General features: G+C 56.3%; 58 protein-coding genes and 1 tRNA gene (1 of these 59 running past the window's edge). 36 read left to right on the top strand and 23 right to left on the bottom strand.

Annotated features, from left to right (window positions below):
- The 3 genes from leuS to ACN0TS_RS16745 form a co-directional block, all read right to left on the bottom strand.
- On the bottom strand, window positions 1–402 hold part of the coding region annotated (gene leuS, locus ACN0TS_RS16755) for a leucine--tRNA ligase (RefSeq protein ID WP_417260511.1) (this coding region is incomplete at its 3' end). 1,147 nt of the annotated region lie to the left of the window's left edge; 402 of 1,549 annotated nt are visible.
- A 101-nt stretch (window positions 403–503) separates the two neighbouring features.
- A complete protein-coding gene (locus ACN0TS_RS16750) occupies window positions 504–1,067 on the bottom strand; it encodes a DUF3576 domain-containing protein (protein WP_417260510.1) in 564 nt (187 codons plus the stop codon).
- Window positions 1,068–1,231: 164 nt separating this feature from the next.
- A complete protein-coding gene (locus ACN0TS_RS16745) occupies window positions 1,232–2,272 on the bottom strand; it encodes a porin (protein WP_417260509.1) in 1,041 nt (346 codons plus the stop codon).
- Between the two features lie 213 nt (window positions 2,273–2,485).
- Between ACN0TS_RS16745 and ACN0TS_RS16740 the strand changes: the two genes are divergently transcribed.
- Entirely contained in the window at window positions 2,486–3,139 is a 654-nt protein-coding gene (locus ACN0TS_RS16740) for a YggS family pyridoxal phosphate-dependent enzyme (RefSeq protein ID WP_417260508.1), read from the top strand.
- 6 nt (window positions 3,140–3,145) lie between these two features.
- Here the strand turns inward: ACN0TS_RS16740 and ACN0TS_RS16735 are convergent, their stop codons facing one another.
- Window positions 3,146–3,646, bottom strand: a complete 501-nt coding sequence (locus tag ACN0TS_RS16735) for a L,D-transpeptidase family protein (protein ID WP_417260507.1) — start codon at window positions 3,644–3,646, stop codon at window positions 3,146–3,148.
- Entirely contained in the window at window positions 3,643–4,731 is a 1,089-nt protein-coding gene (ribA, locus tag ACN0TS_RS16730; RefSeq protein WP_417260506.1) for a GTP cyclohydrolase II, read from the bottom strand. Before ribA ends, ACN0TS_RS16735 begins: the two co-directional genes overlap by 4 nt.
- A gap of 173 nt (window positions 4,732–4,904) precedes the next feature.
- Between ribA and ACN0TS_RS16725 the strand changes: the two genes are divergently transcribed.
- The 5 genes from ACN0TS_RS16725 (at window position 4,905) to ACN0TS_RS16705 (ending at window position 8,434) form a co-directional block, all read left to right on the top strand.
- A complete protein-coding gene (locus ACN0TS_RS16725; protein ID WP_417260505.1) occupies window positions 4,905–5,591 on the top strand; it encodes a response regulator transcription factor in 687 nt (228 codons plus the stop codon).
- A gap of 230 nt (window positions 5,592–5,821) precedes the next feature.
- Entirely contained in the window at window positions 5,822–6,610 is a 789-nt protein-coding gene (locus ACN0TS_RS16720) for an exodeoxyribonuclease III (protein ID WP_417260504.1), read from the top strand.
- A gap of 70 nt (window positions 6,611–6,680) precedes the next feature.
- On the top strand, window positions 6,681–7,586 hold the full coding sequence (trxA, locus tag ACN0TS_RS16715; protein ID WP_417260503.1) for a thioredoxin: 906 nt from the start codon (window positions 6,681–6,683) through the stop codon (window positions 7,584–7,586).
- Window positions 7,587–7,613: 27 nt separating this feature from the next.
- Entirely contained in the window at window positions 7,614–8,240 is a 627-nt protein-coding gene (locus ACN0TS_RS16710; RefSeq protein WP_417260502.1) for an LON peptidase substrate-binding domain-containing protein, read from the top strand.
- On the top strand, window positions 8,240–8,434 hold the full coding sequence (locus ACN0TS_RS16705) for a Trm112 family protein (RefSeq protein ID WP_417260501.1): 195 nt from the start codon (window positions 8,240–8,242) through the stop codon (window positions 8,432–8,434). Before ACN0TS_RS16710 ends, ACN0TS_RS16705 begins: the two co-directional genes overlap by 1 nt.
- 7 nt (window positions 8,435–8,441) lie before the next feature.
- Here ACN0TS_RS16705 and ACN0TS_RS16700 read toward each other — a convergent pair whose 3' ends face one another.
- Window positions 8,442–9,665, bottom strand: coding sequence for an FAD-dependent monooxygenase (locus ACN0TS_RS16700; protein ID WP_417260500.1), 1,224 nt, complete (start codon window positions 9,663–9,665; stop codon window positions 8,442–8,444).
- A 92-nt stretch (window positions 9,666–9,757) separates the two neighbouring features.
- On the opposite strand from ACN0TS_RS16700, the gene ACN0TS_RS16695 reads away from it, so the two are divergent.
- The 4 genes from ACN0TS_RS16695 to ACN0TS_RS16680 all read left to right on the top strand — a co-directional run bounded on the left by ACN0TS_RS16695 (window position 9,758) and on the right by ACN0TS_RS16680 (window position 16,052).
- Complete coding sequence (locus ACN0TS_RS16695) at window positions 9,758–11,086, top strand: amidase (RefSeq protein WP_417260499.1); 1,329 nt, start codon at window positions 9,758–9,760, stop codon at window positions 11,084–11,086.
- Between the two features lie 129 nt (window positions 11,087–11,215).
- Complete coding sequence (locus ACN0TS_RS16690; protein WP_417260498.1) at window positions 11,216–12,397, top strand: aminotransferase class I/II-fold pyridoxal phosphate-dependent enzyme; 1,182 nt, start codon at window positions 11,216–11,218, stop codon at window positions 12,395–12,397.
- Between the two features lie 13 nt (window positions 12,398–12,410).
- Complete coding sequence (locus tag ACN0TS_RS16685) at window positions 12,411–15,344, top strand: DNA translocase FtsK 4TM domain-containing protein (protein WP_417260497.1); 2,934 nt, start codon at window positions 12,411–12,413, stop codon at window positions 15,342–15,344.
- 99 nt (window positions 15,345–15,443) lie between these two features.
- A complete protein-coding gene (locus ACN0TS_RS16680; RefSeq protein WP_417260496.1) occupies window positions 15,444–16,052 on the top strand; it encodes a LolA family protein in 609 nt (202 codons plus the stop codon).
- Between the two features lie 89 nt (window positions 16,053–16,141).
- On the opposite strand, the gene ACN0TS_RS16675 is transcribed toward ACN0TS_RS16680, so the two are convergent.
- Window positions 16,142–16,726: a lytic transglycosylase gene (locus ACN0TS_RS16675; RefSeq protein ID WP_417260495.1), complete on the bottom strand. Its 585-nt coding sequence runs from the start codon at window positions 16,724–16,726 to the stop codon at window positions 16,142–16,144.
- A 102-nt stretch (window positions 16,727–16,828) separates the two neighbouring features.
- Window positions 16,829–17,710, bottom strand: coding sequence for an AEC family transporter (locus tag ACN0TS_RS16670; protein ID WP_417260494.1), 882 nt, complete (start codon window positions 17,708–17,710; stop codon window positions 16,829–16,831).
- Between the two features lie 85 nt (window positions 17,711–17,795).
- Here ACN0TS_RS16670 and hspQ point away from each other — a divergent pair, with 85 nt between their 5' ends.
- Window positions 17,796–18,122, top strand: coding sequence for a heat shock protein HspQ (gene hspQ, locus ACN0TS_RS16665; protein ID WP_417260493.1), 327 nt, complete (start codon window positions 17,796–17,798; stop codon window positions 18,120–18,122).
- Between the two features lie 41 nt (window positions 18,123–18,163).
- On the opposite strand, the gene ACN0TS_RS16660 is transcribed toward hspQ, so the two are convergent.
- Together ACN0TS_RS16660 and ACN0TS_RS16655 are read right to left on the bottom strand one after the other, a co-directional pair.
- Entirely contained in the window at window positions 18,164–18,649 is a 486-nt protein-coding gene (locus ACN0TS_RS16660) for an ATP-binding protein (RefSeq protein ID WP_417260492.1), read from the bottom strand.
- Window positions 18,639–18,983 carry an STAS domain-containing protein gene (locus ACN0TS_RS16655; RefSeq protein WP_417260491.1) on the bottom strand — a complete coding sequence of 115 codons (345 nt, stop codon included), beginning with the start codon at window positions 18,981–18,983 and terminating at the stop codon, window positions 18,639–18,641. The genes ACN0TS_RS16660 and ACN0TS_RS16655 overlap by 11 nt, the downstream gene beginning before the upstream one ends.
- Before the next feature lie 92 nt (window positions 18,984–19,075).
- On the opposite strand from ACN0TS_RS16655, the gene ACN0TS_RS16650 reads away from it, so the two are divergent.
- From ACN0TS_RS16650 to ACN0TS_RS16635, 4 genes are all read left to right on the top strand, one after another.
- Complete coding sequence (locus ACN0TS_RS16650) at window positions 19,076–19,534, top strand: GAF domain-containing protein (RefSeq protein ID WP_417260490.1); 459 nt, start codon at window positions 19,076–19,078, stop codon at window positions 19,532–19,534.
- A gap of 9 nt (window positions 19,535–19,543) precedes the next feature.
- Window positions 19,544–20,209 (top strand): pseudouridine synthase, encoded by a 666-nt coding sequence (locus ACN0TS_RS16645; RefSeq protein WP_417260489.1) that lies wholly within the window; start codon window positions 19,544–19,546, stop codon window positions 20,207–20,209.
- A 130-nt stretch (window positions 20,210–20,339) separates the two neighbouring features.
- On the top strand, window positions 20,340–20,993 hold the full coding sequence (locus ACN0TS_RS16640; RefSeq protein ID WP_417260488.1) for a peroxiredoxin: 654 nt from the start codon (window positions 20,340–20,342) through the stop codon (window positions 20,991–20,993).
- A 108-nt stretch (window positions 20,994–21,101) separates the two neighbouring features.
- On the top strand, window positions 21,102–21,791 hold the full coding sequence (locus ACN0TS_RS16635; RefSeq protein WP_417260487.1) for a glycosyltransferase family 8 protein: 690 nt from the start codon (window positions 21,102–21,104) through the stop codon (window positions 21,789–21,791).
- Between the two features lie 204 nt (window positions 21,792–21,995).
- On the opposite strand, the gene ACN0TS_RS16630 is transcribed toward ACN0TS_RS16635, so the two are convergent.
- Window positions 21,996–22,751, bottom strand: a complete 756-nt coding sequence (locus ACN0TS_RS16630) for a glycosyltransferase family 25 protein (protein WP_417260486.1) — start codon at window positions 22,749–22,751, stop codon at window positions 21,996–21,998.
- An 87-nt stretch (window positions 22,752–22,838) separates the two neighbouring features.
- Window positions 22,839–24,971 carry a polyribonucleotide nucleotidyltransferase gene (gene pnp, locus ACN0TS_RS16625; protein WP_417260485.1) on the bottom strand — a complete coding sequence of 711 codons (2,133 nt, stop codon included), beginning with the start codon at window positions 24,969–24,971 and terminating at the stop codon, window positions 22,839–22,841.
- Window positions 24,972–25,312: 341 nt separating this feature from the next.
- Here pnp and ACN0TS_RS16620 point away from each other — a divergent pair, with 341 nt between their 5' ends.
- Window positions 25,313–26,026: an SGNH/GDSL hydrolase family protein gene (locus ACN0TS_RS16620; RefSeq protein WP_417260484.1), complete on the top strand. Its 714-nt coding sequence runs from the start codon at window positions 25,313–25,315 to the stop codon at window positions 26,024–26,026.
- Between the two features lie 257 nt (window positions 26,027–26,283).
- Here ACN0TS_RS16620 and rpsO read toward each other — a convergent pair whose 3' ends face one another.
- Both rpsO and ACN0TS_RS16610 read right to left on the bottom strand, forming a co-directional pair.
- Window positions 26,284–26,553: a 30S ribosomal protein S15 gene (gene rpsO / locus ACN0TS_RS16615; RefSeq protein ID WP_417260483.1), complete on the bottom strand. Its 270-nt coding sequence runs from the start codon at window positions 26,551–26,553 to the stop codon at window positions 26,284–26,286.
- A 149-nt stretch (window positions 26,554–26,702) separates the two neighbouring features.
- Window positions 26,703–26,996: a DUF5665 domain-containing protein gene (locus ACN0TS_RS16610; protein WP_417260482.1), complete on the bottom strand. Its 294-nt coding sequence runs from the start codon at window positions 26,994–26,996 to the stop codon at window positions 26,703–26,705.
- 163 nt (window positions 26,997–27,159) lie between these two features.
- Between ACN0TS_RS16610 and ACN0TS_RS16605 the strand changes: the two genes are divergently transcribed.
- Entirely contained in the window at window positions 27,160–28,155 is a 996-nt protein-coding gene (locus ACN0TS_RS16605) for a calcium-binding protein (protein WP_417260481.1), read from the top strand.
- Here ACN0TS_RS16605 and ACN0TS_RS16600 read toward each other — a convergent pair.
- The 3 genes from ACN0TS_RS16600 to rbfA are packed head-to-tail and all read right to left on the bottom strand — an operon-like array spanning window position 28,152 to window position 30,051.
- Window positions 28,152–28,673 (bottom strand): DUF1643 domain-containing protein, encoded by a 522-nt coding sequence (locus ACN0TS_RS16600; RefSeq protein ID WP_417260480.1) that lies wholly within the window; start codon window positions 28,671–28,673, stop codon window positions 28,152–28,154. The two genes, ACN0TS_RS16605 and ACN0TS_RS16600, sit on opposite strands and share 4 nt — an antisense overlap.
- A gap of 44 nt (window positions 28,674–28,717) precedes the next feature.
- Complete coding sequence (truB, locus tag ACN0TS_RS16595; RefSeq protein WP_417260479.1) at window positions 28,718–29,626, bottom strand: tRNA pseudouridine(55) synthase TruB; 909 nt, start codon at window positions 29,624–29,626, stop codon at window positions 28,718–28,720.
- Window positions 29,626–30,051, bottom strand: coding sequence for a 30S ribosome-binding factor RbfA (gene rbfA, locus ACN0TS_RS16590; RefSeq protein ID WP_417260478.1), 426 nt, complete (start codon window positions 30,049–30,051; stop codon window positions 29,626–29,628). The genes truB and rbfA overlap by 1 nt, the downstream gene beginning before the upstream one ends.
- Before the next feature lie 112 nt (window positions 30,052–30,163).
- Between rbfA and dapB the strand changes: the two genes are divergently transcribed.
- A complete protein-coding gene (dapB, locus tag ACN0TS_RS16585; protein WP_417260477.1) occupies window positions 30,164–30,973 on the top strand; it encodes a 4-hydroxy-tetrahydrodipicolinate reductase in 810 nt (269 codons plus the stop codon).
- A gap of 25 nt (window positions 30,974–30,998) precedes the next feature.
- Here the strand turns inward: dapB and ACN0TS_RS16580 are convergent, their stop codons facing one another.
- Window positions 30,999–31,214, bottom strand: coding sequence for a DUF1674 domain-containing protein (locus tag ACN0TS_RS16580; protein ID WP_417260476.1), 216 nt, complete (start codon window positions 31,212–31,214; stop codon window positions 30,999–31,001).
- Window positions 31,215–31,261: 47 nt separating this feature from the next.
- Here ACN0TS_RS16580 and ACN0TS_RS16575 point away from each other — a divergent pair, with 47 nt between their 5' ends.
- From ACN0TS_RS16575 to ACN0TS_RS16525, 11 genes are all read left to right on the top strand, one after another.
- Entirely contained in the window at window positions 31,262–32,542 is a 1,281-nt protein-coding gene (locus ACN0TS_RS16575) for an RsmB/NOP family class I SAM-dependent RNA methyltransferase (protein ID WP_417260512.1), read from the top strand.
- Between the two features lie 109 nt (window positions 32,543–32,651).
- On the top strand, window positions 32,652–34,397 hold the full coding sequence (locus ACN0TS_RS16570) for a heparinase II/III family protein (RefSeq protein WP_417260475.1): 1,746 nt from the start codon (window positions 32,652–32,654) through the stop codon (window positions 34,395–34,397).
- A 28-nt stretch (window positions 34,398–34,425) separates the two neighbouring features.
- Complete coding sequence (purH, locus tag ACN0TS_RS16565; protein WP_417260474.1) at window positions 34,426–36,015, top strand: bifunctional phosphoribosylaminoimidazolecarboxamide formyltransferase/IMP cyclohydrolase; 1,590 nt, start codon at window positions 34,426–34,428, stop codon at window positions 36,013–36,015.
- A gap of 19 nt (window positions 36,016–36,034) precedes the next feature.
- Entirely contained in the window at window positions 36,035–36,508 is a 474-nt protein-coding gene (gene lspA / locus ACN0TS_RS16560) for a signal peptidase II (protein ID WP_417260473.1), read from the top strand.
- Window positions 36,509–36,565: 57 nt separating this feature from the next.
- Window positions 36,566–37,063, top strand: a complete 498-nt coding sequence (locus tag ACN0TS_RS16555; protein WP_417260472.1) for a DUF3035 domain-containing protein — start codon at window positions 36,566–36,568, stop codon at window positions 37,061–37,063.
- 96 nt (window positions 37,064–37,159) lie between these two features.
- Entirely contained in the window at window positions 37,160–38,503 is a 1,344-nt protein-coding gene (locus ACN0TS_RS16550; protein ID WP_417260471.1) for a M16 family metallopeptidase, read from the top strand.
- On the top strand, window positions 38,500–39,804 hold the full coding sequence (locus ACN0TS_RS16545) for a M16 family metallopeptidase (protein WP_417260470.1): 1,305 nt from the start codon (window positions 38,500–38,502) through the stop codon (window positions 39,802–39,804). Before ACN0TS_RS16550 ends, ACN0TS_RS16545 begins: the two co-directional genes overlap by 4 nt.
- 67 nt (window positions 39,805–39,871) lie before the next feature.
- Complete coding sequence (mutL, locus tag ACN0TS_RS16540; protein ID WP_417260469.1) at window positions 39,872–41,770, top strand: DNA mismatch repair endonuclease MutL; 1,899 nt, start codon at window positions 39,872–39,874, stop codon at window positions 41,768–41,770.
- Complete coding sequence (locus tag ACN0TS_RS16535) at window positions 41,767–42,939, top strand: DNA recombination protein RmuC (RefSeq protein ID WP_417260468.1); 1,173 nt, start codon at window positions 41,767–41,769, stop codon at window positions 42,937–42,939. Before mutL ends, ACN0TS_RS16535 begins: the two co-directional genes overlap by 4 nt.
- A gap of 87 nt (window positions 42,940–43,026) precedes the next feature.
- Window positions 43,027–43,428: a DUF3775 domain-containing protein gene (locus tag ACN0TS_RS16530; protein WP_417260467.1), complete on the top strand. Its 402-nt coding sequence runs from the start codon at window positions 43,027–43,029 to the stop codon at window positions 43,426–43,428.
- Between the two features lie 79 nt (window positions 43,429–43,507).
- Entirely contained in the window at window positions 43,508–44,017 is a 510-nt protein-coding gene (locus tag ACN0TS_RS16525; protein WP_417260466.1) for a hypothetical protein, read from the top strand.
- Between the two features lie 86 nt (window positions 44,018–44,103).
- On the opposite strand, the gene ykgO is transcribed toward ACN0TS_RS16525, so the two are convergent.
- Both ykgO and ACN0TS_RS16515 read right to left on the bottom strand, forming a co-directional pair.
- On the bottom strand, window positions 44,104–44,229 hold the full coding sequence (ykgO, locus tag ACN0TS_RS16520; RefSeq protein ID WP_005850168.1) for a type B 50S ribosomal protein L36: 126 nt from the start codon (window positions 44,227–44,229) through the stop codon (window positions 44,104–44,106).
- Between the two features lie 61 nt (window positions 44,230–44,290).
- Window positions 44,291–44,365, bottom strand: a tRNA-Val gene (locus tag ACN0TS_RS16515).
- 174 nt (window positions 44,366–44,539) lie between these two features.
- On the opposite strand from ACN0TS_RS16515, the gene ACN0TS_RS16510 reads away from it, so the two are divergent.
- Complete coding sequence (locus tag ACN0TS_RS16510; RefSeq protein WP_417260465.1) at window positions 44,540–45,400, top strand: N-formylglutamate amidohydrolase; 861 nt, start codon at window positions 44,540–44,542, stop codon at window positions 45,398–45,400.
- 3 nt (window positions 45,401–45,403) lie between these two features.
- On the opposite strand, the gene ACN0TS_RS16505 is transcribed toward ACN0TS_RS16510, so the two are convergent.
- A complete protein-coding gene (locus ACN0TS_RS16505) occupies window positions 45,404–46,657 on the bottom strand; it encodes a DNA polymerase IV (protein ID WP_417260464.1) in 1,254 nt (417 codons plus the stop codon).
- 90 nt (window positions 46,658–46,747) lie between these two features.
- On the opposite strand from ACN0TS_RS16505, the gene ACN0TS_RS16500 reads away from it, so the two are divergent.
- Together ACN0TS_RS16500 and ACN0TS_RS16495 are read left to right on the top strand one after the other, a co-directional pair.
- A complete protein-coding gene (locus ACN0TS_RS16500) occupies window positions 46,748–47,641 on the top strand; it encodes an SPFH domain-containing protein (protein WP_417260463.1) in 894 nt (297 codons plus the stop codon).
- Window positions 47,641–47,925: an NfeD family protein gene (locus ACN0TS_RS16495; RefSeq protein WP_417260462.1), complete on the top strand. Its 285-nt coding sequence runs from the start codon at window positions 47,641–47,643 to the stop codon at window positions 47,923–47,925. Before ACN0TS_RS16500 ends, ACN0TS_RS16495 begins: the two co-directional genes overlap by 1 nt.
- A 131-nt stretch (window positions 47,926–48,056) precedes the next feature.
- Here ACN0TS_RS16495 and pyrF read toward each other — a convergent pair whose 3' ends face one another.
- Together pyrF and ACN0TS_RS16485 are read right to left on the bottom strand one after the other, a co-directional pair.
- Entirely contained in the window at window positions 48,057–48,767 is a 711-nt protein-coding gene (pyrF, locus tag ACN0TS_RS16490; protein ID WP_417260461.1) for an orotidine-5'-phosphate decarboxylase, read from the bottom strand.
- Window positions 48,768–48,837: 70 nt separating this feature from the next.
- Window positions 48,838–49,113: a hypothetical protein gene (locus ACN0TS_RS16485; RefSeq protein ID WP_417260460.1), complete on the bottom strand. Its 276-nt coding sequence runs from the start codon at window positions 49,111–49,113 to the stop codon at window positions 48,838–48,840.
- 172 nt (window positions 49,114–49,285) lie between these two features.
- On the opposite strand from ACN0TS_RS16485, the gene clpB reads away from it, so the two are divergent.
- The 4 genes from clpB to msrQ all read left to right on the top strand — a co-directional run bounded on the left by clpB (window position 49,286) and on the right by msrQ (window position 55,200).
- Entirely contained in the window at window positions 49,286–51,913 is a 2,628-nt protein-coding gene (clpB, locus tag ACN0TS_RS16480; protein ID WP_417260459.1) for an ATP-dependent chaperone ClpB, read from the top strand.
- A gap of 136 nt (window positions 51,914–52,049) precedes the next feature.
- Window positions 52,050–53,546, top strand: coding sequence for an FMN-binding glutamate synthase family protein (locus ACN0TS_RS16475; protein ID WP_417260458.1), 1,497 nt, complete (start codon window positions 52,050–52,052; stop codon window positions 53,544–53,546).
- A 116-nt stretch (window positions 53,547–53,662) separates the two neighbouring features.
- Entirely contained in the window at window positions 53,663–54,589 is a 927-nt protein-coding gene (gene msrP / locus ACN0TS_RS16470; RefSeq protein WP_417260457.1) for a protein-methionine-sulfoxide reductase catalytic subunit MsrP, read from the top strand.
- Complete coding sequence (gene msrQ, locus ACN0TS_RS16465; protein ID WP_417260456.1) at window positions 54,589–55,200, top strand: protein-methionine-sulfoxide reductase heme-binding subunit MsrQ; 612 nt, start codon at window positions 54,589–54,591, stop codon at window positions 55,198–55,200. Before msrP ends, msrQ begins: the two co-directional genes overlap by 1 nt.
- Window positions 55,201–55,379: the final 179 nt, after the last annotated feature.

Below are 55,379 nucleotides of genomic sequence, written 5' to 3'. Positions count from 1 at the left end.
CTGGCCGTAGTACTCAGGATCACAGGTCGCAAACATACGCGTCCAGTCGATCGACAAGCCGAGCGGCTTCATCTGGTCAACCATTGTGTCAATATTGGCGTAGGTCCATGTCTTCGGGTGTCCGCCAGAGGCCATCGCCGCATTTTCGGCGGGCATCCCGAAGGCGTCGAAACCCATTGGGTGCAACACCGAGAAACCGCAGGACGATTTATACCGCGCGACGACGTCGCCCATCGTGTAGTTGCGCACGTGACCGATGTGGATGCGGCCCGACGGATAGGGGAACATCTCAAGGACGTAGTATTTCTCTTTGTCGGGGTCACGTTTGGCGAGAAAGACCTCAGCCTCGTTCCAGGCAGTTTGCCATTTCGGTTCCAGATCAGCGGGCGCGTAGCGGCTCATATCGGTTTCCTTCGTCTCTCACGTAAAACGCCGGGCATCAGCGGCCCGGCGTGGTGATAATCCTTTGGCCCTCTTGGGTCTAGAGGCCAATGTGGTGTCTGTTACTTTCCCGAGCGCAATTGGCGGGCGCGGGTCAGGATGGCGTCCTCGACGGCACGCACGGTTGCGGCGCTGACTGCACCGCCACGGGTGTAGAGCGAGATGTTGAGCGTCCTCGCGTCCAGTGCAGGGTCAGTGACGTGGATCGTTGCGCGGTAGGCGCGGCCACCACCGGGTGGTGTGCCATAGCCTGTGGTGATCACGCCGGTAAACGGATCGGCGGATTGCACGGGCAGGAAGGACAACACTTCGAGCGCGGCATTCCAGATGTATTTGTTGACCTGAACATCACTCGACGCGCCATTGCGTCCGCCGCCAAAGATCGTGCGGGCTTTGCGCTGTTCGATGATGATGGTTTCGCCATTGGGGATTTCGACCGCTTGGCCTGTTGAGCGTGTGTCAACGACTTGGCCGCCATCGGTGACGACCGTCTTGCCTCCCCCCGAGAACGGGCCAGAGCCAATCGAGCCAAATCCGAGGCTGTCACTCAGTGAGCCGAGGCTTCCGCCGCCACTACAGGCGGTCAGGGCCAGTGTTGCAAATAGAGCAAGGCTTGGACGGTACATGCTTGATCCCCTCAATATCAATCGACGCAACCGTATAGGCCAATGTGAGAGGGAACAAGTGGTTAGACGCAGGCTTGGGGCGGAATGGTGGGCAAATCGGGCCCGACAAACGGAAAGGGCCACCCCGAAGGGTGGCCCAAACGTATTCTAAATCTCAGGAGAGATTAGAAGGACAGGGACACTTCAAGTGTCAGACCGTCCATGAGTTCGAAATCGGAGTCGTATGCGTCACCGATGTCTGTAGTTGCGCCGTCAACATCGCCGTTAGCGTAGGACGCGAGGAAGGTTGCGCCGCCGCCGAGGTCGTATTTCGCAGCGATGTATTCGCCTTCGCCGTCAACCGTACCAGCACCGAGCAGGAGGCCATTGCCCATGTCGTATGTGCCTTCGAGGTTGTAGGTTGTTGTGCCAGCGTCTTCGATTTTGGCAGTGACGGAGACTGGGCCATCTTCGTAGACAGCTTTCAGACCGTATACGTCACCAGCTGAATCGTTGTTTGCGTACCAAACGGAGAGAGCAACTGGACCCATTGGGTAACCAACTTCGATACCGTAGTTGGTGTCGGCGCCGACTTTAGCAACACCAACGTTAACCGATGCGCCACCGAAGGTGGTGCCAACGTTCAGGTTGGTTGCGTCGGAAGCTGCGAAAGCGGGGACAATAGCTGATGTGAAGCCGTTGTTGTAACCGAAGGAGAAGTTCACGGAACCAAAGGAACCAGCGATTGCTGCGGTTGTACCGTCAGTTGTGCCGTTGTCGAGGACAACAGTCGAAATTGCGGCCTGAACGGAACCGAAGGAACCTTTGAGGACGAGGTTCTCGCCGGCGTCGCCGATGTCGTCGTCGTCGTAGTCGGTCATGCCGTCTGCGAGACCTTCAGGAGAAGCAACGAGTTGGTCAACAGCGGAAGTGTACTCACCGAAGTAGAGGCCGCCCATGTCGGATTCAACGTAGACGGTGAAGTCGCTGTCGTAGGCAACTGTGCCGTTAATCAGGTTGCTTGCGTCAATGGCGAAAGTCGCGCCAGCAGTCCAACCGTTGTTCAGCTCTTGGGAAAGAGCGGCGTTGATACCTGCATCGCCGTATACGGCGTTTTTGATGTCGTCGTTGTAACCCAAAGTTACGTCGCCGGAGAAGGTAACTTCAGCAGCAGCTGCGCCGGCAAAGCCGAGTACTGCTACGGAGGAGAGAAGGATGTTTTTCATAGTGCCCTCGTGGAGTTTAAAAATTCAGGATGCCGGGTTGCCCGACACATGCCGAATGAAATGCGCTGAATGAGTGTTTTGGTCAAGCGACAGGCGGGGCGTTTGGGCAGGATAGGTAAAAATGATGCAACGAGGACACACACCTGTTGCACGCCCCACATCACAGGCAATACAAGGAAAACAGGCAGGAAATGCGACACAAGAGGGGAAAATATGGGGTTTGAAGAGGTTAACGCGCGTGTTTTGGCAGCCACTGAGGCTGCGGGGCGCAAAAAGGGCGCGGTTCAGTTGATCGCCGTGTCCAAAGTGCAGCCAAACGAACGAGTCGCCGCTGTTTTGGAGAAAGGCCACCGTGTTTTCGGGGAAAATCGGGTGCAGGAGGCTTCCGAGAAGTGGCCAGACTTCAAATCCCGCTTCTCAGGTGTCGAATTGCACCTCATCGGTCCGCTCCAAAGTAACAAGGTGCGTCAGGCAATGGAGCTGTTCGACGTGATCCAAACGGTGGACCGTCCGAAACTGGCCAAGGCGATTGCGCGTCTGGCGGGCGAGTTGGACCATTGTCCGCGGTTGTTCGTGCAGGTGAACACGGGCGAGGAACCGCAAAAGGCAGGTATCCTGCCGCCTGATGCGGACGCCTTTATTGCGCAATGCCGCGATATGGGGCTCACGATCGAGGGATTGATGTGCATTCCCCCCGCAGGAACCGACCCCAAACCACACTTTGCCATGCTTGCCGAGATTGCCAAACGTAACGGGATCGCGGGTTTGTCGATGGGCATGTCGGGGGATTTCGAGGTGGCGATTGCAAGTGGTGCAACCCATGTCCGTGTCGGCTCTGCCATCTTCGGGGATCGCGACTACGGATGATCGGTCCTAGCGTATGACCAAGCGGCTGCGCGGTGTGAGACGGGCCACGATCCATGCAAGGTGATCGGCACGAAAGGCCACGCAGCCCTCTGTCGGGTGGCGCGGTTTGCGCCATCTGTGGATGAAAATAGCCGAGCCTTTGTGCGCTGTCGCCTCGGGCCAGTTCCAATCTGTGACCACAAACAGGTCGTAAAGACGGTCTGCGCGGCGCAGTTTTTCATGGCTCTCGGAGAAGGGTGATTTTACGGCGCTATTATAGAGTGCGTGTTTTGGGGCATCGCACCACAGATCGCGGGGGGTAATTTGGTGTGCACCGTGGACCTGCACGCGGTCGGGGCGTGCCCAGATCTGCGGTAGGGCGTGAATGCCACGCGGTGTCGCTCCGTCGCCTTCGCGTTTGGCATTTGTGATTCCGCCCTTGCCAATGGCGCAGGGAAAGCGGCGTCCGCGAAACCGTGCGCCCCATTTGGTCACCACAATATCCTCGGGACCAACTGCGCGGGTCACAGCAGGTGCCCCGACTTTTTGGCTTTGGTGGCCAGATAGGCGGTGTTGTGGGCGTTTTCACCGACTTTGAGCGCAACGCGTTCGGTGACGGTGATTCCTTGGTCCTGCATCTTTGCGATCTTTGCGGGATTGTTGGTCATCAGGCGCACGGCGCCAAAGCCCATTTCTTTGAGGATCGCCGCACCGATTCTGAAATCGCGTTCATCGTCTTCAAATCCGAGGCGGTGATTGGCCTCGACGGTATCAAAGCCCTGATCCTGTAGCGAGTAGGCGCGCATCTTGTTGGCGTGACCGATGCCGCGCCCCTCTTGGTTGAGGTAGAGCAGCACGCCTTCGCCCTCCGTTCCCATCTGTGCGAGAGCGCTGCGCAGTTGCGGGCCGCAGTCGCATTTGAGCGATCCGAGCAGATCGCCCGTGAAGCACGCCGAATGCAGGCGGGCCAGAACGGGTTTGCTGCGATCAGGTTTTCCAATCTCGACCGCAAAGTGTTCCTCGCCGCCATCATCGGGACGAAACACATGCACGCGCCCCGCCTCGGACGCGATGAGCGGCACGCGGGCGTGGATCACATCGGTGAGCGGCGCGAGGTCGGCCATATGCGGCAGGGCCAACTCGACGGGTAAAACGGTCAGCCCGTTGTCGCTCGCGATCTGGGTCGCATTGTCCACCGAAACCACAAGGGCGGCGGGCAACAGGCGAGCGGATTTGGCCAGCGTGATGGCGGCGCGATGCACAGAGGCGTCACCGTCACGGATAGAGGTGAATGGCCCCTTCATCGGGTGGGTCAGGTCGTCGGCGGGGTCTGCGACCGATCCGACCCAAAGCGTTGTTGCATCTTTCGGCAGCGTCAATCGCGCTACATCCCCGTCATAGGCCCGCGCGTTTAGCGTCGTGGCACGCCGTGCGGTGATGGTCAAAACCGGCGTGCCCAATGCCGTCATGTCGGCGAGGCGCTCGGGGGAGAGCCCTTCGGCGGCTATTGCAATGGCGTCGCCTTGGCTGCTGCGCAAGGCCACAGGCACCCCCATGCGCAGGTCGGCGCGGGCGCGGGCGATTAACTCTGGCAGGCTGGGCGCGAGGCTCATTGAGGGGCTTTCCGTTACAATCGTGGCCACTGATGTAGCGATTATTGACGCAATGTGAAACATTTAGCATTCATTGCACACGCTTGCGTGAGCAAACTGTCGCAAATCTTGTCGAACGCGTGATCGCACATCACATCTATCCCAGACAGAGATAAATGCAGGAGGTCTGAACAATGGCCACTCTCAAACGAATTCTCCTTGTGGATGATGATGACGATCTGCGCGAGGCATTGAGCGAACAGCTCGTTATGACCGAAGACTTCGATGTTTTCGAAGCGGGCGATGGTGCCAGCGGCATGGAACGGGTGAAGGAAGGTCACTATGACCTTATCATTCTCGACGTAGGCTTGCCCGACACCGACGGCCGCGAGCTGTGCAAACGGATGCGCAAATCTGGTGTGAAATCCCCGATCCTGATGCTTACAGGCCAAGATAGCGATGCTGACACGATCCTTGGCCTCGATGCTGGCGCGAATGATTACGTCTCCAAGCCGTTCAAATTCCCTGTGCTTTTGGCGCGTATCCGTGCGCAGTTGCGCACCCACGAGCAATCAGAAGCCGCTGTGTTCCAGCTTGGGCCGTATACGTTCCAACCTGCGCAAAAGATGTTGATCACGGAGGATGACAAGAAAATCCGCCTGACCGAGAAAGAAACCAACATCCTGAAATTCCTCTACCGCGCGACCGAAGGTATCGTGGCGCGTGACACTTTGTTGCACGAGGTCTGGGGCTACAATGCGGGCGTGACTACGCACACGCTTGAGACCCACATCTACCGCCTGCGTCAGAAAATCGAGCCTGATCCCTCGAATGCGCGTCTCTTGGTGACGGAATCGGGTGGATATCGCCTCGTGGCCTAACGTCCCAAAAAACTTTTGAAAAAATGCAGACACGCGGGAACCTTTTGATGGTCTCGCGTGTTGTCTTTTCGAAGCCGCAGCGTATCGCGGGTAAGATACGCAGTCCCTAGTTCCCTCCTCCCTATATAGCCCGGCTCTCGTAGCCGGGCTTATTTTTTTGCGCGGCTTTCGGGTGGTCTTGGCGGCGGCGCGGCGCTAGTGTTTGCCTCGATCCAAAGGAGACGAGCCTCATGTCCTTCACTCTTGCTACGTGGAATATTAACTCCGTGCGTTTGCGCGAACCGATTGTGTGCAAACTGCTCGAAGAGGAAGCCCCTGATGTGCTGTGTCTTCAGGAGTGTAAATCCCCCGTCGATAAAATCCCGATGGAGCGGTTCCACGCGTTGGGCTACACGCACATGGTTGCCCGTGGCCAGAAGGGCTACAACGGCGTGGCGATCTTGTCCAAAATCCCAATGGTGGAAGCAGGGGCGGAGGATTACGCTTCCCTCGGTCATGCGCGTCATATCGCGGGAAAGTTGGAGAATGGCGTGACCATCCACAACTTCTATGTGCCCGCAGGTGGCGACAAACCCGACCGTGAGGTCAACGAGAAATTCGGGCAAAAGCTCGACTACCTCACCGAAATGCGCGATGCGTTTTTTGCTGACGCGCCTGAGAAGGCGATCCTCGTGGGCGATCTTAATATCGCACCGCGCGAGGATGATGTCTGGGATCACAAGAAACTTCTCAAAATCGTCTCGCATACGCCCGTTGAGGTTGACCATCTTGCCCAAGTCCAAGACGCAGGAAAATGGGTCGACATCACCCGTCAGGATATCCCCGACGGATTGCTCTATTCGTGGTGGTCGTACCGCGCCAAGGATTGGGACGGGGCGGATAAGGGCCGTCGTCTTGACCACGTCTGGTCGACGCCTGACATTTCGAATGCCGCTCATTCAAGCCGTGTGTTGCGCGCTGCTCGCGGGTGGGAAAAACCCTCAGATCACGCGCCGGTGTTTGCGACATTTGACCTCTAGCGAGCCCCTTTAAATCACGCCCTAAACAGCGCATATAACAGCCAACAGACTTTTTAGCGGAGATGACACTATGGATTTAGGGCAAACAACGACAGCCGCAGCTGGCGCAAACATATTTGATGTCAGCGAAGCCGAATTCATGGCGAAGGTCATTGATGCCTCCCATGAGACCCCGGTCATTCTGGATTTCTGGGCACCGTGGTGTGGACCGTGCAAAACGCTTGGCCCCGCTTTGGAGGCGGCTGTGAACGCAGCGGGTGGCAAAGTCAAACTGGCCAAGATCAACGTGGACGAGAACCAAGGGATTGCAGGCCAGATGCGCGTGCAATCTATCCCAACCGTTTTTGCCTTTCATAAGGGCCAACCTGTCGACGGATTCCAAGGCGCATTGCCACAGTCCGAGGTCGATGCCTTTGTGACCAAAATCGCCGCCATGCACGAAGAGGACGGCGGGCTTTCCGATGCGATCGAAGCTGCGGAGACAATGTTGGAAGAGGGCGCTGTGGACGACGCGCTTGAGACTTTTGCCGCTATTCTCGAAGAGGACCCCAATGCCGCAGCCGCTTTTGCGGGTCTGGCGAAATGCCATGTGGCCAAGGGCGATCTCGATGCTGCTGAAGCAGTGCTGAACGGCGCACCCGCCGAAGTGGCGACCAAAGCCGCGATTGAGGCGGTTCAGGCGCAGATCGCGCTCGCACGGGAGGCCGAGTCGGCTGGCCCCGTTGACGAACTGCGCGCCAAAGTTGCCGCTGAGCCTGCCAATATGGAGGTCAAACTCGAACTGGCCACCGCGCTGCATGGCACGGGCGATGTTGCGGGTGCTGTTGATGTCTTGTTGGAGGCCGTTCGGACGGATCGCGACTGGAATGACGCCGCGGCCAAAACGCAGCTGTTCAAGATTTTTGACGCACTTGCGCCCAATGACAAGATCGCGCTCGATGGGCGCCGTAAATTGTCGTCGATCCTGTTTGCCTGACGGCTTTGCCGCGCTAGATAGGCTCACATGATGAAAGCGGCCAAACTTCCAAGGGTGATCCCTGTCTTTCCGTTGCCCGGGGCGCTTTTGTTCCCTCGGGCGCGGCTTCCGTTGCATATCTTTGAACCGCGCTATTTGCAGATGGTCGAAGACTGCATGGCAACGCCAGAGCGTTTAATCGGGATGGTTCAACCCATTACCGAGAGCCGTTTGAGCGCGATTGGTTGTGCGGGGCGTCTGACGGCGTTTTCCGAGATGGAAGATGGCCGCTACATGATCACCCTGACGGGTATCTCGCGTTTCCGGATTGGTGCTGAGGTCAATGGTTTTGCGCCCTATCGTTCATTCGAGGTGAGTTGGGATAGCTTTGCCGCCGATTTGGGACGCGCAGAGCATGATCCTGCTTTGGATCGTGCGGCGTTCATGGCCCTATTGCGCCGCTATTTCGATAACGTCGGATTTGAAACCGATTGGGACAGCCTGCATGGGGCGGATGACGAGTTGCTGATCAATTCTCTATCAATGCTCGCGCCGTTTGATCCTGAGGACAAACAGGCGCTTTTAGAAGCACCGTCCCTTTCCACTCGCCGCGAAACTCTGGTAACGCTAATGGAGTTCGCCCTGCATGGCGGCACCAATGAGGAGATGATGTGATGGACGACGCGCAAACCCAAATCCAATTCGACCGCCGCATGTTGGAGTCGCTTGTGTGTCCCGAGACGCATACGGTGCTAAGCTATGATGCCGAGCATCAGGAATTGATTTCCAAAGCCGCAGGACTGGCTTTCCCGATCCGCAACGGTATTCCGATCATGTTGATCTCCGAGGCGCGCAAACTCGACGACTAAGTGCCTGCTAAAGCGCAATTCCACGCATCAGCTTGGGCAGATCGCCATTCACGCCAGCGGCCTCACGGATCGCCTCGCGCCGCACGCTTGGCAGTGAATTCACAACGCCCATTCCGAGATCGCGCATGAGGCGTAGCATTGGATTGTCGTTTGAAAACAACTTGTTGAACGTATCAGTCATCAGCGCCATGGTTGCGATGTCGAACCTGCGCCACTGGCTGTAGCGGGCCAAAACATCCTCGCGTCCGATGTCTTCGCCACGGCGATGGGCCTCGACAAGGACTTCCGTCAACGCCCCCACATCTTTTAGCCCTGCGTTCAATCCTTGCCCCGCGATGGGGTGCATCCCGTGGGCGGCATCCCCGACCAAGGCCACGCGCGGTGCATAGAACGCATTGGCGAGGGTGATGTTGAGAGGGTAGGTGAACCGTCCCCCCGCGAGCGAAATCTCCCCGAGAAAATCCCCGAAACGTGGCTTGAGCACTTCGAGGTAGTCCGCGTCAGACAACGCTTGGATTTGCTGTGCAACCTTGTCGCTCTCGGTCCAGACAATCGAGCTTTGATTGTTGGGCAGAGGCAAAATAGCAAGCGGGCCAGGGGGCAGGAAATACTGATGGGCGCAACCCCCGTGAGGTTTTTCGTGCTGAATGGCACAGACAAGCGCGGTTTGTTTGTAGCTCCATCCTGTGCGTTTGATCCCTGTACGAATGGCCGTGCCAGATCCACGTCCATCGCAGCCGACAATCAGCTTGCCTTCGAGGTTTGTGCCATCGGCAAGGGTCAGCGTCGCGCCATGCGCCGTGACCTCTTGCGCCGCGACCATGCCCTCGATCTGGGTGATATTGTCGTGGTTGTCCAAGGCGTCGAGAAAGGCGCGGCGCAAAAAGCGGTCTTCGACCATAAAACCCACAGGGCCGTCGTCGATTTCGGCGTGATCGAACTCAAGCATAAACGGGGCAGGGGCCTCACCGGGTTTGCCGTCCGTTACCTTGACGTCGAGGATCGGTTGGGCATTGGGCGCGACCGTGGGCCAGACGCCGATGGCTTTGAGTAGGTGCTGAGACCCAAGGGACAGCGCATAGCCGCGCCCGTCGAAATCCTCAGACATGCGTGCATGTGCAGGCAGCGCGTCAATGATAGTCACGCTGAGGCCCGCATTTGCTGCGGCCAAGGCCAAGGCGGGTCCATTAAGGCCGCCACCTACGATGAGCAGATCGCTTGTATGTGTCATGACCGTCAATATGACGTGCCGAACGGGATTGTCCATGCGCCTTTGCGTCGCTAGCCTAGGGAAACCGACGTGACAGTTTTCAGGGATAGATTATGGCCGACTACCACGAAATGAGCATGTGCGATCTGGGTCGTGCGATTGGGGCGGGTCAGATTGATCCCGTTGATTTAACCGCGCATTTTCTTGATCGGGCAAAGGCGCACCGCCTGTCGGATCGCATCTATGCACGCTTCATGGAGGACCGCGCGATGGCGGAGGCTACGGCTGCTTCTGAGCGTGCAAAAGCGGGCGTGCGGCGTGGGCTACTTGATGGGGTGCCCGTGTCGTGGAAAGACCTGTTTGATACGGCGGGGGTCGCGACCGAAGCGGGGTCCGCCCTGCTCAAAGACCGCGTTCCTTCGGTGGATGCCGAAGCGCTCCAACGTGCCACCGCTAACGGTCTGGTGGCTTTGGGCAAAACCCATATGAGTGAATTGGCGTTTTCAGGGCTGGGCCTCAACCCCATCACCGCGACCCCGCCCTGTGTGAACAATGAAGCGGCTGTCTCGGGCGGATCGTCCTCGGGGGCTGCGACCTCGGTGGCTTACGGTTTGGCGGCGGGCGCAATCGGGTCCGACACGGGCGGGTCCGTGCGCATTCCCTCGGCATGGAACGATCTTGTTGGTCTGAAAACCACCTCAGGGCGGCTGTCGCTCGACGGTATTGTCCCGCTTGTGGCGTCTTTTGATACCGTTGGGCCGCTGTGCAAAACGGTCGAGGATGCGGCGGCGACCTTTGCCGTTCTCGACGGGACACCTGCGCCCGATCTGCGCGGTGCATCTCTTGCGGGAACGCGTTTGTTGATTCTCGATAATGTGGTGTTTGATGATATTCGCGCTGAACCGCTCCAAGGGTTTGAAGCAGCGGTTGAAAAACTCAAATCCGCAGGAGCCAAAATCGACCGCGCCGCTGTGCCCGTTGTCGATGAGGCGATGGAGCTGTCTGCAGTTTTGTTCAATACCGAAGCCTACGCCGAGTGGCGCGATGTGATCGAAGCCGCGCCTGATCTAATGTATCCGCGCATTCTTGACCGTTTTAGGGCGGGGGAGGCCTTTGGCGGCTGTGACTATGTGGCAGCATGGAAAATGTTGCACCGTTTGCGCGCCCAATACCTCGCGCAGACAGCGGGCTATGATGCGGTGATTTTGCCCACCGCGCCGATCATGCCGCCGGACATTGAGCGCCTTATGACCGATGCCGATTATTATGTGACCGAAAACTTGCTCGCGCTGCGCAATACGCGGGTCGGAAACCTGCTTGGCTTGGCCGCATTGACCCTGCCCACAGGCGTTGCGTCTACGGGAATTTCGCTGCAAACCCCACCAAATTCCGAAGCGAGATTGCTCCGGCTTGGGGCGGCTGTTGAGGCGGCCTTGGCCTAAAAGCCACATATTGTGTCCAAGGGGGGTAAGAAACCGCCTCTTTTTGTGGACCGAGGCGGCGCGTCCCGCTATCCTAGTGGCAATGAACCGGGCGAAAATGATCCGGAAAATGAGGCAGTAGCAGTAATCATGACGTTCCCTGAGCGGTTTTCAAACCTGCCAGAATATGCGTTTCCGCGTTTGCGGAGCCTTCTCGACGCGCATGCCGCGGGCGGAGATGTGACGCATATGACCATTGGCGAACCCCGCCACGCCATGCCCGATTTCGTGGCTGACGTGTTGGCTCAGAACGTGTCTCTTTTTGCCAAATACCCTCCTAACGATGGCTCCGACGGCCTGCGTGCTGCGATTGCCGCGTGGATTGCCCGTCGTTTTGGCGTGACTGTCGATCCCGCCACCGATGTGATGGCGCTCAATGGCACACGTGAGGGATTGATGAACGCCTGTATCGCGCTGTGCCCCGAGACCAAACACGGCAAACAGCCCGTGGTTTTGACGCCCAACCCGTTTTATCAGGTCTACGCCGTGGCCGCTGTGACCGTGGGCGCCGAGCCCGTGTTCGTGCCTGCAACGCGCGAGACAGGGTTCCTGCCCGATTACGCGAGCCTGCCTGCCGAGGTGCTTGACCGCACGGCGATTGCCTACATTTGTAGCCCGTCCAATCCGCAAGGAGCCGTGGCGTCCTATGACTACCTGCGCGACCTGATCGCACTGGCCGAAAAGCACGATTTCAAAGTGTTTGCGGATGAATGCTATTCCGAGATTTATCGCGGTGAAAAGCCCGTGGGTGCCTTGCAAGTGGCACGTGACATGGGCGCGGACCCTGAACGGGTGGTGATTTTCCACTCGCTGTCCAAGCGCTCGAACCTGCCCGGTTTGCGCTCTGGCTTTGTGGCTTCTGGTCCCCAAAACATCCACCACATCAAACGACTTCGCGCCTACGCAGGTGCGCCGCTCCCGCTGCCAATCCAAGCGGTGTCCGAGCGGGTTTGGGCGGACGAGGCCCACGTTGAGGCCTCGCGTGCGCTCTACGTTGAGAAATTCAATATCGCTGACGAGGTGTTTGACGGCATCGACGGATGCGGGGCACCTCAAGCGGGATTTTTCCTTTGGCTTCCTGTCGCTGATGGCGAAGAGGCGGCTATGAAACTATGGACGCAAACAGGCATTCGCGTCCTTCCTGGCGCGTATCTGTCGCGTGACGCGGATGGGGGAAACCCCGGCGCGGGCTATATTCGGGTCGCTCTGGTGGCCCCAAAAGAAGAAACACAGCGCGGGCTGATCACGCTTCGCGACTGTTTGTACGGGTAAGAAAGAGGCAAAGATGGCATCATATCAAGCACGTGGGAGAGACCCTCTTTTCGATCGCAACACGCAAGCCGTTCTGGAGCGGCGTGGCAAGGAGCTTATCGGCATTGGCCTTCTGGCTGTGGCGCTCCTGTTTGCCTTGATGCTTGGCTCCTATGTGCCTGAAGATCCCTCGTGGATTTCGGTGACCGAAGCGCCTGTTCAAAACATTCTTGGCCGCCCCGGTGCGACGATTGCCTCGCCGCTGATGATAGTGGTCGGCTACGCCTCTTGGGGTATTCCCTTGGCGTTCGCGGCTTGGGGTCTGCGGTTTGTGCTTCACCGTGGTGCCGAACGTGGCCTGTCGCGTTCCGTCTTCGCCCCGATAGCCATCGCCATCGCCGCCGTTTTCGCCTCTTCTTATGGCACTTCGACACAGGGTTTTGGTGGCTTGTTCGGGGACACCGCTCTTGGGGCGCTTGTTCAGCTATTGCCATTGGGGGCCGCTCTGTCCTTGAAGGTGATGACCTTTGTCAGCCTCGTCGCAACCATTGCGGTGACGTTGTTCGTGCTTGGCTTTACCCGCCTTGAATTGAACGCCGTTCTGCGGTTCCTCATCATTGGTGTTGTCTCGGCCTATGCCGTTCTCTTGCACATCATGGGTCGGACAGCGAAAGGGTCGGTTTCCGTAACGCAACAGATGGCGACCCGCGCGGCCGAGCGTCGTGAGGCCCGTCGTCTTGCTGCAGTGGAAGCCGCTGAATTGCAGGCCGCTACCGAGGCGCAATATGCTCAGGCGGCCCCCGCCGCCGCGCCGCGTGTGGTGCGTGCCGATGCGCATGTTGTCGCTCCCGCGCCTGCGCCCTCTGCCGCCTATCCTGCCGAACCTGCAGTGACAAAGCCGTCGCTGTTTGGCACGTTGCTCAAGCGCACTCCGGAGCTGCAATATGATCTCGAACCTGAATTGATCGAGCCTGAGCTTGCCCCCGAGCCTCCTGTGACACAGGGAACCAATCAACGGATCTCCGCGAAAATTTCGAACATCATCAGCTCGCGTGCGCGTGCAGGGTCCACGCCTGCGGTGGAGACGTCTGAACGTGTCGAGCCACCCTTGACGGCTGCGCAAAAGGCCGCTGCCCGTTACAAGAAAGGCCCCGCACCAATGATCCTTGCGGAGCCTTCCCAAGCCGCGGCCTCCTCGGCTTTTGCCGAACAACAACAGGCCGATACTCCGATGGAGTATGCCGACCCATATGCAGGTGCGGACGATGAGCCTGTTGTCGTGCCGCTTGATGTGCCCGAATATATCGCTCCGCAAACACCACGTGCCGCATCCGCCCCCGCTATTCCAGAGGCGAAAAAGGTTGTGCAGCACCCTGTGCGCAAGCCTGTGACCCCGTCGAAACGGGCGCAAGCCGAGGCGCAACCCGCGCTGAAATTCGATCCTAAAGAGGCCGAATACGAGATTCCGCCTCTGTCGCTGTTGGACAATCCGATTAATATCGAACGTCACACGCTGTCGGATGAGGCGCTCGAAGAGAATGCGCGGATGCTCGAAAGCGTGCTCGATGATTACGGCGTCAAAGGCGAGATCGTCTCGGTCCGTCCTGGCCCTGTTGTGACGATGTATGAGCTTGAACCTGCACCAGGTCTTAAGGCCTCACGCGTTATCGGTCTGGCCGATGACATTGCGCGGTCGATGTCGGCGCTCTCCGCGCGTGTGTCCACCGTTCCGGGCCGTTCGGTTATCGGGATAGAGCTGCCGAACGAACATCGCGAAACCGTGTCGTTCCGTGAAATCCTGTCGACCCGTGACTTTGGAGACGGTAACCAGAAATTGCCACTCGCCTTGGGTAAGGACATTGGTGGCGACCCCGTTGTGACCAACCTCGCCAAGATGCCCCACCTGCTGATCGCAGGGACAACGGGCTCGGGTAAATCCGTTGCGATCAACACCATGATCCTGTCGTTGCTTTATAAGCTGACGCCAGAGGAATGCCGCCTGATTATGATCGACCCGAAAATGTTGGAGCTGTCGGTTTATGACGGCATCCCGCATTTGTTGTCGCCGGTTGTGACCGACCCGAAAAAGGCGGTTGTGGCGCTCAAATGGGCGGTTGCCGAAATGGAAGACCGCTACCGCAAAATGTCCAAAATGGGCGTGCGCAATATCGACGGTTACAATGGCCGCGTGAAAGACGCGCTTGAGAAAGGCGAATTGTTCTCGCGCACCGTGCAGACGGGTTTTGACGACGAGACGGGTGATCCGATCTTCGAGACCGAGGAATTCCAACCTGAAACGCTTCCATACATCGTCGTTATCGTCGACGAGATGGCCGACCTGATGATGGTCGCGGGCAAGGAGATCGAAGCCTGTATCCAACGTCTTGCGCAGATGGCGCGGGCCTCGGGTATTCACTTGATCATGGCAACACAACGCCCGTCGGTGGATGTTATCACCGGTACGATCAAGGCCAACTTCCCAACTCGTATCTCCTTCCAAGTGACCTCGAAAATCGACAGCCGCACCATCTTGGGTGAGCAGGGCGCCGAGCAGCTTTTGGGCATGGGCGATATGCTCTTCATGGGTGGTGGCGGTCGGATCACACGATGCCACGCGCCGTTTGTTTCGGACGAAGAGGTGGAAAAGGTCGTTTCCTATCTCAAAGCCTACGGCCCACCTGACTATGTCGGTGGTGTGGTCGAGGGCCCTCCCGGCGATAAGGAAAGCGATATCGACGCCGTGCTTGGCCTATCCACAGGTGGCAATACTGACGGTGAGGATGCGCTCTACGATACGGCTGTGGCCATCGTGGTCAAAGACCGCAAGTGTTCGACCTCCTACATCCAGCGCAAGCTGTCGATCGGCTATAACAAGGCCGCGCGCCTTGTGGAGCAGATGGAGGACGAGGGCGTCGTTTCCTCGGCCAACCACGTCGGGAAACGCGAAATTCTCGTGCCCGAAAACTAGGGGCCACTCCGACAGTCTGAAACATGAAATCACGCGGAATTATGTCCGCGTGATTTCTTTTTAGGTGAAAGCCTTTCGTGGCGTGCCTATATCTATTTCATGACTTTATTTCGTATCGCTTTGGCGCCCGCCCTTTTTGTGTTGTCTCTCGCCGTCCCTGCTGCGGCCGAGAAACTTTCGCTCGACCAGTTGTCCAACTATCTCAACACACTCGGTACGGTGACGGCCGATTTTGTGCAGACCAATGATGACGGCTCGCGCTCTAAAGGTGTGCTGACGATCAAACGGCCTGGTCGGATGCGTCTGGAATATGCGGGGTCAAAGGATTTGGTTCTGACTTCGGGCGGTCAGGTCGGTGTGTTTGATGCAGGCTCCAATGAGCCGCCGCAGCGCTTCCCATTGTCGAAAACGCCACTCAACCTCATTCTCAAGAACAACGTCAACCTGTCACAGGCCCGTATGGTGGTCTCGCATACAGAGCAAAATGGCGACACGATTGTCCGCGCACAAGATCCCGCGCACCCCGAATATGGCTCGATTGATCTCATATTTAGCGACACGCCCGTTCTCAAGGCATGGGTTGTGCATGACGACACGGGCGGATCGACCACGGTGCAGCTGACCAAAATGCGCCTTGGCGGCAAGGTCTCGGATGGCCAGTTTAACATCCACGCCGAAGCCAACAGACGTGGCACGCCGCTCGACTAACTCCTAAATTCACGATGTTCCGATATGCAAAAGGGCGCCCTATGAGGGACGCCCTTTTGTCGTTTGAAAACTGTGTGCTCTGCGCAATGTCAGGCTTTGCCGCAGGCTCTCAGCTGTGAGGCGTAGGTGGTCGAGCGTGATCCGACTTCCGATGCGACGCGCATCAACCACGACTTCGCACGGTAGCTGCCACGTTTATAGCCTGTGCGACCCTCGTGATAGGCGAGGTATTGGGCGCGGGCGTCGGATTTGGAAATGCCCAGCTGCTCCGTTGATTGATCCATGTACCACCCCATAAAATCGGTCGCGTCGGTAATGCGGTCGCGGCGGGCGCCAAGCCCACCTTCGGATTTGCGGTACTCGTCCCATGTGGCGTCAAGCGCCTGTGCATAGCCATAGGCGGAGCTTTGACGGCCCATCGGGATCACGCCAAGCACAAAGCGGAAGGGCGTGCGAGCATTGCCGATGAATTTACTTTCTTGATAGATTGTTGCCATCTGAACGTGAACGGGGATGCCCCATTTGCGCTCGGTACGCTTCATCGCACGCAGATAGGAGGGGTGTTGGCTCACAATGGAGCACGCATTGTCTAGGTTTCGCGGCGCGGAATGATTGCCGCTTCCGCAAGCCGACACCAATACCAACAGTGCGACTGTTTGGAGTGCTTTACGCATGACTGCCTCTCGAGTGTTTTTTATTGTCTTTTTTTCAACACTACCTGATTTCACGCGTTGGTAAAATGTCTTTCCCGTGATCGTGAGGTCTGTCGGCGGAAATTAGAGAAGCAAACCGAGCAAAATGGGTAGGTAAACCACCGATAACAGCGTTGAGGCCACGACGAGGCCTGCGACCTCTTGGGATTTAGCGCCGTATTTTTCCGCCAACATGTAAGATGTCACGGCAACGGGCGTTGCGATCTGGACCACCAAAACCGCAAAGGGAACGGCGGCGAGATCGAACCACGACCCGATGATGGCGGCGATACCTGCACATAAAATGACCTTGCCGATGGACAGGGCCACCGCACGTCCCATGCTTTTGACTTGGAGACGGGCGACCGCGACGCCCAGCGTGATCAGCATCACGGGGATGGCGATCTGGCCCAACATGTCGAGTGTATTCATCGCAAAGGTGGGTAGCGTCCACCCCTGCCACAAGAACAATCCGCCCAGAACGGTAGCACCGACAAGCGGTTCTTTGATCACCTTGCCCGGATGTCCGCCGCCGGCGGTCACGTAAACACCAAAGGTGAAGGACCAAAGCGCCATCACGGCAAAGACGATCACGGCGTAGCTGAGACCCTCGTCACCGAAGGCGAAGTAGGCCAAGGGCAGGCCTAGGTTGCCCGTGTTGCCGAAAATAAGCGGCGCGAGATAGGTGCGAACGTCCATTTTGAGCACTTTGACGACGACAAAGGCAACAATGGTGACGGCGGCAAAGGCAACCACGGCGGCGAGGAAAAGCGAGGTCAAAGCCGCTGGATCAATCTTGGCATTCACCAATGCGACAAAGATCAGAGCGGGGATCGAAAGGGTCATTGTCAGTCGTGTGACGAACTCAATCCGGTACTCGTGGCCCGCTTTTACCCATGTGAATCCGATGAGGGCGAGGATGAAGACAGGGGCGACAATTTCAAGGACTGTTAAAACAAGCTGCACAGACTGTTTCCTAGATTTTTGGCCCCCCACCGTGGACAGCCGCAGGGTTAAAGGTCTACTAACCAGAAACGGGGGTTGCAATGTCATGCTAAAGACGCGCGCCAAATATCATCTGGGACAAGTCGTTAAACACCGAAAGCACAGCTTTCGCGGTGTGGTTTTTGATGTGGATGCTATCTATTCGAAAACAGAAGAGTGGTATGACAATATTCCGGAGGCGAGCCGTCCCGAGAAAGATCAGCCGTTCTATCATTTGCTCGCAGAAAACGAGGAAAGCTACTACCTCGCCTATGTGTCAGAACAAAACCTGATTGCGGATTATTCGGGGGTTCCTGTGGAACATCCCGATCTGCCCGATTTGTTCGGACCGTTCGAGGACGGGACCTATCCGCTGCATTTTCATCTGAACTAATGTCGCGGGAATGTCTGTGCGTGCTGGGCTAGAGGGCTCGGCTAAAGGTGTGCGCCGTTTTCTGTGGCGATATTCATGCGGAAGCTGAAGACGTTTGACGTCCCGTCGTGTTCGTAAACGAGATCATGGGCCAATTCGCGGATGAGGAACCATCCAAACCCGCCTTCAGGCAGTTCGGCAATGTTATCGTCGATGGCCGCAAGGATGCCCAAGGGTGGTTGACCGTTCGGCATCGGTCGGCCCCGATCCATCACTTGGAAGATCAAACCATTCGGCTCTTCACTAATTTTGACGTTGATTGGGCCTTCGCCCAAATCACAATAGGCGTGTTCAACGATGTTGTTGAGCGTCTCCGCCAGAACAAGTTCGATAGATGTGATTTCCTCGGGCAGGAAACCGCGCTCGGAAAGCGCTGTTTTCAACGATTGCAACGCTTTGCGAACGGACGTGTTCGAGGCATTCATTGCAACGCACAGCATCGCGTGTTCCGCAGGCTTAGCGTGAATGTCGTCGATCTCAAGACGCATGCGCTAACCCCGTGGTGGCATCGGAAACGGAGGGGTGGATTTTAAAGACTGTGTCCATGCGTGTCAGATGAAAGACCCGCTCAACAGGCGGTTGCAGGGCTGCGAGTTCGAGGGTCATGCCATTGTCGAGTGCTTTCAAACAGGCGACCACCGCCCCAAGGCCCGAGCTATCGAGAAAGCCGACCTGTGCGAGATCAAGCAACACGCGATCAGGCGCGCCTTGCGTCAGATTTCGAATCCCATCTTTGAATTTAATGGCACTCGCCGCATCAATACGGTCCTCTTCGACAGTAATCAGGCGAAGATCGTCAAAATCTTTGTGGGTTAGTTTCATCGCTCTACCTATTATTCAAAGTCTTTGTGAGGTTAGGTGCAAAACGTTAAGAGCGGGTATGCGCGCCTCAAGATAGGAAGGATTTTAAGCATATGGATGACGGATTGGAGCAACGGGTTACCGCGCTCACGCAGGGCGAAACGGATGCGGTCGCGCTCATGGCCACATTGGCTTGCGAAGTGCATCATAGTGATGAGCGCTTTCATTGGACGGGCTTTTACCGCGTTGTTGCGCCTGAGTTGATGAAAATCGGCCCCTATCAGGGTGGCCACGGTTGTCTTGTCATTCCATTCTCGCGCGGCGTTTGCGGGGCCTGTGCACGCACGGGTGAGGCGCAACTGGTCGATGATGTCGAGGCCTTCGCGGGGCACATCGCCTGTGCGTCCTCTACGCGCTCCGAATTGGTCCTGCCCGTGCGCAATGCGTCGGGTGACCTCATTGCCGTGTTCGATATAGATAGCGATCTTCCCGCTGCTTTTACGCAGGCGGACGCCACGCGGTTGCAAGCCCTCCTCGATCAGGTCTTTGCGGATGTCGCTCCCGCGTGTTAGGCGCAGCACATGACCCCGATGACCTTCTCCGACTACACCCCGCCCGATGTGCCTCTCGACGTGATCCACGCCGACCATGAGGTGTTGATCGTTGGAAAGCCAGCGGGCCTCTTGTCCGTTCCTGGCAAAGGCGAACACCTGTCCGATTGCCTGATCGCGCGGGTGCAGGCTGCCTTTCCTGAGGCGCTTTTGGTCCATCGGCTTGACCGCGATACAAGCGGCGTCATGGTCTTTGCCCTGACGCGCCATGCCCAACGTCACCTCGGTTTGCAGTTTGAAAAACGGCAGACGAAAAAGACCTATCTGGCGCGGGTCTACGGCAAGATCGCGGAACGCACGGGGACGGTGGACCTGCCGCTCATCGTGGATTGGCCCAACCGCCCGCGCCAAATGGTCTGCCACGAGACGGGAAAGCAAGCGATCACCGATTGGCGCGTGCAGCGCTATGAGGATGACGTCCCTGCCACCCGTGTGCGCCTATTCCCCAAGACAGGCCGCTCGCACCAGTTGCGCGTCCATATGCTTGCCATTGGCCATCCGATTTTGGGCGATCCGTTCTATGCGACGGGCGAGGCGCTTGATGCGCCGCGACTCATGCTACATGCGGAAAACCTGAAATTTCGTCATCCCGATGGGGGCAAGGGCATGTCGTTTACGTCCAAATGCCCCTTCTAATTGAGGCGTCCCGTTCCAAGCGAGACAGATTGTCGCGAACGCTGGTCTTTCCTGTTCTCCCCCTCTTTCAAAGTGGGGTGAGACCCTTATGTTGTGGGGTAAGACCTTCATAATGACAGAGGAGACGACCATGGGCCTTCGTATCAACGACATCATCCCGAACCTCACCGTTCAAACCGATCTCGGCGAGCTGAAACTGCACGACTATGTTGGTGACAGCTGGATGGTGATTTTCTCGCACCCCAAAGATTACACGCCTGTCTGCACCACGGAATTTGGTGCGGTTGCACAGCTTGCCGACGAATGGGCGGCCCGCAACACCAAGGTGCTCGGCGTCTCCGTTGATAGCGCCGAAGAGCATAAAGGCTGGAAAGGCGACATCGAAAGCTTTGCAGGCACCAAGGCGGGTTTCCCGATTGTGGCTGATACTGACCTCGCCGTCGCCAAAGCCTTTGACATGCTGCCCGCCGAGGCTTTCCTCCCCGATGGCCGCACCCCCGCAGACACTGCCACCGTGCGTTCGGTCTTCATCGTTTCACCTGACAAAAAAGTGCAGCTGATCATGACATACCCGATGTCGGTTGGCCGCAATTTCGCCGAAGTCCTGCGCGCCCTCGACGGTCTGCAACGCACCTACGGTCAGCCTCTGGCGACACCTGCCAACTGGGAAACAGGCCAAGACGTCATCGTCGCCCTCTCCCTTGACGATGCTGCCGCGACCGAGAAATACGGCGACCTCGACAAGAAACTGCCCTACCTGCGGTTTGCAAAAGATCCGAAGTAAGCGGTTTTCGCTCTAGATGAGCACCTATCGACTAAACACCTTGTGGTTATGACTTTTCTAAACCACAAGGTGTTTTAGTTTTTCCAATGAGTTGTTGAACACTCAGCCATGTCTATTAACGTTGCCTTTGTCACTGATATGGGTTTCTTGACACCGACCTTGACGGCTGTGGATTCGCCATTGAGACACACGAACTCACATGTCGTTGTGCATTTCGTGGACCATGAATTGACGAAAGAAGGGCTGCGAGATCTAGAACTTGTTATCGCACATCATAGCAACGCGAATCTATGTATGCATGTTTTAACCTCTGATCTGTTTGCTGGAATGGAGAGAAAAGACCCTCGTATTGCGCTCGTGACGTTGGGCCGTATGTTTTTGCCGACTTGGGTAGAAGGACGAGTGTTGTATTTGGATGGCGACATATTGGTTGAGGGAGATGTTGCCCCACTTTTTGATTTGGATATGCAAGGAAAACCGATTGGTGTCGTGCGGGATTTTATGGTGCTATATTATTTGTGCGGTAAAAATAAGCCTTACGAGTATTTTTCTGGTATCATGTCTCCGCGACCTGCATCGGATTATTTTAAGGCGGGGGTATTGCTTATTGATTGCAATGCGATACGAGCGGATAAGGAATTAAATTTTTCGATGACCGATATGCGAGCTGCCGGAGCTTACGACTATTTGGATCAAGATCATCTGAACGTATTGTTTAAAGGCCGTACATTGATTTTAGATGGCTGTTGGAACGCTGCATGGGGTAAGGTCAAGCCGCATCATCGTTTCGAAAACTAGCTTGGTTTGGATGTGGGCATGGTGGCAAATGACGCGGGGATCATTCAGCATTTTCCCGGTTGGTATAAGCCGTGGCATAGATTTAGAGTTTCCGTTATTCATCGTGGCCTAGGTGTTTATCTGCGTTACCAAAAAGCACGATCCCGCCTTAAGGTATTATTGGGACAAGATCTTTTTTAAGGGAATGCCGGTTATGGAACGAATTCAGCGCGATTTCCGGAGGTTTCGGAATGCATAAAAATAATTTTTTGATTGACGTTTGAACTCTGCCCAAAAATAAGCTGGTGTGTGTTGTGGACGTTGGCGCGCACCAGAATCGACATTGTCGATTTCACTCGGTGCGCCTGAGGTTAAGACGCAAGGGGGATTGAGGCACAGCCCGAGACCGCGTTTGGTCATAAACTGTTTGAAGAATTCATCTACGGGTGCGTAGATAGTCCTCCGTGTCGCATAGAAGGCTTCTGCCCCACTTCTCGACCACAAGAGGGCCGTAGCCAATGTGGGGAAGTAGAACGCGTGTTCAAGGGAATGACCGTTGACGTCGGAGATCGGTCTGTTGAACTTGCGAGAGGTATTCCCGAGATTGACCAACTCCCAATCTGGAACCAACCCTGCATCCAGTTTTGCGATGAGGTCCTGAATGGTTTGTTGTGCGTTATCGGTAAACGCCAAGTCGTCTTCTAAGACCAGTGCGTAGTCGCAATCGCTGTTGAGGAATCGTTCGACACATTGAAGGTGGCTTTTGTAGCAGCCTATTTCGCCACCCGTCATAGGGCGTGAAAAATTCCGAATGGCCCGCGCGGGATCATACTCTTCAAAGCTGGCGGGCGATTTGCCTCGTGCATCACAGGCGGGCACACGTTCTGCTTCTATTCCAACTTGGCTAAGTTGGGCTTTGGCATGCGATAGGCGGTCATCTGATCCGTCAAGGTTGATCAAAAGCGTAAGAAGTTTCGGCATCGGCGTCCCCAATTTTGGGCATTTATATGCAAAAATCCCCGCTGTTGCCAGCGGGGATTCCTAATGGTGTTCGAAGGGTAGGGAGGATTAGTCCTCTTTCTTCTCTTCGGTGATTTCCGCGCCAGTTTCCTGATCGACCATTTTCATGGCCAGACGCACCTTGCCGCGGTCATCAAAGCCGAGAAGTTTGACGTAAACTTCCTGACCTTCTTTGAGCACGTCGGATGGGTGGTTCAGGCGACGGTTTTCGATCTGGGAGACGTGCACGAGGCCGTCACGCTTGCCAAAGAAGTTCACGAATGCGCCGAAATCGACGACCTTCACGACTTTACCTTTGTAGATCTTGTTAACCTCAGGCTCTGCGACGATCGAGTGGATCATGTCGTAGGCTTTCTGGATCGCGTCACCGTTTGGCGATGCAATCTTGATGATGCCTTCGTCGTTGATGTCGACTTTCGCGCCGGACACTTCGACGATCTCGCGGATGACTTTACCGCCAGAGCCGATCACTTCGCGGATTTTATCCGTTGGGATCTGCATGGTCTCGATGCGTGGAGCGTGAACAGAGAAGTCACCTGCGCCGGACAGCGCTTTGTTCATCTCACCGAGGATGTGCAAACGGCCCGCTTTTGCTTGAGCGAGGGCTTTGCCCATGATCTCTGGCGTGATGCCTGCGACTTTGATGTCCATTTGCAGCGAGGTGATACCGGATTCGGTCCCTGCCACTTTAAAGTCCATGTCGCCCAAGTGATCTTCGTCACCCAAGATGTCGGAGAGGATCGCGTATTCGCCATCGTCCTCCAAGATCAGACCCATAGCCACACCAGCCACAGCGGATTTGAGCGGAACGCCCGCATCCATCATGGACAAGGAACCACCACAAACGGACGCCATCGAAGACGAACCGTTGGATTCGGTGATCTCGGACACAACGCGGATGGTGTAAGGGAAGTCGGTTGGCGCAGGCAGAACAGCCTGAAGCGCACGCCATGCCAGTTTCCCGTGACCGATTTCACGACGGCCTGGGCCGGATACACGACCAACTTCACCGACCGAGTAGGGTGGGAAGTTATAGTGCAGCATGAAGTTCGATTTGTAGGTGCCGGTGAGCGCGTCGATCATTTGCTCGTCGTCGCCCGTGCCGAGTGTTGTGACCACGAGGCCCTGTGTTTCACCGCGGGTGAACAGAGCGGAACCGTGGGTACGGGGCAGGATACCTGTCTCGGACACGATCGGACGAATTTCGTCCAATGCACGACCGTCGATACGCTTGCCTTCTTTGACAACCACACCGCGCAGGATCGAGCTTTCTAGTTTCTTGAGGGCGGCGGAGAGGTTGCCGTCTTCGAGTTGATCTTCGGTCAGCGTCGCTTTGATTGCTTCTTTCGCGGCGGCAACAGCGGCGGTGCGCTCTTGCTTGTCCGTGATCGCATAGGCCGCTTTCATCTGCGCTTCGCCTGCTTTTTTCACGACCTCAAAGAGTTCGGAATAATCAGGAGCAGCAAATTCAAATGGCTCTTTGGCGGCGTCTTCGGCCAGATCAATGATCAGGTCGATAACAGGCTGGATTTGCTCGTGAGCAAAGTTCACAGCGCCGAGCATTTCGTCTTCGGACAGCTCATAGGCTTCCGATTCCACCATCATCACGGCTTCTTTGGTGCCTGCGACAACCAGATCGAGACGTTGCTCGGGGTTGCTGCGCAGCATGTGCATATCATCAACGGTTGGGTTGAGGATGTATTCGCCATCTTCATAGCCAACACGCGCACAGGCGATTGGGCCCATAAACGGTGCGCCAGAGAGTGTCAGCGCTGCGGATGCTGCAATCATCGCCACAACGTCAGGATCGTTGACGAGGTCGTGGGACAGAACGGTACACATCACGAGAACTTCGTTTTTGAAGCCCGGTGCGAAAAGTGGACGGATCGGACGGTCGATCAGGCGTGCAGTCAGGGTTTCTTTTTCCGTTGGGCGGGCTTCACGTTTGAAGAAGCCACCTGGAACTTTACCAGCTGCGTAATATTTCTCTTGGTAGTGGACCGTGAGCGGGAAGAAGTCCTGCCCCGGTTTTTGCTCGCGGGCGAACGTTACGTTTGCCATCACGGAGGTCTCGCCCAGAGTGGCGATGACGGTTCCGTCAGCTTGACGGGCCACTTTGCCCGTTTCCAGTGTCAGCGTTTCTTCGCCCCACTGGATGGATTTTTTCACTTCGTTGAACATCTAGCTATCCTAATTGGGAGCACTCCCGACCCCTGTCGGGTCTCCCGTTATATATGGCGGCCGAATTGCCGCCGACCCCTCGTATCTATCATTCGTTGCGCGGGGGTCGTCACACACACGTCTCAGATATACCGCGCACATATAGCAAAATGGCGCTTTTGGGAAGAGGCTGCATGAAGGGGCATAATTGCGTCCATTGTGTCGCTCAGGCCGCGCAGATTGCCATGCGGGTGCGAGAGATATGCACTTTTTGTTTAGATGTGCGCGTCAGCTTGTTAGACATTTCTCGCATGCCTCTTCTTGGCGATGGCGGTTTTGGTTTTGAGGAAAGGGTCACTCCCATGCGTTCGATCATTTTGACTTTGGCTCTCGTTGTCGCCACCTGTTTGGCGTCGGAGGGTTATGCCGAGGAGACAGCCCGCGAGACCACGGCGGGCCCTGCGAAAATCCTCGCCATCGGTGACTCCCTCATGGCGTGGCATGGGGCGACGGGGCAATCCATTGCGGATGTGGTGGCCGAGCAACTTGGCGAACCCGTCGTTAACCACTCTGTGGTCGGGGCCAAGATTGTTTATGCGCTCCCCATTACGGGCGCCTTGGGGATGCGTATCGAGAGCCAGTTCAAGCCAAAAGGTTGGGACTGGGTGATTATGACGGGCGGGGGGAACGATTTGTTCCTCGGATGCGGATGCCACGCCTGTGATCGCCGTATTGAACGTATGATTGGTCCCGAAGGACAACAGGGTGATATCCCCAAACTCATCTCGCGCATTCGCGCCACTGGGGCGCGCGTGGTCTACATCGGCTATCTGCGCAGTCCAGGGGTGGATTCTGTGATCGATGCCTGTTTGCCAATGGGCAACACGCTTGAGGCCCGTATTGCCAAGATCGCGCAGCGGGATGCGGGCGTGACGTTCCTATCACTGGCCAAGCTCACCCCGCATGGTGATCGCTCCATGCACGGGATCGACATGATCCACCCGTCCGTCAAAGCCTCGCGGATTATTGGAACGCATGTGGCCGAGATCATCCGAAAGGCCGACAAGACGCGCTGACATTTCAGGCTGAAAAGGACGGTGTCGCGCGGTCTGTCGTGGGTGCGATGGGGCCTTGTGGTGGCGATTTGCGGCGGGAAATTGTTTAAACCCCGCGCCTTAAAGATATGAATCTCTATGAATAGCCTGCCCCAAAGATATGAAACTTAGCAAAGATCGAGCCTGAAAGTTGGTAAAAAACGAATCCGAAGAGATGGGGAATACGCATGAAAAAAGCGCGCCCCAAGGGACGCGCTTTTCGCAAAATATCTGTCAGCTTAGCGACGGATGCCGAGACGCTTGATAAGGTCTTGGTAACGTGCTTCGTCTTTGGATTTCGTGTAGTCGAGAAGCTTACGGCGCTTTGCAACCATCATGAGAAGGCCACGGCGACCGTGGTTGTCTTTCTTATGGGTTTTAAAGTGCTCGGTGAGCGTCGCGATACGCGAAGAGAGAATGGCGATCTGAACTTCGGGCGAACCAGTGTCGCCTTCTTTAGTGCCGAACTCTTTGATAAGGCGTGCTTTTTCTTCTGCAGTAATCGACATCGGGGTCTCCTTTAAAGGTTAGGGTACGAAGACGGCGCAGGCCGGGATGTCGTCCAGCAAGGCCCATGAAACACCGCATGTTTCCATACGGATGGGGGCGTATAGGCGGATTCTTTGCAAAAAGGAAGAGGTTTGTGAGCCTTGTGGCGTTACTGGCCCGTTTCTATCCGCTGTGTTTCGCTCATGATCTCGGTTGCCAGTTGTTTGGCCCATTCGCCGACAATGGGAACCACCTCCATCTGGTTGAGAATAAACCCGAAAATGGAGACAAGGATCGTCGCGCCTGCCACCGATCCAAATCCGAAAGCAAGTCCTCTAAGTAATTGAAACCACATAAGTTTCCATGTGGAGTTATGGATTTTAACGAAGCGATGTTCATTAAGGCGGCGAACTTCGGCTGTGAGGGCTTCAAGCTCGTCAGGTTGCAATTTTGTATCTGTCATTGGCGGGAGGATAGGTGAATTTGCAGAGAAAACAATGGCCTAGAGTGTTGTTTGAAAATAATTAGTGAAGATTAACAGTGGTTTAGTTAACATTTTCGGCATCTTTCACTTAGCGAAAAGACAAACATACGGTAAAAGGCGCCCATATTTAGTGGGGTTTGACATGTTGTGGGCTTTGGCGATTCTGGGGGTTCTTCCAGCAGCGTTCCTGTTTGGAGACGAAAACGATGCACCTGATGAGGGTGCTGTGTCTGATGATGCGCAACCCTCTCCCGCCAAGGAGACGGATGCCGATAACTCTTCGGAAAGCATAGATTTTTTCCTAAATTCCCCAACAGCCGCTTTGCGCGGAATGCCCTTTGACGTGTCAGAGGATGACACTTCCGAAGAGGAAGTGATCGAGCCCAATGATCCCGATGTGGCCGCAACCCCTGGACCAACGGGGTCCGAAGATGATTCCCCCACGACATCCACCGATCCCGAGACCGAGGCCTTCGCCGGACCTGCCGGCTCCGACGAGGATGATGTCCTGCTGCCCAATGCCGAAGACGATAACGTCACAGGCGATTTGAGCGGCGAGACGGTCAATTATATTCTTGATGATGACGGAGACGAGCTTGTTCTCCCCGATGACCGTCAACAAGGTGGCACAGATGCAACTTTCGCCGTTGACGAGGGAGGCGCCACGCTGACCACGGAAGGCACGCTCAATATTGTCGAGGGCGGCGCTGGAGACGACACCGTTGGCCTTGGTGATGATGCTGCGATTGCGTTCGGGAACGCGGGCAATGACGCGCTCTATGCGGGGGATGGATCTGCAATTCTGAACGGTGGCGAAGGCGATGATACCTTGGTCGCGGGACAGGATGCGCAGGCGAGTTATTACCTTGAAGGCGGCGAAGGCACCGATACTTTCGTCATGGAATTCGATTCTGCGGTGGGTCAGCCGACGATTGAAATCGCCGAATTTGATCCTTTGGTTGACGTCATTACAATCGAGGTGGATGCAGTTACCGCCGCAAGTGGTCCTGTCGACTTGTCCGTGGCGCAGACTGATGATGGTCTTTCAAGTGAAATCGTGATCAACGAGGTTGTTGTTGCCACCGTGACGGGCATCGCAAACTTAGACCCAAATATTATTGTATTGTCAGGCGTTTAAATGCTCTCTTTGGGTAGCCAGATCTCGGGCTGTTTTTCATAGGCGATGTACAGCGGGTGTTTGGGATGCCCTGCTTTTGACAGGCCGAGATGATTTAACTCCCGCCCCGTTTTTCGCAGCAATTCTTCGACTTGTGCGCCGCGCGCGAGATGAGCGCCATGCGTCCCCCACGCGCAAATGATGCTATCAGCCCAGTGGCTCCATTCCAAAATAGTTGCATCGTTTTCGGGGCCAATGGGGTCTTTTGCGGCGCGCATTTTTTTGGGGTCCGTATCGCGCCACGCAAAAATATTGGTGACACAAAACGCCCCGAACCCAAGCGCGCGGGCGCGGCGTTCACAGCGTTCAACGGTCGGATCGTTTTGCACTTCGGTTGCCGTTGACGGATTCAACATAACGAACAGCACCTTTCGCCCCTGTTCATCCCATGTGCGGGTCAGGGCATAGCGGTACTTTTCACAGTCGGAATAGACCGCGACCGAGGGCGCGTCGCCTTTGATATGCGTGCGTGTGATCATGGGGTATGAATGACCGTTTGCGGTGCGTGGTGCAAGTGGGGTGCTTAGAGGTTGAACACGCGGCTAGGGTGCAATTCACCGGACTTGTAGACGCCCACGGCAACGGGCTGCCCCTCGAACGAGGCCCACACTTCGTCGCCGTATTCGACGCCATCCGCAGGGTAAACCATGCCCGGATTGCCGTTGCCCAGACGGATCACGCCGTCGGGGGTGCAGCGCACTTCGTCCAGATCGGAAAGCCCTTCCTGGACGGGACGGATATAGGCGTCGAGGGCTTCTGTCTTGGCGTGCTCGTCGATGGTGGCAATAGAAATCCCGTCAGAGGCCTCCCACGGCCCCGACCATTCACGCCGTAGCCATTCAACGTGGCCAAAACAGCCCAAAGCCTCGCCGAGATCACGGGCAATAGAGCGGACATAGCCGCCTTTGCCGCAGACCATTTCAAGCACAACGTGGTCGGCATCTACGCGCTCGATAAAGCTTAATTCATCCACGTATAGCGGGCGGGCCGCGATCTCGAAGTCTGTCTCGTCGCGGGCCAGTTTGTAGGCGCGTTCGCCGTCAATTTTGACAGCGGAAAATTTTGGTGGCACCTGCATGATGTCGCCGCGAAACGGCTTAAGCGCAGATTTGATTTCATCATCCGTGGGGCGCATATCGCTTTCGGACAGGACTTCGCCTTCGGCATCATCGGTGTTGGTGGCTTGGCCGAGACGCACGGAAAAGCGGTAGCATTTCAACGCATCGGTGATGAAGGGAACGGTCTTTGTCGCCTCGCCAAGGGCCACAGCCAAAACACCCGTCGCATCGGGATCAAGCGTGCCGGCGTGGCCCGCTTTTTGCGCGTTCAGCGCCCAGCGAACTTTGTTCACAACGGAGGTCGAGGTCATGCCTGCGGGTTTGTCCACGATTAACCAACCGTGGAGCGCGCGGCCCTTTTTGCGTCGGGCCATTATTCGTCCTCGTCGGTCTCTGGGGTGTCGGTCTTGTTGATGTCGCGTTGCACGCGCTCATCGGCAAACATACGACGGGTCGCGTCCATGCGATCGAAGGTGTCGTCGAGCGCAAAGCGTAGTTCGGGCGTATGCTTGATGCCCAAGGCCTTACCGATGTGGTGGCGGATTTCGCCACGGTTGCGGCGCAGCGCCAAAAGCGCGGTTTCCGCATCCTTACCGCCCAAGGGCAGCACAAAGGCCGTGGCCACACGCAAGTCGGGTGACACGCGCACCTCGCCCACAGTGATGGACATCATCGTGAGGTCAGGGTCATGGATTTCGCCACGCGACAAAAGCTCCGACAGACGCCTGCGGATGGCTTCGCCAATGCGAAGAGTGCGGTGCGAGCCACTTGGCCCGCTTGTATGAGATCGTTTTGCCATAGGGGCGAGATAGTCGTGATTGCCCGTTCATGCAAGCGAGCCTTTGCCAAATAACGAACCGCACGCTAAACCACGCGCAACGTAATTCACGCAAGTTTCACTGGAGACCGCAATGTCTGACCTTCCCGGCATCGTTATCACGGGCGCATCGGGCCGTATGGGCCAAATGCTAATCAATACAGTTGCGGCCTCGGACAAGTGTACTTTGGTTGGCGCAGTTGAACGCGAAGGCCACGATTGGGTCGGACGTGATGTGGGCGAGGCTATGGGGGGTAAAGCTCTGGGCGTGTGCGTCACTGATGATGCTTTGGAGGCCTTTGCAAAGGCACAGGCGGTGATTGATTTCACCGCGCCCGAGGCGACATTGAAGTTTGCGGATTTGGCAGCGCAGGCGCATTGCGTCCATGTTATTGGCACCACGGGGATGAGCGACGAGCAGATTGCCAAGCTCGAACCCGCAGCGCGTCACACAACGATCATCCGCGCGGGTAATATGTCGCTTGGCGTGAATCTGTTGACCAAGCTGACAAAGATGGTCGCGCAGGCCTTGGACGATGACTACGATATCGAAGTTGTCGAGGCGCACCACAACCGCAAGGTCGATGCGCCGTCGGGCACGGCATTGATGCTCGGTGAGGCCGCCGCCGAAGGGCGCGGTGTCTCATTGGCTGAGGTGCGCGATTCGGGCCGTGACGGCATCACAGGGGCGCGCAAAAAAGGCGATATCGGATTCTCTGCGATCCGTGGTGGCGACATTGTGGGGGAACACGACGTGATGTTCATCAGCGGCGAGGAGCGCATTGTTTTGCGCCACGTTGCCAGTGATCGGTCGCTCTTCGCTAAGGGGGCCGTGAAAGCGGCGCTTTGGGGGCAGGGCAAGAAACCTGGTGAATACGATATGATGGATGTGCTTGGTCTCTAAGCGGCCAACCACATCGCGGGCCTCATCAAAAATCGATGGCGAGGCCTTTTTTCTCCCAGTCGCCATAGCGCACGGGTTCGGGTCCATCGCGGCCACCAAGCTCGATGGGTATGGTTTTGGCCTCGGCCAGTGCCTTCTTACGGCGCTCTTCGGCCTCGATCAGTGCGCGTTGTGCCGCAGGCGGCAGGTCAGAAATGTCACGCCCGTTAATGATTGAGGGATTTTCAGGGGTATCGTTCATGGTCTAATCCTTGTCCGTGCGTTCATTCTGATATACCCGCCATGACCATGAAAACAAGTTCCTCAAAAGTCGCGGGCCTCGATCCGCGCCGTGTGGCCCTCGCATTGCTTGATGCGGTGACGATCGAAAACCGTCTTTTGTCCGAAGTCCTGACAAAGAAAACCGCCGTTCTGGCGTTTGATGACCGCGCCCGTGCGCAGCGTCTCGCGACAGAGTGTCTGCGGGTTATGGATCGGTGTGACCGGATGTTGGGGCCATATTTGTCGACGCTTCCTGCGCCGCATGTGATGAACGCCCTGCGTTTGGGTGTCTATGAAATGTGCGAGGCGGGTGAGGCGTCCTACGGCGTGGTGAATAGCTACGTCTCGCTGATGCAGGAAAACGCGACGTTTGCGCATTTCAAAGGCCTGATCAACGCGGTGCTGCGCAAGGTGTCGGGAGATGTCGCCAAGTGGGAGACATTGCCAGTGCCAATGATGCCCAAATGGTTGCGCAAGCCTTTGATTGCGGATTTCGGCAAAGCGACTGTAGCGGCGATGGAGTTGGCGCAATCCAAAGGTGCGCCTCTTGATCTCACGGTCAAAGGCGACGCGGAGGCCGTGGCCGCCGCGACGGGGGGCGTAGTTCTGCCGACGGGATCGGTGAGGGTGGATGGTGCTGTCCAAGTGACAAAACTCGAGGGCTTTGATGCGGGCGACTGGTGGGTTCAGGATTCGGCTGCGGCTTTGCCTGCCAAAATCCTTGCGGCGAAACCTGATGAGCGTGTGCTTGATCTGTGTGCCGCGCCCGGCGGGAAAACGATGCAGATTGCGGCAACTGGAGCCGAAGTCACCGCGCTTGATATTTCCGAAATCCGGATGAAACGCGTGGCGGAAAACCTTGCACGCTGCGGTTTGTCGGCAGAGATGATCGTGAGTGATGCGCTTGAATACGAGGGCGGGCCGTTTGATGCGATTCTCCTTGATGCGCCTTGCACGGCGACAGGCACAATTCGTCGCCACCCTGATTTGCCTTACGCCAAAGACGGGTCGGATTTTCCGGCTCTGTTCGAGTTGCAAGAACACATGATCGACCGCGCGTTGGGGCTTTTGAAGCCCGAGGGGCGTTTGGTGTATTGCACGTGTAGTATGTTGATCGACGAGGGTGAGGAGCAGGTGCGCGATGCCTTGGCGCGTCATCCTGATCTGCGCGTGGACCTAGAGGCCTTGAAGGTACAAGGGGTCGAGGCCGATTGGATCGGTCCAGAAGGGTTGCGCACACGACCAGATTTTTGGGCTGATCGGGGCGGCATGGACGGGTTTTTCATCACGGTTTTCCGCCGCTCGTGAACTCAGGCGTAAAACGGCAATGACAGAACGTCCGCGTCTCGCTATCTTGGCCCGCAAAACAACGACCCGCAGAGAGCGGGCGCAGGTGAGCTAAGTGAGGCAGGCGCGGATGTCGCGGAAAGACGATTGGCGGGCAAAAACCATTCGTCGCATGAACAGGGTTCATGCGTGGCGGGCATCGCGTACCAAACCCGCAACGGGATTTGTGTCGCAACCCGAACCCAAATCCATTGGATCCTTCGCCAAGGGCCGCCAGTTGATCGCGGGTAATTTCCTGTTTGCGGGGCATCTCGTGGAGGCGCCCAAGGTCACGATTTGGGACATTCCGATGCCGACCTCGGATTTCGTTGAGGAGTTACACGGATTCGCGTGGCTAGATGATTTGGCCGCCGTTGGTGATGTGAATGCCCGCGCCCGCACGCAAGATTGGATCAAGGAATGGATGCGCCGCCATATGAATGGTTCTGGCGCAGGGTGGACCCCCGATCTCACAGGGCGCCGTCTGATCCGTTGGATCAACCACGCGCTGTTTTTCCTCTCTGGACAGGACACTGAAACCTCAGATGCCTTTTATAAAACCCTCGCGCAGCAGACTATTTTCCTGACCCGTAGGTGGCACACAGCGTCCGAAGGCTTGCCGCGGTTCGAGGCGCTGACAGGACTGATCTATGCAGGGTTGTCGTTGCAGGGAATGGAAGAGCACGTTGCCCCTGCTGTGAAGGCTCTGGCGCGGGAATGTGACGAACGAATTGATACGCAGGGTGGTTTGCCGACGCGCAACCCCGAAGAGCTATTGGAAGTCTTTACACTACTGACGTGGGCGGCCTCCGCACTGTCCGAAGCGGGTAAAGTGGCGGACGAGGCGCATTTAGCTGCGCTTACACGGATCGCGCCGACCTTGCGGGCGCTGCGTCATTCCGACGGTGGGTTGGCGCGGTTCCACGGTGGTGGGCGAGGGGCCGAGGGGCGGCTTGATCACGCCTTGGCGGCGTCGGGCAACCGTGATGCGGCGGGCGAAGGGCTACATATGGGCTATTTGCGGCTGCATGCGGGGCGCACTTCTCTTATTGTGGATGCTTCGCCTCCGCCCGCTATTCCGGTATCATTCAATGCCCATGCCTCGACCTTGGCCTTTGAGATGACATCGGGCCGTCGCCCCGTGATCGTCAATTGCGGCTCGGGGGCCAGTTTCGGTCCTGACTGGCGGCGCGCTGGGCGGGCAACGCCCTCGCACTCGACGTTGGGGATCGAAGGATTTTCCTCGTCGCGTCTTGGTCCAAAAACAATGGTCGGGGGACATTTGCGTGAGTTGTTGGTGGATGTCCCTACGGATGTGCGGATCGAGATGCGCAATGGCGGGGCGGACGTCGGCTTCGTTGCGGGGCACAATGGCTATGTGCGCACCCACGGTCTTACTCATGTGCGACAGATTGATTTGAGCCATGATGGGCGCGGTTTGGCGGGCGAAGACACATTGGCCACAATTACGGGTGCGGATGAGAAACAATTCGATCGCATGATGGACCGCCAGAAGCTTCAGGGCATCCCGTTTCAGGTGCGGTTTCACCTGCATCCCGACGTAGACGCGGAGTTGGACATGGGCGGTGCTGCGGTGTCGATGGCGCTCAAGTCAGGCGAGATTTGGGTGTTTCGCCATGACGGAAGGGCAACTTTAAGCCTCGAACGGTCGGTTTATCTCGAAAAAGGGCGATTAAAACCGCGTGCGAGCAAACAAGTGGTTCTATCTGCGGCCGCAATGGATTATGCGACGCGCGTCCGTTGGACTCTCGCGAAGGCGCAGGAGACACCAAATACCCTGCGTGATCTAGAGATGGATGACGAGACGTTGAGTTGATTTAGACCTTTGATCTGGGGACTGCCACATGACCGATCTCGCACCTGTAAAGCGCGCGCTTCTTTCCGTATCTGATAAAACTGGCCTCGTTGCATTGGGCCAAGCCCTTGCGGCGAAAGGTGTCGAATTGTTGTCGACGGGCGGTTCCGCCAAGACGCTGCGCGATGCAGGGCTCGAGGTGAAGGACGTGGCGGATGTCACGGGGTTCCCCGAGATGATGGACGGTCGCGTGAAAACGCTACATCCCAAAGTGCACGGCGGTTTGCTTGCGCTGCGCGACAACGCCGATCACGTCAAAGCAATGAGTGACCATGACATCGGTGCGATTGATCTGCTGGTGGTGAACCTCTATCCGTTTGAAGCTGCCCTTGCGCGTGGCGCGGATTACGACGAGATGATCGAGAACATCGACATTGGCGGGCCCGCAATGATCCGCGCGGCTGCGAAGAACCACGGGTTCGTGACGACTGTGGTGGATGTTGAAGATTACGATGCGTTGATCGCGGAGTTGGAGGCCAACGACGGTCAGACCACTTATGCGTTCCGCCAGAAACTCGCTCAAATCGCCTATGCCCGCACGGGGGCCTATGATGCCGCCGTGTCCACATGGATGGCTGATGCGATTGGTGAGGCCGCTCCACGCCGTCGCGTTGTGGCAGGTCAGATTAAACAGACCTTGCGCTACGGTGAAAACCCTCACCAAACTGCATCGTTTTATGTGGATGGCTCATCGCGTGCGGGGGTTGCAACAGCGGCCCAGCATCAGGGTAAAGAGCTGTCCTATAACAACATCAACGACACGGACGCGGCGTTTGAATTGGTCGCAGAGTTTGATCCTGCGGAATCGGCTGCGGTTGCGATTATCAAACACGCCAACCCATGTGGTGTCGCAAAAGGGTCCACTCTCCTAGAGGCCTACACAAAAGCCTTCGACTGTGACCGCACATCCGCTTTCGGTGGTATTGTTGCGCTCAACAAGGCACTTGATGCTGAGACTGCCGAGGCGATCACCGAGATCTTTACCGAGGTTGTCATCGCACCTGGCGCTTCTGATGAGGCCAAGGCGATCTTTGCGAAGAAAAAGAACCTGCGTTTGTTGACCACGGATGGCTTGCCCGATGTTCTGGCAACCTCCAACACTGTGCGTCAGGTTGCAGGTGGGATGCTTGTTCAGGATAAAGATGCGGGCTTTATCGGTCTCGACGATTTGCGGGTTATGACGAAGAAAGCCCCGACTGACGAACAGCTTCAAGACCTGTTGTTCGCATGGAAAGTCGGCAAGCACGTTAAATCCAACGCCATCGTTTACGTCAAAGACCAAGCAACGGTGGGAGTCGGCGCGGGACAGATGTCGCGCCTTGATTCGGCTCTCATTGCTGCGAAGAAGGCAGAGCGTATGGCCGAGGCGATGGGCTTGCCTGAACCTTTGACGAAAGGGTCCGCTGTGGCGTCTGATGCGTTCTTCCCGTTTGCGGATGGTTTGCTTGAGGCAGCTGCTGCTGGGGCGAGCTGTGTTATCCAACCTGGTGGCTCCATGCGCGACCAAGAGGTCATTGACGCTGCCGACGAGGCGGGTCTGGCGATGGTCTTTACCGGTATGCGTCACTTCCGTCACTAAACGCTGAATTGGAGAGCGCATGCGCCTAACCCTTTGGACAGCTTTGATCACCTTTCTCATCGATCAGATGTCGAAGTGGGTTGTGGTGCATGCGCTCAACTTGCGCTCTGTAGGCGAGATTATCGTTGCACAGCCCTATCTGGTATTTCGGATGGCATGGAACGAGGGGGTCAATTTTGGCCTGTTCTCGGAATATGCGGCACTGACGCGGTGGATTTGGGTCGGCTTGGCTGTTGTTGTGTCGATCTGGGTCATCACATGGGTGCGCAAAGAGGGCTTTTCCGCCATAGGCAATTTCAGCGCGGGATTGTTGGTCGGCGGCGCGCTCGGAAATGCGTTGGATCGCGTGATTTACGGTGCGGTTGCGGATTTTCTCAACATGTCCTGTTGTGGCTTTTCCAACCCCTATTCGTTCAATGTCGCAGATATCGCGATTTTCGCGGGAGCGTTCGGTCTGATCCTTTTCACAGGGGATGGTAAAAAGCGGGCGTGACGTCCTCGCTTGCTTGCGCTACATATGTGCAGGATATCGGCTTGAGGGACGGAGTTTATGCAGTTTAAGGCTCTAAATACGGGTTTGTGCCTGATGGGAATGCTTGCTTTGACGGCCTGTGCGCCCAAAGCGGACCTGCGCCCTTCGGCGATCTCGACTGGCCCTGATGAATTCGGCGTTGTGCCATCCAAACCTTTGGAAGCACCGACGGATTTCACGGCATTGCCGGCTCCGACACCTCAGGGTGTCAATCTTGCTGATCAACAACCCAAAGCCGATGCGATTGTCGCACTTGGTGGACGTCCGAACACAGGCAGCGCTGTTGATGGTGGGATTGTCTCTTATGCCTCGCGCTTTGGCGTCAATCCGTCCATCCGAACTGATCTTGCAAAAGCTGACGAATCCAAGCTCAAGCGTAGTGGTTGGATTGGTTTTCCGTGGCAGAAAAACAAGTATGAACGGGCTTATAAACGCTTCGCGCTTGATCCCTTTGCCGAATGGCAGCGCCTGCGTGCGCTTGGCGTGAACGTGCCATCCGCACCACCCCGCAACTAACGCGCCCTCCTGTTTGATCACATCCACGTCACCTCCGCTTGCTCTTGGCGCGCGGGGGCGCGAGTATGCGCCGAACGTATTCAGATAGGTACTCGAATGATCCGTATTCTCGCTGTCGTGTTGAGTGTTCTGGCGTCCCCGCTTTTTGCTGTTGAGGTGAGCCAGTTTGAATTGGACAACGGTTTAGAGGTCTACGTCCTCGAAGATCACCGCGCCCCCGTTGTTGTCCATACCGTGTGGTACAAAGTCGGGGCTGCTGACGAGCCAATGGGCAAAAGCGGCATCGCGCATTTCCTTGAGCATCTTATGTTCAAAGGCACCGATAAGATGGCCGCGGGCGAGTTGTCTGAGACCGTGACGCGCAACGGTGGATCGGACAATGCCTTCACCTCGTGGGATTATACGGCCTATTACCAACGTGTCGCCGCCGACCGTCTGCCGTTGATGATGGAGATGGAAGCGGATCGTATGCGCAATCTCCAGATGACCGAAGAGGATGTGGCCACGGAGCGCAATGTGGTTCTGGAAGAGCGCAATATGCGTACGGAGAACAATCCGGGTGCGCTGTTCATGGAGCAACGTCGCGCGGCGCAATACCTAAACCATCCTTATGGCATTCCGATCATCGGCTGGAAGCACGAGATCGAGCAACTCAACCGCGACGACGCCTTTGCATTCTACAGCCGCTACTACGCGCCGAACAATGCCTTCTTAGTGGTGGCGGGGGATGTCGATCCCGATGAGGTGTATGAAATGGCAAAAACCTATTATGGCCCGATTGCGCCTACGCCTGATCTACCGCCGCGTCTGCGCCCGACTGAACCGCCACAGCTTTCCGAGCGCCGCTTGTCCATGTCCGATCCGCGTGTGTCACAGGCCTATGTGACCCGCACCTACCTCGCTCCCGAGCGCAACACAGGTGATCAGAAAGAAGCCGCAGCATTGCAGTTTCTCGCAGCCTTGTTAGGAGGCGATGCCGCCACATCGGTGTTGGGTCAGAAATTGACTTTTGAAGAACAAAAAGCGGTCTATGTGTCTGCCTATTATGATGGGGCAACATTGGATGCTGCGACCTTTGGCTTGGTGATTGTGCCGACACCCGATGTCTCCCTTGAGGACGCAGAAGCGGCTTTGGACGGGGCGATTGCAGAGTTTTTGACCGAAGGCGTCGACCAAGAGCAGTTTGACCGACTTAAAACTCAACTCCGCGCCTCGCTTATTTATGACGAAGATAACATCGAAGGTTTGGCGCGGCGCTATGGCGAGCTTTTGACGCTTGGGCTGAACTTGGATGATATTCAGGCATGGCCCGACGTCCTTGGCGCTGTGACACCCGAAGACGTTATGGCAGCGGCGCGGTCCGTGTTCGATAAATCAAATGCCGTGACAGGGTGGCTTATGCCCGACGCACCACAGACCGCTACGGAGGTGACAAAATGATCCGCATTCTGGCTGCGTGCCTCTTTGCAATTTTTACAACCTCTGCTCAGGCTGCGGTTGAGGTCCAAGACATCACTACGTCAGGCGGGTTCAAGGCGTGGTTGGTTGAAGAGCATTCGATCCCCTTTACCGCACTTGAAATTCGGTTCCGTGGCGGCACGGCGCTTGACCGTGAGGCCAAGCGCGGAGAGATCAACCTGATGATGGCGCTACTCGAAGAGGGGTCGGGTGACATGGATGCGCAGGCCTTCGCCAAGGCGCGTGACGACCTTGCTGCCAGCTATTCGTTTAATGCGGGGATGGACAGCGTGTCGATCTCCGCCAAATTCCTGACGGAAAACCGTGACGAGGCCGTGGCGCTGTTGCGTCAGGCTATCGTGGAGCCGCGTTTCGATGAGGATGCCATAGAGCGCGTTAAGGGGCAGGTCTACTCCGTGATCCGTTCGGCGCAGACCGATCCGAGTGAGATTGCTTCGACAACTTTTTATGGCCAAGCCTTTGGTGCCCACCCTTATGGTAGCTCCGCAGACGGGACATTGGAGAGCGTCAAAGGATTGACGCGCGACGATATGTTCACAGCCTACAAAAACGCGATGGTCAAAGATCGCGTCTACATCGGGGCGGTGGGAGACATCACGGCTGAAGACTTATCGGCGCTTATTGATGATCTGTTTGGAGATCTGCCGCAAAGCGGTCCTGAAATGCCCACTACCGTCACACCCGCGATCTCCGGTGGTGTTACTGTTGTTCCCTATGAAACGCCGCAATCGGTGGTTTTGTTCGGGCACGCGGGTATCGCGCGGGACGATGAGGATTACATCCCCGCCTATATCGCCAATGAAATTTTCGGCGGTGCAGCCGAGAGCCGTTTGATGGAGGAGGTCCGTGAAAAACGGGGGCTGACTTACGGCATCGGTGCGTATTTGGCCTCGTATGATCATGCGAACTTGGTTGTGGGGCAGTTTTCATCGGCCAATAGCGCTGTGGCGGAAGCCGTTCAGGTGGTCAAAGACGAATGGGCTAAAATCGTCCGCGATGGGATCACCGCCGAGGAATTGGATATCGCAAAGACCTATCTGACGGGCGCCTATGCGCTGCGTTTTGATGGCAATGCGCCGATCGCGAAAATTTTGGTCGGGATGCAGATGGTCGGCCTGAGTACCGATTATATCGCCAAAAGGAATGATTTGGTGAACGCCGTAACGCTGGACGAGATCAACCGTGTGGCGTGGGATCTGTATGATCCTCAAAATCTGACCTTTGTCGTTGTCGGACAGCCAGAGGGTTTGGAAGCCGAATGAAATCTGCACCAAATCCCGCGGAATTCAGCATGGTCGAATCGGGAGGGCTCATGCTACTTCTAGTGGCATGAATTCTCCGCGCCCCAATATAAGCTATGAGCAGCGCCCCGAAATTCGTCAGTTGGACGAAGGGGCCATAAACCGTATCGCGGCAGGCGAAGTGGTTGAACGGCCTGCCTCTGCGGTGAAGGAACTCGTTGAAAACGCTGTCGATGCGGGCGCACGTCGGATCGAAGTGGACTACGCCGACGGCGGTAAAACCCTCATCCGTGTAACAGATGACGGATGTGGGATGACGGGTGACGACTTGCCTCTCGCACTATCACGCCACGCCACGTCAAAGATCGACGGCTCCGACCTGCTCGACATTCATACCTTCGGTTTTCGCGGCGAAGCCTTGCCCTCGCTTGGTGCTGTTGGACGCCTTAAGATCACCTCTCGCGTCGAGGGGGGCGAGGGCGTGTCTATGACCGTGTCTGGGGGGCGCTCAGAGCCAGTGAAACCTGCGGCTTTGTCAAAGGGCACCATCGTTGAATTGCGCGACCTGTTTTATGCGACACCTGCGCGACTGAAATTCCTGCGCACAGACCGCGCCGAATCTCAGGCCATTGGTGATGTGATCAAACGTCTTGCGATGGCTGAACCGTTTGTGGGCTTTACCCTGCGCGATGTCTCGGGTGGCGGTGAAGGGCGCGTGACCTTTCGTGCCGATCCTGAAAGCGGTGATTTGTTCGATGCTTTGCATGGACGGTTGGCGCGTGTCTTGGGCAAGGAGTTTGCTGAAAATGCCTTGGCCATAGATGCAGAGCGTGAGGGGCTGCACCTGACGGGTTACGCCGCTTTGCCGACCTATTCACGCGGTTCAGCCGTGACACAATTCCTGTTCGTCAACGGACGCCCCGTCAAAGACAAGCTGTTGGTCGGCGCGTTGCGCGGGGCCTATTTTGATTTTCTGAGCCGTGATCGTCATCCTGCGGCGTGTTTGTTCATCGACTGTGATCCGCACTTGGTCGATGTGAACGTGCATCCGGCAAAGTCCGAAGTGCGGTTCCGCGATCCCGGATTGGCGCGTGGGTTGATTGTCTCCGCGCTGCGCCATGCATTGGCGGAGGCAGGCCACCGTGCCTCGACCACTGTGGCCAACGCAACTTTGGGCGCGATGCGGCCAGAGGGGCAGGGCGATGCGCCGCGGTCCTATCAGATGGATCAACGCTCATTGGGTGGACGTCTGGGGGGCTATACGGCCCCTCCGCGCCCCTCTTCGGAGGTGTTGGATCAAAGCTATCAATGGCAAGCGCCAGAACGGTTCGAGACACCAGGGTTTGCCGAGGCGGCGCATCCGTCGGCACGGTTCGAGGATGTTGAGGCTGCGCCCGAGGTTGAGGCTCTGCCACTTGGGGCGGCTCGTGCGCAGGTGCATGAAAACTACATCATCGCACAGACCGAGCGTGGCATAGTGATTGTAGATCAACACGCGGCACACGAGCGCCTCGTCTATGAAAAACTCAAAGCGCAGATGGCCGAAAACGGCGTTGCGTCTCAGGCCCTCTTGATCCCCGAAGTGGTCGAACTGGGCGCGAATGATGCGCAGACGCTTTTGGAAATGGCGGATGATCTGGCGCGGCTTGGCCTTGTGATTGAGCCATTTGGTGGCGGTGCCATAGCCGTGCGCGAAACCCCCGCCATTCTAGGGCGCGTTGATGCAAAAGCGATGATCTCCGATGTGCTTGATGAATTGGAAGACCTTGGTGATAGCCTAAGCGTTCAGGCGCGGATTGAGGCCGTGTTGTCGCGTGTTGCCTGTCACGGGTCGATCCGTTCAGGGCGCAGAATGCGGGCAGAAGAGATGAACGCGCTTTTGCGCGAGATGGAAGCAACCCCGCATTCGGGGCAATGCAACCACGGCCGCCCGACCTATGTGGAATTGAAGCTCAGTGATATTGAACGGCTGTTCGGGCGCACATGATCCAAACTGGAGCGACGACAATTGATCTTTCTGATCCTTTAACGGCTTTGACGTTGATCGCGGCGGCTGTGCTTTTGCTTGTCGTGATTCTGCTGTTTGTCGTGTTGAAACGGTCAGGCGAAGCAGCACGGATGACATTGCCGCTCGCAGGGCAGATGAACCACTTGAGCCAGACTGTCCGGATGCTCTCGGACGGGCAACAGCAGCTCGCGGGCGGGTTGACTCATGTCTCTGAGGCGCAGGCTGCGGCGCAGAGCAATATGATCCAGTTGATGGAAAAACGTTTGGCGTTGGTCAGCGAGACCATGAATGAAAGCCTGCAAGGGTCTGCACGTCGCACGGCGCAGTCGCTTGGCGATTTGCAACAGCGTTTGCAGACCATCGACAAGGCGCAGGCCAATATCGAGAAACTCTCGGGCAATGTGCTGTCGCTTCAGGATATTCTGTCCAACAAGCAAACACGTGGCGCGTTTGGCGAAATCCAACTCAATGACATCGTGGGCAAGGCGCTCCCCAAAGACAGCTACACGCTGCAAGCGACGCTTTCGAACGGGAGGCGGGCCGACTGTTTGATTCATCTACCCAACCCGCCTGGACCGATTGCCATCGATAGTAAATTCCCGCTTGAGGCCTATGAGGCGCTGCGCCGTGCGGACACGCAATGGGAGTTGAATGAAGCGGCCAAGATGCTCCGCGCCTCGGTGAAAAAGCACATCAACGACATTTCCGACAAGTATATCCTTGAGGGTGAAACCGCTGATGGGGCGTTGATGTTCCTGCCGTCTGAGGCGGTCTATGCCGAGCTTCACGCGAACTTCCCTGAATTGGTGCGCGAAGGTTTCGATAAGAGGGTCTGGATTGTTTCTCCAACCACCTGCATGGCCACGCTCAATACGATGCGGGCGATTCTCAAAGATGCGCGGATGCGTGAACAAGCGGGCGCTATCCGCAAAGAACTGGCGCTTTTGCATGCTGACGTTGAACGACTTGGGGCGCGTGTTGGAAATCTAGACCGCCATTTCGGTCAAGCGGCTAAAGACCTGGAAGACATTAAAATCTCGGCGGAGAAGGCGGGTAAGCGCGCGCACCGCCTCGATAATTTCGATTTCGAGGAATTGGCCCCAGATGGGACTGTCGCACCCGTCGTTCCGATTTCGTCCAAAACGTGATCCATCAACCTGCTTTGCGTTTGACCTAGGTCATTTCTGAGGAAGGCCAAAGGGCGCACACTCCATCAGCAACCCAATGGAGGAGATGTGATGGATATCAGTCCAAACAAAGTCGGTTTTGTTATTGTCAGAGCGCGAGAGCTTTCTGTCAAAGTTGGCCGTTGGGATCGGTCAAGCGATGACGCCGATTCTGATACCATTTTCGAATCGCGCCGCTCTGATGCGACAGGCAGCGAACTCCAGAGTTTCATCAAAAACCTAAATGACGACGAAAAGGCCGCTCTCGTTGCGATCATGTGGATCGGTCGTGAAACCTTCTCCGCTGATGACTATGACGAGGCGTTCGAGACCGCCAAGCAAGAGGCCACTACCCCCACGGAAAACTACCTGCTCGGTATCCCTCTGTTGGCTGATTACCTTGAGGACGGTTTGGAAGCGCTTGGTGTGGATACGTCCGAATTGGAAGATGAGCTTTATCGCAAAATGTGAACTTGCTCGGGTTTCGGCGATGTGATTGTCGGAACTCTATCCTCTCTGTTACACATGCGGAAGCGGAGAGGAGATTCCAATGCGATTTTTGACAGGTTTGGTGGCGAGCGTTGTGTTGCCAATGAGTGTGGCGGCGGAGCCCGTTACGCAGGCGGTGCAATCCTATTGTATAACGCCTTTGGAGAAAGAGATTGCGCTTGGCTTCGGCCTGGAACGTGCGCCAAAGGACATGGAGCGGAAACTCCTCAATGGCAAGGTGGCGAAGATCTACCGCACCGATGATTCCCGCGTGTTGGTCGTGGCGCATGAAAGCGGTCAGACCTGTGAGATTATGGCGCTTGGAACGGATATTGTTGAGTTTGCTGTCGCGACGTCAGAGTGGCGCGTGGGCGGGGCCGAGATGACCGCGAGTGCCAGCACCAACATAAACCCCGAGGGACAAAGCGGCGGCTATTTCGCGGCGGCTTTGGAGTCGGGCGGATATATCCAATCGTTTGTGACTGTGCTGCCCGACAATCGCTTTATCGGCGTGACGACATCGCGAGTGGCCGACAGTGCGCAGGCGCGTGAAGTGTTGGAAGCACAATAAAGACGTCAATCCAGACAGGAACGAGACAACGAAAAAGCCGCGCGGGTCGCCCCGTGCGGCTCAATCAATAATCGCTGCTGAATTTCTTAGCCCTGACGAGCTTTGAAACGGCGTTGCGTCTTGTTGATCACGTACACGCGGCCTTTACGGCGCACGACGCGGCAGTCGCGGTGCCGGTTCTTCAGCGAGCGGAGTGAGTTACGAACTTTCATAGTCTTTCTCCTAATCGCGGCGCCTGCGTGCGCCAGTTAAAACCTATCTAACGTCAAAGAATGGTGGGCGTAACAAGGTTCGAACTTGTGACCCCTTCGATGTCAACGAAGTGCTCTACCACTGAGCTATACACCCATCCTACCTTGGGAATGCTGCTCCTTGAACTCTATGGCTTAATTAGCCCCAGAAAACAAATCACAAGACAATTCCCGCGTCAGTTCGTGGGCGTATAAAAGGAGTCGGATGATTGATCAAGGGCTTTTGGTGAGTAATTTCACTCGTTATAGTTTCGAGTAAGAGGACCCATGCATGAGCAACGCGTCATATCGGCTGAAACATCCCAAGGAAAGAACCTCTTCGGTCGTCTTTTCCTCTCCGCATAGCGGTCGTGAATACCCGTCAAGTTTTGTGACGCAATCGGTTCTCGACCCTCTGACATTGCGTTCATCGGAAGATGCTTTTGTCGATCTGTTGTTTCGACAAGTGACCGATTTCGGAGCCCCGATGATCAGCGCGGTGTTTCCGCGGGCGTGGGTCGACCTCAATCGCCGCAGCGACGAATTCGACCCTGCTCTGATAGAGGGCATCGCACGCGGCGCTTTAAGCCCCCGAGTTGCTTCTGGCCTTGGTGTCGTGCCGCGGGTGGTGTCCGGCGGGCGCAATATCTACCGCGGGAAACTCACCCGTGAAGAAGCACGGTCGCGGATTGAGGTCTTTTGGAAGCCTTATCATGCGGCGCTTCAGGCGCTTTTGGACGAGGCGCATAGGGCATGTGGGCAGGCGATTCTTGTTGATTGCCATTCCATGCCCCATGAGGCCTTGGTGTCGAATGGATCAGGTAAAGCAAAGCTGCCCGACATTGTGATTGGCGACCGATACGGGGCTTCGGCCGATCCGCGTGTCGTGGGGCAGGTCGAGGCAGCATTTCGCGCCGAAGGCTTTGTCGTGGCTCGCAATATGCCGTTTGCGGGCGCGTATATTGTTGAGAAATATGGCCGACCTGCACAGAACCGCCATGCCATTCAGATCGAAATTGACCGTTCGCTTTATATGGATGAAGCCCGCATTGAGCCGCGTGCTGATTTCGCGAAGGTCCGTGCGGCCTTGCTACGTGCGGCGCGTCGAGTGGCAGCTATTGAGGCCGATGACCTACCCCTCGCTGCGGAATGAGGATTAGCGGAGGGCTCGGCCTTTGACGATGGCGTCCTTGCCAAATTTTTCACGGATTTTGTCACTGGCTTGTTCGGCGCGGGCACGTTTGACCGCATCAGGATCAAGAAGATCGGGCGAGAGATCGGCGCCGTTTGCATCTACCAAATCCGACAGGCCAACCCCGACAAGTCGAAAGGGGGCTTTATCCATCGCATTCTCAAGTAACCCTCGAGCCGTGCGATACAGGCGGTCGGCGGTATTCGTCGGATCGTAGAGGGTCAGGCGTCGGGTGAAACTCGCGTGTTTCGCAGTTTTGATCTTTAGCGTCACGACGCGCCCTGCGATCCCTTTGGCCTTGGCGCGATCCGACACCTTTTGCGCCAGACGCCATAAGTGGCCGTCGAGTACATCAAGGGCTGCGGTGTCCTCATGGAATGTGGTCTCGTTCGAGATGGATTTCATCGGGCGCTTGGCGGAGATGCGTCGCATGTCTTGGCCCCGTGCCAAATGCCAAAGGCGCTCACCCATTGCACCGAAACGGGCGTGTAAATCTTCTTTCTCCCATCGGCGCAGGTCGGTGAAGCTCCGAATGCCCGCTTTTTCCAGTGAGGCTCGCGTTGCCGCGCCGACGCCCCAAATGAGGCTGACGGATTTGTCAGCGAGAAAGTCCATTGTTTCCGCCTTGCCAATCACCGAGAACCCGCGCGGTTTGTCGAGGTCCGAGGCGATTTTGGCGAGGAACTTGTTGTGGCTTAGGCCAATGGATCCTGACAGCCCCAGTTCGTCGGACATGCGGTTGATGAGGCGGGCAAGCATGACAGCGGGCGGTTGGCCGTGCAGTTTGGCCGTGCCGCGCAGGTCCATGAATGCCTCGTCAAGCGAGAGCGGCTCTACAACAGGAGTGAGCTCATCCATGAATGAACGGATCGCCCGCGATGCTTCGGCGTAGACCTCCATACGGGGCGGAACGACGACGGCTTCGGGGCATAGTTGCAGGGCTTTGAACATCGGCATTGCCGAGCGCACGCCTTTGATCCGCGCGATGTAGCATGCCGTTGTGACGACGCCGCGCCGCCCGCCTCCGACGATGAGGGGCTTGTCACGTAGATCGGGATTGTCGCGTTTTTCGACCGAGGCGTAGAAGGCATCGCAATCCATATGCGCGACCCCGAGATCAAAAAGTTCATCATGCGCGACTACACGTGGCCGCCCACAAGCAGGGCAGCGGCGTCCAGTGTCAAAGGTGGTGAGGCAATCGCGGCAAAGGGCGGGCATGACAAGTCCTTGAATGGATGCAAGACTATACCCAGATAAGACGCTATACTATCCATAGAACAAATAACTTTTAAGTAGACAGGGACGCGAATGGAACCTTCTGATTTTACACCTTTTTTGATGGGCGGTAATGTCGTCGCTTTGGCGCTTGCCGTCTTTATTATTATCCTCATTCTCAAAGGTGTGCGGATTGTTCCGCAATCGGAGAAATATGTGGTGGAGCGGTTTGGGCGGCTACGGGCGGTGCTTGGGCCAGGGATCAACCTGATCGTGCCAATCGTGGATAATGTGCGCCATAAAATCTCGATCCTTGAGCGTCAGTTGCCCAATGCGATGCAGGACGCGATCACCTCTGACAACGTGTTGGTTAAGGTGGAGACGTCGGTGTTCTACCGGATCACCGAACCGGAGAAGACGGTTTACCGTATTCGTGATGTCGATGCCGCGATTGCGACGACGGTGGCGGGGATTGTGCGCTCTCAAATCGGTAAGATGGAGTTGGATGAGGTGCAATCGAACCGTGCGCAGCTCATCTCGACGATTCAGGAATCAGTCGAAAACGCGGTGGATGACTGGGGCATCGAGGTGACGCGGGCGGAAATCCTCGACGTGAACCTTGATGAGGCGACGCGCTCCGCGATGTTGCAACAGCTCAATGCGGAACGCGCCCGTCGCGCCTCGGTGACAGAAGCTGAAGGGCAAAAACGCTCGGTCGAATTGAACGCCGATGCACAGCTTTATGCCGCTGAGCAAGCCGCTAAAGCGCGCCGTATTCAGGCTGATGCGGAGGCCTATGCGACGAGCGTTGTGGCGGCAGCTATCGCAGAAAACGGGGTCGAGTCGGCGCAGTATCAGGTGGCGCTGAAACAAGTTGAGGCGTTGACTGCGCTCGGAAATGGAGCGGGTAAGCAAACCGTTGTTGTTCCTGCTGCGGCGCTTGAGGCCTTTGGCGATGCGTTCAAGCTGTTCAAAGGGGCGAAGTGATGGACGGAGGACTGTTTCTGCAATGGTGGGCATGGGCGGTGTTGGCCATCGCCTTGTTCGGGTTTGAGGTCATCGCACCAGGATTCGTGTTCTTGGGCTTCGGTGTTGGCGCTGCCATTATGGCAGGTCTCATGGGGCTTGGTTTGTTTGGCTCAAACATCGCGGTGATCCTGTTGGTCTTTGCCGCCCTCTCATTGCTGTCGTGGTTCGCGATGCGGCGGGTGTTTGGTATCCGAAAAGGTCAGATCAAAAAGTGGGACATCGACATCAACGACGATGTTTGAGGCTGAGTGTTCCGCTTTGCTGTTGGATTCCTGTTTCGTGAGAGCCGATCCCAAGTTTTTGAAAAGAGAACGGCCCGTCCAATTGACTGGCGGGCCGTTCTTTATTCGAACTTGAGCGCGTGTGCCGTTATTCACATATCGGCAATTTCATCTTGGATCATTTGGGCGGCGGCGCGTGGGTCGTCGTGTTGCCAGATCGGGCGCCCGACGACGATGTGATTTGCGCCGTCTTTGATGGCTTGTGCCGGTGTGGCCACACGTTTTTGATCACCGAGCGCGGCACCTGTTGGGCGCACACCTGGGGTTACGATGAGTTTGCCTTCCGCTTCGGGGAGGGCGCGGATTAGTGCCGCTTCTTGTGGGGAGGCGATAACGCCATCGGCCCCTGCGGCAAAGGCGTTGCCTGCGCGCTCCTGGACCAGATCACGGATATCGCCCGATTTGATCAGGGCGTTATCAAGGTCGGCGCGGTCAAGCGATGTGAGGATTGTGACGGCAAGGATTTTCATATCTGATCCTGCGGCGCCTTCTTTGGCGGCTTTGACCACATAGGGATCGCCGTGGACGGTTAGGAAATCCATGTCGAATTGGGCGATCCCGCGCACTGCGTTTTCCACCGTTGCGCCGATGTCGAAAAATTTCATGTCGAGGAAGATTTTCTTGCCATGCTCCTGCTTGAGCTCATTGGCCAAAGCGAGGCCGCCGCCCGTCAACATGCCGAGGCCGATTTTGTAAAAAGTTGCTGCGTCGCCAATGCGGTTTACAAGGTCGAGGCCTTGCACAACGTTTGGGACATCAAGGGCAACAATCAGGCGGTCTTGGGCAGATGTGGGAGCAGACATGGGAAATCCTCTTTCAAACAGTTGCCCTCACATGCGCTGTCCCACTTTGTGGGTCAAGAGTTTGTAGTCATTATCCCGAGGGTGAGATTGTTTGTCCGAGATGCGTGGCCTGCGCTGCGATAGATTTAAGGTGCGCGATATTTGCGCCGCGTTCTTGTTTGCGGATTGCGCGGGCACGCAGGAGCACGCCGCGGGAGACGGTTTTGAAATCGGCGGTGATCGGTGCCGCCAGCTCCACGGGATAGGTGATGCGATCTGCACCCTCGTGGAAAATGACACGGGCCTGAAAACACTGTGTTGCGGCGTTGAACGTCAAGCCGCTGACTTGGGCGCGGTAGGACTGCATTGTGAGCCTCCTTTTAAGGTCAACGTTTTTGGTGCTCGATTGTTCCCAATTTGCACCCGCAACTCTTGAGATTCAGTCAATGGCCCCCCATTTAATAATCAAGGTTCCGACCTGAGGCGTGCCACGATGGGCGCCAACAAAAGCGGAACGCTTTATATGAAAGGAGATACCGATGGACATGGAGAAGTTCACGGAGCGTTCGCGCGGTTTTCTTCAGGCTGCGCAGACAATTGCTATGCGGGAGAGTCATCAATCGCTTAAACCCGAACACTTACTGAAGGCTCTTATGGATGATAGCGAGGGGTTCGCGTCGAACCTTATTTCGCGTGCAGGTGGTGACGTGAAAGCGGTCGCGGTCGCTGTGGATGCTGCTGTCGAGAAATTGCCGCGCGTCACTGGCGATGCGGGTCAGACCTATATGGATCAGAGCACCGCTAAAGTGCTCGATGAAGCCGAAAAAATTGCCAAAAAAGCAGGCGATAGTTTTGTGCCTGTTGAGCGGCTTTTGACTGCGCTCGCCCTGTCGCGCTCCGAGGCCAAGAAGGCATTGGAAGCGGGCGGAGTGACTGCGCAAAATCTCAACGAAGCGATTAACGACATTCGTAAAGGCCGCACTGCGGATAGTGCCTCTGCCGAGGACGGATATGAGGCGTTGAAAAAATATGCCCGTGATCTGACCGAGGCCGCCGAGAAAGGAAAAATTGACCCCATTATAGGACGGGACGAAGAGATTCGTCGCGCGATGCAGGTGCTGTCACGTCGGACTAAAAACAACCCTGTGCTCATCGGTGAGCCAGGCGTGGGTAAAACGGCAATTGCCGAAGGTCTTGCGCTGCGCATTGTCAATGGCGATGTGCCCGAAAGCCTGCGCAACAAAAAGCTGATGGCGCTCGACATGGGGTCGCTCATTGCGGGTGCTAAATACCGTGGTGAGTTTGAGGAGCGGTTGAAAGCCATCCTCAAGGAGATCGAAGCCGCAGCTGGTGAAATCATTTTGTTTATTGACGAGATGCACACGCTCGTTGGGGCGGGTAAATCCGATGGGGCGATGGATGCCGCAAACCTGATCAAACCTGCGCTTGCTCGTGGGGAGCTTCATTGTATCGGCGCAACTACGCTTGATGAATATCGCAAGTATGTTGAGAAAGACGCCGCGCTTGCCCGCCGGTTCCAACCCATTGTGGTTGAGGAGCCAACGGTCGAAGATACGGTGTCGATCCTGCGCGGTATCAAGGAGAAATACGAATTGCACCACGGTGTTCGGATTTCCGATAGTGCGCTTGTGGCGGCAGCGACCTTGTCGCACCGTTATATAACGGATCGTTTCCTGCCAGATAAGGCGATTGACCTCGTCGATGAGGCAGCATCGCGTTTGCGCATGGAGGTGGATAGTAAGCCCGAAGAGTTGGACCAGTTGGATCGTCAGATCCTTCAGCTTCAAATCGAGGCGATGGCGCTTGGCAAAGAAGATGACGACGCGTCCAAATCACGCCTTGAGAAACTTGAGGGTGAGTTGTCCACGCTTCAGGAGCAATCTGCATCGTTGACTGCAAAGTGGGAAAACGAGCGCCGTAAACTTGAGGGGGCCCGTGAGCTCAAAGAGCAGTTGGACCAAGCGCGTGCGGCGTTGGAAATTGCCAAGCGCGAAGGCGATCTCGCGAAAGCGGGCGAACTGTCCTATGGCGTGATCCCGCAGTTGGAGAAACAACTGGCGGAAGCTGAAGCTGTTGAGGCCGAAGCGGACGGGGATTTGATGGTCGAAGAGGCCGTGCGTCCCGAACAGATCGCTCAGGTGATTGAACGGTGGACGGGTATCCCGACATCCAAGATGCTTGAGGGTGAGCGCGATAAGTTATTGCGGATGGAAGACGGGTTGCACAAACGCGTCATCGGTCAGCATGCCGCCGTTCACGCTGTGGCAAACGCCGTGCGTCGTGCCCGCGCTGGTTTGAATGACGAGAACCGTCCACTTGGGTCGTTCTTGTTCCTCGGGCCAACGGGTGTGGGCAAGACCGAGCTGACGAAGGCCGTGGCCGAGTTCCTGTTTGACGACGACAACGCAATGGTTCGTATCGACATGTCGGAGTTCATGGAGAAGCATTCGGTGTCTCGCTTGATCGGCGCCCCTCCCGGCTATGTAGGCTATGACGAGGGCGGTGTTTTGACCGAAGCTGTGCGGCGCAGACCTTATCAGGTTGTGTTGTTCGACGAGGTTGAGAAAGCACACCCCGATGTGTTCAACGTGTTGTTGCAGGTTCTTGATGACGGCGTTCTGACCGATGGTCAGGGTCGCACCGTGGACTTCAAGCAGACGCTGATCATTCTGACGTCGAACTTGGGTGCGCAAGCCCTGAGCCAGATGCCAGATGGCGCTGACCCGTCACAGGCGAAACGCGATGTGATGGACGCGGTCCGTGCGCACTTCCGTCCCGAGTTCCTGAACCGTCTCGATGAGACAATCATCTTTGATCGTTTGGGCCGTGAGGACATGGGCGGGATTGTTGATATCCAGCTTGGCCTCTTGGGCAAACGTTTGGCAAAGCGCGATATTACGCTGAACCTTGATGATGCTGCCAAACAATGGTTGGCCGATGAGGGGTATGACCCAGTCTTCGGGGCACGGCCTCTTAAACGGGTTATTCAGCGTGCGCTGCAAGATCCGTTGGCCGAGAGCCTGTTGTCTGGCGAAGTCTCTGATGGAGATACCATTGCGGTGACGGCTGGAGCTGATGGCCTCATTATCGGGGAGCGCAAAGGCGCATCGAACCGACCTAAACCGGATGATGCCGTCGTGCATTAATCCACGGTCATAAGACTTACGAAGAAGGCGGTCCGAGAGGGCCGCCTTTTTCATGTGCTGTCGGTGATCATGTTTGCGTTAACTCTGTTGCCATCTGAATTCCTTATGTCAGGGTACGCCAAAAGGGAGACAAAGAATGGTGATTTGGAATTGGGCGATGAGCGCATTGCAGGTTTTGGCGCTCTTGTTTGTTGTTGTCGTAGGAATGGCGACACTCTGGGCGTTAGTGATGTATTTTGTCGACAAGCGCCAAACGCGTGATGCGATCCTGCGCAACTACCCTGTGATTGGGCACTTCCGTCACTGGTTCACTGTTTTAGGTGAGTTTTTCCGGCAATACTTCTTTGCGATGGATCGCGAAGAAATGCCGTTCAACCGCGCGCAACGCGACTGGATTTATCGGGCCGCTGACGGCAAAGGGAACACGGTGGCCTTTGGCTCAACTCGCAGTCTGACCATTCCGGGAACCCCCATATTTATGAACGCGGCTTTTCCCCCGCTCGACGATCAATTCGCCACTTCGGAGCCGATGGTGATCGGCCCGCATTGTCGCGTGCCCTATACGGCCAAGTCAATTTTCAACATTTCTGGCATGTCCTTTGGTGCGATTTCAAAACCCGCCGTTCTTGCGCTCTCTAAAGGGGCGAAAGAAGCGGGCATCTGGCTGAATACAGGGGAGGGGGGTCTGTCACCGTTTCACCTCGAAGGGGGCGGTGATCTTGTCTATCAAATTGGCACCGCGAAATACGGTATCCGCGATGAAGCGGGAAACCTCGATGATGGTAAGCTGCGTGAGATGGCGGCACACGAGCAGGTAAAGATGTTCGAGATCAAGCTCAGCCAAGGTGCAAAGCCCGGCAAGGGCGGCATTCTCCCCGCTGCAAAGATAACCGCCGAGATCGCGGCGATCCGTGGCCTCAAGCCCGGAGAGGATGGCATTTCCCCGAACCGACACCGTGAGGTCGACGATTTTAACGATTTGCTCGATTTCATTGGACATATAAGAGAGGTCACTGGCAAACCCGTTGGTTTCAAATTCGTGGTTGGGTCTTCGCGGCCTTGGGCAGAGTTCTTTGAGTTGATCAATGAGCGCGGCGCGGAAAGTGCGCCCGATTTTATCACCATCGACGGGGGCGAGGGCGGAACGGGCGCGGCTCCTATGCCGCTGATTGATTTGGTCGGGATGCCTATCAAGGAGGCTCTGATCCGTATCGTGGATCTGCGAGACAAATACGGGCTTCATGACCGCATCCGTATTATCGCTGGCGGTAAGCTCGTGAACCCCGCCGATTTAGCGTGGGCGATTTGTGCAGGCGCGGACTTTGTCACTTCCGCACGGGGGTTCATGTTCTCATTGGGCTGCATTCAGGCGCTCAAGTGTAACAAGAATACCTGCCCGACGGGCATCACGACACACCACGAGCAACTTCAAAAAGGTCTCGTGGTCGAGGACAAATACAAAAAGGTAGCCGCTTACGCAAAAGCATCAATCAAAGAGTTGGAGATGATTGCGCACTCTGTTGGTGTGCTGGAGCCGCGTCAGATGCGGCGCAAACATGTGCGGATCGTTCAGGCGGACGGCACATCAATCCCGCTCGACCGTATTGTGCCTAGCTATCACGCTGAAAGCTGATCTGCGGAATGGGGCAAAGCAAAAGTTACACTGTCCCAACGCAGTTGTGACATGAGTTTGTTTTGCCATTCGCCCTAAACAGGCTACCCTTTTGCAAACACCAAAAGGGTAGCCTCATGACGTTTAAGTCCAAACTCAAATATTCCGACATCACTCCCGAACACACGTATATGAACCGCCGCACGCTTTTGGCGGGCATGGCGGGCGCGGGTGTTCTCGGCGCGACAGGGGCGCGGGCGCAAGACAAGCCCGACTTCGAAATTAACGGGTTCGATACAACGGAAACGCCAAATACCTTCGAAGAAATCACAAGCTACAATAACTTCTATGAGTTCGGTACGGACAAGGGCGACCCCGCCAAATATGCGGAAGCCCTAACGACGGACCCGTGGGCGGTTGAGATCGACGGCCTTGTCGAGCGCCCCGGTTCTTACGACCTTGGCGACATTCTCGCGAAGATGGATATCGACGAGCGTATCTACCGTTTCCGCTGTGTCGAAGCATGGTCGATGGTGATCCCGTGGAATGGCTTTGAGCTACGCCAACTTTTGGAGTTGGCCGGCATTCAGTCCAAAGCCAAATATGTGCGGTTCGAAACGCTCTATCGTCCAGAGGAAATGCGTGGCCAACAACGCGCTCTTCTCGATTGGCCCTATGTAGAGGGTCTTCGCCTTGATGAGGCGATGCACCCGCTGACTTTGATGGCGACGGGTCTGTATGGCAAAGAGCTTCCAAATCAGAATGGTGCTCCGCTGCGCCTCGTCGTGCCGTGGAAGTACGGGTTCAAGTCGATCAAGTCGGTGGTGAAAATCACACTGACAGAGGAGCAACCAGTAAACACATGGAAGGCGATCAATCACCGTGAGTATGGGTTCTTTTCCAACGTGAACCCAGAGGTGAGTCACCCGCGGTGGTCACAGGCCACTGAGCGGCGCATTGGGAGTGGTCTTTTTGGCAACCGTCTCGAGACCGTCAAGTTTAACGGATATGAAGAACAAGTTGCGGGCCTGTATAAAGGTATGGACCTCACGGTGCAGTATTAATGGCGCTTGTTGACTCTGTGAACAAAGCGGCGCGTCGTGTTCCCGCGTGGCTCCTGTATATTGTGGCGGTCATTCCTCCTGTTGTGATGTTCTATTGGGCAGTAACGGGCCGCCTCGGCGTGGACCCTGTAAAAAACCTCGAACATGAGATGGGTGAACTGGGTCTCAAGGTTCTGATCGTTACGCTCGCTATTACGCCCCTGCGCAAATTTGCAGGGGTGAACCTGATCAAGTTCCGCCGCGCTTTGGGGCTTATTGGCTTTACCTACATCTTTCTCCACCTCTTAGTGTGGCTCGTTCTTGATGTGCAAATCCTCAGCCAGATCATAAAAGATATCCTAAAGCGACCTTACATTACGATCGGGATGGCGGGCTTCGTGATGATGTTGCCACTCGCAGTCACATCGAACAATTGGTCGATCCGAAAGCTCGGCCCGAAGTGGCGCAGACTCCATAAGCTCTTCTACCCTGCCATCTTGCTTGGGGCTGTTCACTTCGTGATGTTGGTCAAAGGATGGCAGGTCGAGCCTTTGGTCTATCTGGCAATTGTTGTTGCTTTGTTGGCGACACGTATGACCCTCCCCAAGCAATTGCGCGCCGCGAAAAGCTGATCACATCCTTAATCGATTCACTTTAATCCGTGCGTTTGGCGATTCTGCTCACCGATTCACGCTGAATCGCGTCGAAGAACAGAGTGATTCACGTCTGTATTCATGTTTATTGCGTGTTGGTCTGTGGATAAGCACAAAATGTTGCGTTGTGGTTCTGCGGCGCGGCGAGTTTGACCTAG

It is taken from the genome of Celeribacter sp., assembly GCF_048266405.1.
Classification (GTDB): domain Bacteria; phylum Pseudomonadota; class Alphaproteobacteria; order Rhodobacterales; family Rhodobacteraceae; genus Celeribacter.
This window is presented reverse-complemented; position numbering and strand designations above follow the sequence as displayed.

Excerpts from the sequence above, each read along its gene's own strand:
- ACN0TS_RS16750 (WP_417260510.1), bottom strand. The coding sequence starts at position 1,067 with ATGTACCGTCCAAGCCTTGCTCTATTTGCAACACTGGCCCTGACCGCC.
- ACN0TS_RS16745 (WP_417260509.1), bottom strand. The coding sequence starts at position 2,272 with ATGAAAAACATCCTTCTCTCCTCCGTAGCAGTACTCGGCTTTGCCGGC.
- ACN0TS_RS16740 (WP_417260508.1), top strand. The coding sequence starts at position 2,486 with ATGGGGTTTGAAGAGGTTAACGCGCGTGTTTTGGCAGCCACTGAGGCT.
- ribA (WP_417260506.1), bottom strand. The coding sequence starts at position 4,731 with ATGAGCCTCGCGCCCAGCCTGCCAGAGTTAATCGCCCGCGCCCGCGCC.
- ACN0TS_RS16725 (WP_417260505.1), top strand. The coding sequence starts at position 4,905 with ATGGCCACTCTCAAACGAATTCTCCTTGTGGATGATGATGACGATCTG.
- ACN0TS_RS16720 (WP_417260504.1), top strand. The coding sequence starts at position 5,822 with ATGTCCTTCACTCTTGCTACGTGGAATATTAACTCCGTGCGTTTGCGC.
- trxA (WP_417260503.1), top strand. The coding sequence starts at position 6,681 with ATGGATTTAGGGCAAACAACGACAGCCGCAGCTGGCGCAAACATATTT.
- ACN0TS_RS16710 (WP_417260502.1), top strand. The coding sequence starts at position 7,614 with ATGATGAAAGCGGCCAAACTTCCAAGGGTGATCCCTGTCTTTCCGTTG.
- ACN0TS_RS16705 (WP_417260501.1), top strand. The coding sequence starts at position 8,240 with ATGGACGACGCGCAAACCCAAATCCAATTCGACCGCCGCATGTTGGAG.
- ACN0TS_RS16700 (WP_417260500.1), bottom strand. The coding sequence starts at position 9,665 with ATGACACATACAAGCGATCTGCTCATCGTAGGTGGCGGCCTTAATGGA.
- ACN0TS_RS16695 (WP_417260499.1), top strand. The coding sequence starts at position 9,758 with ATGGCCGACTACCACGAAATGAGCATGTGCGATCTGGGTCGTGCGATT.
- ACN0TS_RS16690 (WP_417260498.1), top strand. The coding sequence starts at position 11,216 with ATGACGTTCCCTGAGCGGTTTTCAAACCTGCCAGAATATGCGTTTCCG.
- ACN0TS_RS16685 (WP_417260497.1), top strand. The coding sequence starts at position 12,411 with ATGGCATCATATCAAGCACGTGGGAGAGACCCTCTTTTCGATCGCAAC.
- ACN0TS_RS16680 (WP_417260496.1), top strand. The coding sequence starts at position 15,444 with ATGACTTTATTTCGTATCGCTTTGGCGCCCGCCCTTTTTGTGTTGTCT.
- ACN0TS_RS16675 (WP_417260495.1), bottom strand. The coding sequence starts at position 16,726 with ATGCGTAAAGCACTCCAAACAGTCGCACTGTTGGTATTGGTGTCGGCT.
- hspQ (WP_417260493.1), top strand. The coding sequence starts at position 17,796 with ATGCTAAAGACGCGCGCCAAATATCATCTGGGACAAGTCGTTAAACAC.
- ACN0TS_RS16660 (WP_417260492.1), bottom strand. The coding sequence starts at position 18,649 with ATGCGTCTTGAGATCGACGACATTCACGCTAAGCCTGCGGAACACGCG.
- ACN0TS_RS16655 (WP_417260491.1), bottom strand. The coding sequence starts at position 18,983 with ATGAAACTAACCCACAAAGATTTTGACGATCTTCGCCTGATTACTGTC.
- ACN0TS_RS16650 (WP_417260490.1), top strand. The coding sequence starts at position 19,076 with ATGGATGACGGATTGGAGCAACGGGTTACCGCGCTCACGCAGGGCGAA.
- ACN0TS_RS16645 (WP_417260489.1), top strand. The coding sequence starts at position 19,544 with ATGACCCCGATGACCTTCTCCGACTACACCCCGCCCGATGTGCCTCTC.
- ACN0TS_RS16640 (WP_417260488.1), top strand. The coding sequence starts at position 20,340 with ATGGGCCTTCGTATCAACGACATCATCCCGAACCTCACCGTTCAAACC.
- ACN0TS_RS16635 (WP_417260487.1), top strand. The coding sequence starts at position 21,102 with ATGTCTATTAACGTTGCCTTTGTCACTGATATGGGTTTCTTGACACCG.
- ACN0TS_RS16630 (WP_417260486.1), bottom strand. The coding sequence starts at position 22,751 with ATGCCGAAACTTCTTACGCTTTTGATCAACCTTGACGGATCAGATGAC.
- pnp (WP_417260485.1), bottom strand. The coding sequence starts at position 24,971 with ATGTTCAACGAAGTGAAAAAATCCATCCAGTGGGGCGAAGAAACGCTG.
- ACN0TS_RS16620 (WP_417260484.1), top strand. The coding sequence starts at position 25,313 with ATGCGTTCGATCATTTTGACTTTGGCTCTCGTTGTCGCCACCTGTTTG.
- rpsO (WP_417260483.1), bottom strand. The coding sequence starts at position 26,553 with ATGTCGATTACTGCAGAAGAAAAAGCACGCCTTATCAAAGAGTTCGGC.
- ACN0TS_RS16610 (WP_417260482.1), bottom strand. The coding sequence starts at position 26,996 with ATGACAGATACAAAATTGCAACCTGACGAGCTTGAAGCCCTCACAGCC.
- ACN0TS_RS16605 (WP_417260481.1), top strand. The coding sequence starts at position 27,160 with ATGTTGTGGGCTTTGGCGATTCTGGGGGTTCTTCCAGCAGCGTTCCTG.
- ACN0TS_RS16600 (WP_417260480.1), bottom strand. The coding sequence starts at position 28,673 with ATGATCACACGCACGCATATCAAAGGCGACGCGCCCTCGGTCGCGGTC.
- truB (WP_417260479.1), bottom strand. The coding sequence starts at position 29,626 with ATGGCCCGACGCAAAAAGGGCCGCGCGCTCCACGGTTGGTTAATCGTG.
- rbfA (WP_417260478.1), bottom strand. The coding sequence starts at position 30,051 with ATGGCAAAACGATCTCATACAAGCGGGCCAAGTGGCTCGCACCGCACT.
- dapB (WP_417260477.1), top strand. The coding sequence starts at position 30,164 with ATGTCTGACCTTCCCGGCATCGTTATCACGGGCGCATCGGGCCGTATG.
- ACN0TS_RS16580 (WP_417260476.1), bottom strand. The coding sequence starts at position 31,214 with ATGAACGATACCCCTGAAAATCCCTCAATCATTAACGGGCGTGACATT.
- ACN0TS_RS16575 (WP_417260512.1), top strand. The coding sequence starts at position 31,262 with ATGAAAACAAGTTCCTCAAAAGTCGCGGGCCTCGATCCGCGCCGTGTG.
- ACN0TS_RS16570 (WP_417260475.1), top strand. The coding sequence starts at position 32,652 with ATGTCGCGGAAAGACGATTGGCGGGCAAAAACCATTCGTCGCATGAAC.
- purH (WP_417260474.1), top strand. The coding sequence starts at position 34,426 with ATGACCGATCTCGCACCTGTAAAGCGCGCGCTTCTTTCCGTATCTGAT.
- lspA (WP_417260473.1), top strand. The coding sequence starts at position 36,035 with ATGCGCCTAACCCTTTGGACAGCTTTGATCACCTTTCTCATCGATCAG.
- ACN0TS_RS16555 (WP_417260472.1), top strand. The coding sequence starts at position 36,566 with ATGCAGTTTAAGGCTCTAAATACGGGTTTGTGCCTGATGGGAATGCTT.
- ACN0TS_RS16550 (WP_417260471.1), top strand. The coding sequence starts at position 37,160 with ATGATCCGTATTCTCGCTGTCGTGTTGAGTGTTCTGGCGTCCCCGCTT.
- ACN0TS_RS16545 (WP_417260470.1), top strand. The coding sequence starts at position 38,500 with ATGATCCGCATTCTGGCTGCGTGCCTCTTTGCAATTTTTACAACCTCT.
- mutL (WP_417260469.1), top strand. The coding sequence starts at position 39,872 with ATGAATTCTCCGCGCCCCAATATAAGCTATGAGCAGCGCCCCGAAATT.
- ACN0TS_RS16535 (WP_417260468.1), top strand. The coding sequence starts at position 41,767 with ATGATCCAAACTGGAGCGACGACAATTGATCTTTCTGATCCTTTAACG.
- ACN0TS_RS16525 (WP_417260466.1), top strand. The coding sequence starts at position 43,508 with ATGCGATTTTTGACAGGTTTGGTGGCGAGCGTTGTGTTGCCAATGAGT.
- ykgO (WP_005850168.1), bottom strand. The coding sequence starts at position 44,229 with ATGAAAGTTCGTAACTCACTCCGCTCGCTGAAGAACCGGCACCGCGAC.
- ACN0TS_RS16510 (WP_417260465.1), top strand. The coding sequence starts at position 44,540 with ATGAGCAACGCGTCATATCGGCTGAAACATCCCAAGGAAAGAACCTCT.
- ACN0TS_RS16505 (WP_417260464.1), bottom strand. The coding sequence starts at position 46,657 with ATGCCCGCCCTTTGCCGCGATTGCCTCACCACCTTTGACACTGGACGC.
- ACN0TS_RS16500 (WP_417260463.1), top strand. The coding sequence starts at position 46,748 with ATGGAACCTTCTGATTTTACACCTTTTTTGATGGGCGGTAATGTCGTC.
- ACN0TS_RS16495 (WP_417260462.1), top strand. The coding sequence starts at position 47,641 with ATGGACGGAGGACTGTTTCTGCAATGGTGGGCATGGGCGGTGTTGGCC.
- pyrF (WP_417260461.1), bottom strand. The coding sequence starts at position 48,767 with ATGTCTGCTCCCACATCTGCCCAAGACCGCCTGATTGTTGCCCTTGAT.
- ACN0TS_RS16485 (WP_417260460.1), bottom strand. The coding sequence starts at position 49,113 with ATGCAGTCCTACCGCGCCCAAGTCAGCGGCTTGACGTTCAACGCCGCA.
- clpB (WP_417260459.1), top strand. The coding sequence starts at position 49,286 with ATGGACATGGAGAAGTTCACGGAGCGTTCGCGCGGTTTTCTTCAGGCT.
- ACN0TS_RS16475 (WP_417260458.1), top strand. The coding sequence starts at position 52,050 with ATGGTGATTTGGAATTGGGCGATGAGCGCATTGCAGGTTTTGGCGCTC.
- msrP (WP_417260457.1), top strand. The coding sequence starts at position 53,663 with ATGACGTTTAAGTCCAAACTCAAATATTCCGACATCACTCCCGAACAC.
- msrQ (WP_417260456.1), top strand. The coding sequence starts at position 54,589 with ATGGCGCTTGTTGACTCTGTGAACAAAGCGGCGCGTCGTGTTCCCGCG.